53 protein-coding genes and 1 pseudogene (1 of these 54 running past the window's edge) are annotated in these 56343 nt (G+C 74.4%); 24 read left to right on the top strand and 30 right to left on the bottom strand.

Annotated elements, in window-relative coordinates; genetic code table 11:
- Positions 1-91 precede the first annotated feature (91 nt).
- Entirely contained in the window at positions 92-562 is a 471-nt protein-coding gene (locus tag ACI79C_RS09050; RefSeq protein WP_456945304.1) for a pyridoxamine 5'-phosphate oxidase family protein, read from the bottom strand.
- A 163-nt stretch (positions 563-725) separates the two neighbouring features.
- Positions 726-1619, bottom strand: coding sequence for a universal stress protein (locus ACI79C_RS09045; RefSeq protein ID WP_456945303.1), 894 nt, complete (start codon positions 1617-1619; stop codon positions 726-728).
- A gap of 581 nt (positions 1620-2200) precedes the next feature.
- Between ACI79C_RS09045 and ACI79C_RS09040 the strand changes: the two genes are divergently transcribed.
- Positions 2201-3781, top strand: a complete 1581-nt coding sequence (locus ACI79C_RS09040; RefSeq protein ID WP_456945302.1) for a DUF4389 domain-containing protein — start codon at positions 2201-2203, stop codon at positions 3779-3781.
- Positions 3782-3843: 62 nt separating this feature from the next.
- Here ACI79C_RS09040 and ACI79C_RS09035 read toward each other — a convergent pair whose 3' ends face one another.
- Positions 3844-4230, bottom strand: coding sequence for a DUF5655 domain-containing protein (locus tag ACI79C_RS09035; RefSeq protein WP_456945301.1), 387 nt, complete (start codon positions 4228-4230; stop codon positions 3844-3846).
- Complete coding sequence (locus ACI79C_RS09030) at positions 4227-4496, bottom strand: DUF1876 domain-containing protein (RefSeq protein WP_456945300.1); 270 nt, start codon at positions 4494-4496, stop codon at positions 4227-4229. The genes ACI79C_RS09035 and ACI79C_RS09030 overlap by 4 nt, the downstream gene beginning before the upstream one ends.
- A gap of 327 nt (positions 4497-4823) precedes the next feature.
- Here ACI79C_RS09030 and ACI79C_RS09025 point away from each other — a divergent pair, with 327 nt between their 5' ends.
- From ACI79C_RS09025 to ACI79C_RS09015, 3 genes and pseudogenes are all read left to right on the top strand, one after another.
- Positions 4824-6275 (top strand): FAD-binding oxidoreductase, encoded by a 1452-nt coding sequence (locus ACI79C_RS09025; RefSeq protein ID WP_456945299.1) that lies wholly within the window; start codon positions 4824-4826, stop codon positions 6273-6275.
- A 77-nt stretch (positions 6276-6352) separates the two neighbouring features.
- Positions 6353-8011 carry a glucose-6-phosphate isomerase gene (gene pgi / locus ACI79C_RS09020; RefSeq protein WP_456945298.1) on the top strand — a complete coding sequence of 553 codons (1659 nt, stop codon included), beginning with the start codon at positions 6353-6355 and terminating at the stop codon, positions 8009-8011.
- Positions 8012-8150: 139 nt separating this feature from the next.
- A pseudogene (locus tag ACI79C_RS09015) lies at positions 8151-8939 on the top strand (methyltransferase domain-containing protein).
- Between the two features lie 48 nt (positions 8940-8987).
- Here the strand turns inward: ACI79C_RS09015 and ACI79C_RS09010 are convergent.
- The 8 genes from ACI79C_RS09010 to ACI79C_RS08975 all read right to left on the bottom strand — a co-directional run bounded on the left by ACI79C_RS09010 (position 8988) and on the right by ACI79C_RS08975 (position 17396).
- Positions 8988-10610 (bottom strand): peptide chain release factor 3, encoded by a 1623-nt coding sequence (locus tag ACI79C_RS09010; RefSeq protein WP_456945297.1) that lies wholly within the window; start codon positions 10608-10610, stop codon positions 8988-8990.
- Positions 10611-10746: 136 nt separating this feature from the next.
- Positions 10747-11184 (bottom strand): VOC family protein, encoded by a 438-nt coding sequence (locus ACI79C_RS09005; RefSeq protein ID WP_456945296.1) that lies wholly within the window; start codon positions 11182-11184, stop codon positions 10747-10749.
- A gap of 93 nt (positions 11185-11277) precedes the next feature.
- Complete coding sequence (locus ACI79C_RS09000) at positions 11278-12456, bottom strand: alpha/beta hydrolase family protein (protein WP_456945295.1); 1179 nt, start codon at positions 12454-12456, stop codon at positions 11278-11280.
- A gap of 22 nt (positions 12457-12478) precedes the next feature.
- Positions 12479-13231 (bottom strand): SDR family NAD(P)-dependent oxidoreductase, encoded by a 753-nt coding sequence (locus ACI79C_RS08995; RefSeq protein WP_456945294.1) that lies wholly within the window; start codon positions 13229-13231, stop codon positions 12479-12481.
- Positions 13228-14142: a fumarylacetoacetate hydrolase family protein gene (locus ACI79C_RS08990; RefSeq protein ID WP_456945293.1), complete on the bottom strand. Its 915-nt coding sequence runs from the start codon at positions 14140-14142 to the stop codon at positions 13228-13230. Before ACI79C_RS08990 ends, ACI79C_RS08995 begins: the two co-directional genes overlap by 4 nt.
- Before the next feature lie 47 nt (positions 14143-14189).
- Positions 14190-15128, bottom strand: coding sequence for a VOC family protein (locus ACI79C_RS08985; RefSeq protein WP_456945292.1), 939 nt, complete (start codon positions 15126-15128; stop codon positions 14190-14192).
- Between the two features lie 94 nt (positions 15129-15222).
- Positions 15223-16377, bottom strand: coding sequence for an FAD-dependent monooxygenase (locus tag ACI79C_RS08980; RefSeq protein WP_456945291.1), 1155 nt, complete (start codon positions 16375-16377; stop codon positions 15223-15225).
- Between the two features lie 11 nt (positions 16378-16388).
- Positions 16389-17396, bottom strand: coding sequence for a cyclase family protein (locus ACI79C_RS08975; RefSeq protein WP_456945290.1), 1008 nt, complete (start codon positions 17394-17396; stop codon positions 16389-16391).
- An 87-nt stretch (positions 17397-17483) separates the two neighbouring features.
- On the opposite strand from ACI79C_RS08975, the gene ACI79C_RS08970 reads away from it, so the two are divergent.
- From ACI79C_RS08970 to ACI79C_RS08960, 3 genes are all read left to right on the top strand, one after another.
- Positions 17484-18404 (top strand): LysR family transcriptional regulator, encoded by a 921-nt coding sequence (locus ACI79C_RS08970; RefSeq protein WP_456945289.1) that lies wholly within the window; start codon positions 17484-17486, stop codon positions 18402-18404.
- Between the two features lie 121 nt (positions 18405-18525).
- Complete coding sequence (locus ACI79C_RS08965) at positions 18526-19770, top strand: MFS transporter (protein WP_456945288.1); 1245 nt, start codon at positions 18526-18528, stop codon at positions 19768-19770.
- Between the two features lie 201 nt (positions 19771-19971).
- The gene (locus tag ACI79C_RS08960; RefSeq protein WP_456945287.1) at positions 19972-20859 is read left to right on the top strand and encodes an alpha/beta fold hydrolase; all 888 of its coding nucleotides are present in this window, start codon (positions 19972-19974) and stop codon (positions 20857-20859) included.
- A 479-nt stretch (positions 20860-21338) separates the two neighbouring features.
- Here ACI79C_RS08960 and ACI79C_RS08955 read toward each other — a convergent pair whose 3' ends face one another.
- Positions 21339-21845 carry a TVP38/TMEM64 family protein gene (locus ACI79C_RS08955; RefSeq protein WP_456945286.1) on the bottom strand — a complete coding sequence of 169 codons (507 nt, stop codon included), beginning with the start codon at positions 21843-21845 and terminating at the stop codon, positions 21339-21341.
- Between the two features lie 48 nt (positions 21846-21893).
- Between ACI79C_RS08955 and ACI79C_RS08950 the strand changes: the two genes are divergently transcribed.
- Entirely contained in the window at positions 21894-22352 is a 459-nt protein-coding gene (locus tag ACI79C_RS08950; RefSeq protein ID WP_456945285.1) for a GNAT family N-acetyltransferase, read from the top strand.
- Positions 22353-22435: 83 nt separating this feature from the next.
- Here ACI79C_RS08950 and ACI79C_RS08945 read toward each other — a convergent pair whose 3' ends face one another.
- A complete protein-coding gene (locus ACI79C_RS08945; protein WP_456945284.1) occupies positions 22436-24121 on the bottom strand; it encodes a ribonuclease J in 1686 nt (561 codons plus the stop codon).
- A gap of 51 nt (positions 24122-24172) precedes the next feature.
- Here ACI79C_RS08945 and ACI79C_RS08940 point away from each other — a divergent pair, with 51 nt between their 5' ends.
- The gene (locus ACI79C_RS08940; RefSeq protein WP_456945283.1) at positions 24173-24724 is read left to right on the top strand and encodes an N-acetyltransferase family protein; all 552 of its coding nucleotides are present in this window, start codon (positions 24173-24175) and stop codon (positions 24722-24724) included.
- 21 nt (positions 24725-24745) lie between these two features.
- Here the strand turns inward: ACI79C_RS08940 and ACI79C_RS08935 are convergent, their stop codons facing one another.
- Positions 24746-25735, bottom strand: a complete 990-nt coding sequence (locus tag ACI79C_RS08935) for an NAD(P)H-dependent flavin oxidoreductase (protein ID WP_456945282.1) — start codon at positions 25733-25735, stop codon at positions 24746-24748.
- A gap of 163 nt (positions 25736-25898) precedes the next feature.
- On the opposite strand from ACI79C_RS08935, the gene icmF reads away from it, so the two are divergent.
- On the top strand, positions 25899-29144 hold the full coding sequence (icmF, locus tag ACI79C_RS08930) for a fused isobutyryl-CoA mutase/GTPase IcmF (protein ID WP_456945281.1): 3246 nt from the start codon (positions 25899-25901) through the stop codon (positions 29142-29144).
- Positions 29145-29212: 68 nt separating this feature from the next.
- On the top strand, positions 29213-29968 hold the full coding sequence (locus ACI79C_RS08925) for a helical backbone metal receptor (RefSeq protein WP_456945280.1): 756 nt from the start codon (positions 29213-29215) through the stop codon (positions 29966-29968).
- Between the two features lie 254 nt (positions 29969-30222).
- On the opposite strand, the gene ACI79C_RS08920 is transcribed toward ACI79C_RS08925, so the two are convergent.
- From ACI79C_RS08920 to ACI79C_RS08905, 4 genes are all read right to left on the bottom strand, one after another.
- The gene (locus ACI79C_RS08920) at positions 30223-30897 is read right to left on the bottom strand and encodes an OsmC family peroxiredoxin (protein WP_456945279.1); all 675 of its coding nucleotides are present in this window, start codon (positions 30895-30897) and stop codon (positions 30223-30225) included.
- A 286-nt stretch (positions 30898-31183) separates the two neighbouring features.
- A complete protein-coding gene (locus ACI79C_RS08915) occupies positions 31184-31597 on the bottom strand; it encodes a VOC family protein (RefSeq protein ID WP_456945278.1) in 414 nt (137 codons plus the stop codon).
- Between the two features lie 405 nt (positions 31598-32002).
- Positions 32003-32620 (bottom strand): DUF6508 domain-containing protein, encoded by a 618-nt coding sequence (locus ACI79C_RS08910; protein ID WP_456945310.1) that lies wholly within the window; start codon positions 32618-32620, stop codon positions 32003-32005.
- A gap of 234 nt (positions 32621-32854) precedes the next feature.
- Complete coding sequence (locus ACI79C_RS08905; protein WP_456945277.1) at positions 32855-33460, bottom strand: dihydrofolate reductase family protein; 606 nt, start codon at positions 33458-33460, stop codon at positions 32855-32857.
- A gap of 88 nt (positions 33461-33548) precedes the next feature.
- On the opposite strand from ACI79C_RS08905, the gene ACI79C_RS08900 reads away from it, so the two are divergent.
- Positions 33549-33797, top strand: a complete 249-nt coding sequence (locus tag ACI79C_RS08900; protein ID WP_456945276.1) for a hypothetical protein — start codon at positions 33549-33551, stop codon at positions 33795-33797.
- Between the two features lie 322 nt (positions 33798-34119).
- Here ACI79C_RS08900 and ACI79C_RS08895 read toward each other — a convergent pair whose 3' ends face one another.
- Positions 34120-34326 (bottom strand): hypothetical protein, encoded by a 207-nt coding sequence (locus ACI79C_RS08895; protein ID WP_456945275.1) that lies wholly within the window; start codon positions 34324-34326, stop codon positions 34120-34122.
- 142 nt (positions 34327-34468) lie between these two features.
- Between ACI79C_RS08895 and ACI79C_RS08890 the strand changes: the two genes are divergently transcribed.
- On the top strand, positions 34469-35593 hold the full coding sequence (locus ACI79C_RS08890) for a serine hydrolase domain-containing protein (RefSeq protein ID WP_456945274.1): 1125 nt from the start codon (positions 34469-34471) through the stop codon (positions 35591-35593).
- A 1-nt stretch (position 35594) separates the two neighbouring features.
- Here the strand turns inward: ACI79C_RS08890 and ACI79C_RS08885 are convergent, their stop codons facing one another.
- Positions 35595-36065, bottom strand: coding sequence for a MaoC family dehydratase (locus ACI79C_RS08885; RefSeq protein WP_456945273.1), 471 nt, complete (start codon positions 36063-36065; stop codon positions 35595-35597).
- Between the two features lie 54 nt (positions 36066-36119).
- Here ACI79C_RS08885 and ACI79C_RS08880 point away from each other — a divergent pair, with 54 nt between their 5' ends.
- The 3 genes from ACI79C_RS08880 to ACI79C_RS08870 all read left to right on the top strand — a co-directional run bounded on the left by ACI79C_RS08880 (position 36120) and on the right by ACI79C_RS08870 (position 39473).
- On the top strand, positions 36120-37274 hold the full coding sequence (locus tag ACI79C_RS08880; protein ID WP_456945272.1) for a CaiB/BaiF CoA transferase family protein: 1155 nt from the start codon (positions 36120-36122) through the stop codon (positions 37272-37274).
- A 28-nt stretch (positions 37275-37302) separates the two neighbouring features.
- Positions 37303-38067, top strand: coding sequence for a crotonase/enoyl-CoA hydratase family protein (locus tag ACI79C_RS08875; RefSeq protein WP_456945271.1), 765 nt, complete (start codon positions 37303-37305; stop codon positions 38065-38067).
- A 113-nt stretch (positions 38068-38180) separates the two neighbouring features.
- Positions 38181-39473 (top strand): MFS transporter, encoded by a 1293-nt coding sequence (locus ACI79C_RS08870; RefSeq protein ID WP_456945270.1) that lies wholly within the window; start codon positions 38181-38183, stop codon positions 39471-39473.
- A gap of 7 nt (positions 39474-39480) precedes the next feature.
- On the opposite strand, the gene ACI79C_RS08865 is transcribed toward ACI79C_RS08870, so the two are convergent.
- From ACI79C_RS08865 to ACI79C_RS08845, 5 genes are all read right to left on the bottom strand, one after another.
- Positions 39481-39858 (bottom strand): ester cyclase, encoded by a 378-nt coding sequence (locus ACI79C_RS08865; RefSeq protein ID WP_456945269.1) that lies wholly within the window; start codon positions 39856-39858, stop codon positions 39481-39483.
- Positions 39859-39867: 9 nt separating this feature from the next.
- Positions 39868-41109 carry an acyl-CoA dehydrogenase family protein gene (locus ACI79C_RS08860; protein ID WP_456945268.1) on the bottom strand — a complete coding sequence of 414 codons (1242 nt, stop codon included), beginning with the start codon at positions 41107-41109 and terminating at the stop codon, positions 39868-39870.
- Between the two features lie 81 nt (positions 41110-41190).
- The gene (locus tag ACI79C_RS08855; RefSeq protein WP_456945267.1) at positions 41191-41907 is read right to left on the bottom strand and encodes a Clp protease N-terminal domain-containing protein; all 717 of its coding nucleotides are present in this window, start codon (positions 41905-41907) and stop codon (positions 41191-41193) included.
- 50 nt (positions 41908-41957) lie between these two features.
- Positions 41958-42779 (bottom strand): IclR family transcriptional regulator domain-containing protein, encoded by an 822-nt coding sequence (locus ACI79C_RS08850; RefSeq protein WP_456945266.1) that lies wholly within the window; start codon positions 42777-42779, stop codon positions 41958-41960.
- A gap of 134 nt (positions 42780-42913) precedes the next feature.
- Entirely contained in the window at positions 42914-44404 is a 1491-nt protein-coding gene (locus ACI79C_RS08845; protein WP_456945265.1) for an amidohydrolase family protein, read from the bottom strand.
- A 243-nt stretch (positions 44405-44647) separates the two neighbouring features.
- On the opposite strand from ACI79C_RS08845, the gene ACI79C_RS08840 reads away from it, so the two are divergent.
- From ACI79C_RS08840 to ACI79C_RS08815, 6 genes are all read left to right on the top strand, one after another.
- The gene (locus tag ACI79C_RS08840) at positions 44648-45862 is read left to right on the top strand and encodes a CaiB/BaiF CoA transferase family protein (protein ID WP_456945264.1); all 1215 of its coding nucleotides are present in this window, start codon (positions 44648-44650) and stop codon (positions 45860-45862) included.
- A complete protein-coding gene (locus tag ACI79C_RS08835; RefSeq protein WP_456945263.1) occupies positions 45859-46722 on the top strand; it encodes a citryl-CoA lyase in 864 nt (287 codons plus the stop codon). The genes ACI79C_RS08840 and ACI79C_RS08835 overlap by 4 nt, the downstream gene beginning before the upstream one ends.
- Entirely contained in the window at positions 46715-47578 is an 864-nt protein-coding gene (locus ACI79C_RS08830; protein ID WP_456945262.1) for a DODA-type extradiol aromatic ring-opening family dioxygenase, read from the top strand. The genes ACI79C_RS08835 and ACI79C_RS08830 overlap by 8 nt, the downstream gene beginning before the upstream one ends.
- A 31-nt stretch (positions 47579-47609) precedes the next feature.
- Positions 47610-47969: a hypothetical protein gene (locus ACI79C_RS08825; RefSeq protein WP_456945261.1), complete on the top strand. Its 360-nt coding sequence runs from the start codon at positions 47610-47612 to the stop codon at positions 47967-47969.
- Between the two features lie 75 nt (positions 47970-48044).
- Positions 48045-49028, top strand: a complete 984-nt coding sequence (locus ACI79C_RS08820) for a quinone oxidoreductase family protein (protein WP_456945260.1) — start codon at positions 48045-48047, stop codon at positions 49026-49028.
- A gap of 164 nt (positions 49029-49192) precedes the next feature.
- Positions 49193-50386 (top strand): cytochrome P450, encoded by a 1194-nt coding sequence (locus tag ACI79C_RS08815; protein ID WP_456945259.1) that lies wholly within the window; start codon positions 49193-49195, stop codon positions 50384-50386.
- Between the two features lie 42 nt (positions 50387-50428).
- On the opposite strand, the gene ACI79C_RS08810 is transcribed toward ACI79C_RS08815, so the two are convergent.
- Positions 50429-51574, bottom strand: coding sequence for a glycerate kinase (locus tag ACI79C_RS08810; RefSeq protein ID WP_456945258.1), 1146 nt, complete (start codon positions 51572-51574; stop codon positions 50429-50431).
- Positions 51571-52860 carry a nickel-dependent lactate racemase gene (gene larA / locus ACI79C_RS08805; RefSeq protein ID WP_456945257.1) on the bottom strand — a complete coding sequence of 430 codons (1290 nt, stop codon included), beginning with the start codon at positions 52858-52860 and terminating at the stop codon, positions 51571-51573. The genes ACI79C_RS08810 and larA overlap by 4 nt, the downstream gene beginning before the upstream one ends.
- A 269-nt stretch (positions 52861-53129) precedes the next feature.
- Between larA and ACI79C_RS08800 the strand changes: the two genes are divergently transcribed.
- Positions 53130-54323 carry an acyl-CoA dehydrogenase family protein gene (locus ACI79C_RS08800; protein ID WP_456945256.1) on the top strand — a complete coding sequence of 398 codons (1194 nt, stop codon included), beginning with the start codon at positions 53130-53132 and terminating at the stop codon, positions 54321-54323.
- Between the two features lie 143 nt (positions 54324-54466).
- On the opposite strand, the gene ACI79C_RS08795 is transcribed toward ACI79C_RS08800, so the two are convergent.
- Entirely contained in the window at positions 54467-55273 is an 807-nt protein-coding gene (locus ACI79C_RS08795) for an alpha/beta fold hydrolase (RefSeq protein WP_456945255.1), read from the bottom strand.
- Between the two features lie 414 nt (positions 55274-55687).
- Here ACI79C_RS08795 and ACI79C_RS08790 point away from each other — a divergent pair, with 414 nt between their 5' ends.
- Positions 55688-56242, top strand: a complete 555-nt coding sequence (locus ACI79C_RS08790; RefSeq protein WP_456945254.1) for a flavin reductase family protein — start codon at positions 55688-55690, stop codon at positions 56240-56242.
- A 26-nt stretch (positions 56243-56268) separates the two neighbouring features.
- On the opposite strand, the gene ACI79C_RS08785 is transcribed toward ACI79C_RS08790, so the two are convergent.
- Positions 56269-56343, bottom strand: the final stretch of a protein-coding gene (locus ACI79C_RS08785; protein WP_456945309.1) for an IclR family transcriptional regulator domain-containing protein. The gene runs 753 nt beyond the window's last position; the window shows 75 of its 828 coding nt (coding positions 754-828); its start codon lies off the right edge, out of view — the gene reads right to left on this strand; it ends in the stop codon at positions 56269-56271.

The raw sequence follows: 56343 nt of genomic DNA, 5'->3' as shown, positions 1-56343 counted from the left end.
TCGGACGGCTCAGGCGACATGGCGCGGACCCCCTTCCCGCCGATCCGAGACTGCCACGTCCGGATCGGGAAGGGAAGGCGCTCCGAGCCGGTCAGGCGGGGTCGGCGACCGCGGGGAGCACGGCCGTGGGGGAGGCGGCCGCGTCCCTCGCCGGTACCGCCCGCCAGCCCTGCACCAGGGCCATGCCGACGGTGACGTAGCGGCGGTCGGGCCGGCGCCCCGGGGTCGTCCACGGCAGCCGGTCGAGGACGGCGACCTCGTCGCGGTCGGTGACCGACCGGGAGGGACCGACGACGGTGACCGTCCAGCCGGTGCCCGCGTGCTCGTCGAAGCGGTCCACCTCGAACGCGACCACCGTGCCGCGCGTCCCCGGCAGCAGGGAGCTGCCCGTCCGCACCGGGATCACCACCCGGCCGTCGTGTACGTGGAACGCCACCGGCTGGATGGCCGGGAGCGCGTCGCGGGTGAACGCGAGCCGGCCGATCCGGACGGTGCCGATGAGCGCACGGCACTCCGGCTCGGCGAGCAGCTCGACGACGCGGTCAGTGTCCGTGGTGTGCACGGTGTCCTCTCGGGGCCGTGGTGGGGGCTGCGCCCTCGGGGGACGGCGGCCGCAGCAGGTGGTCGGCGCCTCCCACTCTCGGCGCGCGGCGGACGCGGGGCTCAGGGACCGAGGTCCCGAGCGGAACGGCCGACCGTCCTCGGGATGCCCGCCGCCGGACCGCTCAGGTCAGCGCGACCGCGCTGCGGACAGCGCCCCGCGGCGGGGGGACCAGCGGCCGACGCACCGGGACCACCAGGACCGGGCAGGCGGCCGCGCCGGCCAGCGCGGTGGTGAGGACGGCCGGTGAGGCCGGCGGGCGTCCGACCACCAGCAGGTCCGCGGTGGAGGACGCGGCCAGCAGGGCCTCGGCGGGATCGCCGTGCCGCACGTCCACCGTGATCGGGACGCCGGGATGGCCCTCCCGGCGCGGGCCGAGGTACTGCTCGACGAGGTGTCGCTCGGCCGCGTCGACCGCGGCGCGGTGGCGGTCCTCCCCGGCTCCGGGCACCTCCCGCCGGCGGGTCCAGGTGTGCACCACCCGCAGCGAGGTGCTGCGCAGGCACGCGGCCAGCACGGCGGCGTCGAGCAGGTCGGCGGTGCCCGCCCCGCCGTCCACCCCGACCACGACCCCGGACCCGGGGGCCGGCAGCGGCCGGTCGATGAGCACCGGGCAGGCCGCGCGCCGCAGCAGCGCCGCCGTCGCGTCGTCGAGCCGTCCGGTCGTACCGCCCCCGACGACGAGCAGCTCGGCCCGCCGGGACTCGTCGGCCAGCACCAGGTCGGCCGGTCCGTCGCGGACGACGACGGTCACCGAGCCGGCCGGCAGCGCCGCGGCCGCCGCGGCGCGGGCCTGCTCCAGCCCGGGCCCGGCCGGGACCTCCGCCCGCGACGGGACGGCCTGCACGATGCGCACCGGCAGCAACCGCCGGGCGGCCTCCTCCGCCGCCGTGCGGGCGGCCGTGGTCGCCGCGGTGGAGCCGTCGACGCCGACGACGACGGGTCGGAACCGGCTGGTGCCGGCCCGCTCGTCCGCCGGCGGCGCGGAAGGGGAGGGGGGACGGGGGGACGGGGACATGGGGAGCTCCCTCGGTCGACGGTGCTCCGCCAGCTTCGGCCCGACCGGGGTCCGAGGTCCTCGGTCGGGGGTCCCGGAGAGCACGGACCAACGTCCCGCTCCCGCGCACACCCTGGGCTGCAGGCCGCGCCGGCACCCCGGTCGGCAGGTCCCAGCGCGGCGTCGGGTGCGCCGGTGTCCCAGCGCGGCTCCGGGTGCGCCGGCGGCCGGCAGCAGCGACCACAGCAGGTGCAGGCCGGCGTACACGGTGGCGGTGGCCAGCAGCGGCAGCGAGCCCACCCGCGCCAGGTCGACCGGGTGACGCTGCACCGCCCGGCAACAGTGGCCCGGGCCGGGGACGCGCAGCCCCGGCGCCGCGGGCTCGGCGACGCACGAGGTCGTGGGGGGAGTCCACACCGTCCGGTCCCGGAGCGCTCAGGGTCCCCCGGCCCCCGCCGAGGGGCGAACCGGGACCTCGGTCCCCGGCCGGGCACCGACGGAGGTCGGTGTCCGGACGCCGCGCGTCCCCCGAGGCTGGGGAGGCCCCGTCGGCGGCCGGCGCGACCGCGTGGCCCGAGCGGGCGACAGCGAGGACCGGTGCCGTGACCCAGCAGCACACGCCCTACCCGGTGCGGGTCGACGCGGCCGTGGACGCGCCGCTCTCCCGCTGGCTGTGGCTGGTCAAGTGGATCCTGCTGATCCCGCACGCGATCGTGCTCGCGCTGCTCTGGATCGCCTTCGTCGTGCTCACCGTGGTCGCCTGGTTCGCGATCCTGGTCACCGGCCGGTACCCGCGGGCCCTGTTCGACTTCGACGTGGGGGTGCTGCGGTGGAGCTGGCGGGTGCACTACTACGGCTACGCCGCCCTCGGCACCGACCGGTACCCGCCCTTCACGCTCGCCGACGTCCCGGACTACCCGGCGCGCCTCGACATCCCGTACCCGGAGCGGCTGTCCCGGGGCCTGGTGCTGGTCAAGTCCTGGTTGCTGGCGATCCCGCACCTGCTGGTGGTCGGCCTCTTCGCCGGCGGCGGCATCTGGCTGGCCGGCGGGGACGGGCCGGAGGACTCCGGCTGGGCCGCCGGCGGGCTCGTCGGCCTGCTGGTGCTCATCGCCGGGATCGTGCTGCTGTTCACCGGCCGCTATCCGCAGCCGCTCTTCGACTTCGTGCTCGGCATGGACCGCTGGGTGCTCCGGGTCGCGGCCTACGTGGCGCTGATGACCGACCGCTATCCGCCGTTCCGCCTCGACATGGGCGGCCCCGACCCGGCGTCGCTCCCCGCCGGTCCCGGCGGACCGCCGCCGCAGCCGTCAGCTCGGGCGTCCACCCCCACCGCGGGCTGGGGCGCGGGCCGGGTGGCCGCGGTCGTCGTCGGCGCGGTGCTGCTGCTCGCCTCGACCGGCCTGCTCGCCGGCGGTGCGGGGCTGGCCTGGGCGGACACGACCCAGCGCGAGGACGGCTACGTCTGGACGCCGACCGAGGACCTCAGCACCGAGCGGTACGCGCTGGTCACCGACGCGATCACGCTGGACACCGCGGGCGACGAGTGGCTGGTCGACGACGTCCTCGGCGACGCCCGGCTCCAGGTCACCGCGGAGGACCCGTCGACGGAGCTGTTCCTCGGCGTGGCGCCCAGCACCGACGTGGACCGGTACCTGGGCGGCGTCGGCCGGCGCGTGGTCGACGAGGTCGGTCCCCAGCTCGGCACGGGCGGCGAGGAGCGGCGCGGCGGCCCGCCGGCGCAGCCCCCGGGCGAGCTGGACATCTGGACCGCGCAGGCGCAGGGCTCGGGCACCCAGACGCTCACCTGGACGCCGGCCGACGGCGACTGGACCGTCGTGGTCCTGCGCGCCGACGGCTCGGCGGGCCTGGACGTCGAGGCGCGCGCCGGCATGACCGCACCGGGACTGCCGTGGCTGTGGGGCGGCCTGCTCGTCCTCGGCGGGCTGTTCCTCATGGTCGGCGTCCTGCTCGTGGCGCTCGCCGTGCAGCGCGCGCAGGCCGGTCCGGCCGGGGGCGTGCCCGCCGCACCGGAGCCGCCGCCCGTGCCGGCCGCCGGCCCGCCGGCACCTCCGCCGGCCCCGCCCGCGCCGGGCGCCGGCCCTCCGCCGGCCCCGCCGGCGCCGCGCACCGAGCCGGCGTCCGACCGCCCGATCGGCCCCGTCCCCGGGACCGAGCGGTGACCCGCCGCGGCCCCCGGGACTGACCGCCCGCCGAGGCTGACCGCCCGCCGGGCCGGCCCCGCTCAGCCGGCCCGGTCGGCGGCCTCCCGCAGCCAGCCGGCGACCTCGTCGTCCACCTCCGCCGGGTCGTGCACCTCCAGGTGGTGCACCCACTGCTCGCCGGTGGGGTGGACGACCTCCTTCCACCGCGGGGAGCCGTCCTGCCGGCCGAGCGCCACGGTGAGCACCACCTCGGCGGTGGGCGAGCGCAGGTAGCGGCCCGGACGCCACAGCCAGGCGAACCCGCGCCGACGGCGGAAGCCGACCTGGCTGGCGGTCACCCGGACCTCGGCCGCCCCGGCCTCGTCCACCGCCGCGGCCACCCGCTCGTACACCGCCAGGCCCAGCGGTGAGCCGGCGAAGAACTCCTCGGGTGTCGCGGTCCCCAGGGCCCGCTGCTTCGGTGTCACATCACGAGGTGCGCGTGCTCGCCCGTGGCCTGCTCGACGTCCTCGGTGGCGGTGCGCAGCAGCCGGCGGCCGAGGTCGGTCAGGGCCCGGGCGACGGCGATCTCGTCGCCGATCTCGGGGACGTCGGTGTCGCTGGGGCTCAGCCGGGCGAAGCCGACGCCGACCATCCGGTCGCCGTCCCCCCTGTCCAGCCGGGCGACGGCCCGGGTGTGCCCGTCGTGCTCCCCGATCTCGACGCCCACGGTCCAGGTCTTGGTCGTGTCCACTGCGGGGCCTCCGTTCCGGTCGGTCGTCGTCCAGGGGCCGACTCTGACGCCCGGGAGCCGGGGGTGGGGCAGGTCCGAAGGCGCGACAGGGAGGGACTTCGGGCCCGCGCGGGTCCTGCCGGGGAGGAGCACACACGGCCGCCCCGGTCCGGCAGACCGCGCACCCCGTGAGTCACCACGCGCCGGGGCACGGACGGCGACGGGACCGGCCGCGTCCGGGACCGCTGTCCGGCGCCCGACCACGCTGGGAGCATCTCCTCGCTCCCAACCGGGTCCCCCCCCCCCCCCCCCCCCCGGGGGAGCGCATCCCGGCCCGAGGAGGCCGACGTGCCCATCGACGCGACCACCGCCCGCTTCCTGGAGGACTTCGGCGGCGAGGTGGTGCACCCCGACGACCAGGGCTTCGCCGCGGCCCGTGCGGCGGCCGTCTGGAACGGCGACATCACCCGGCAGCCGGCGCTGATCGCCCGGCCGCGGACGGCGGCGGAGGTCGCCGCCGCCGTCACCGCCGCCCGGCGCAGTGGGCTGGACCTCACCGTGCGCGGGGGAGGGCACAGCGCTCCTGGCAACTGCGTGGCCGACCGTGCACTCATGATCGACCTGTCCTCGCTGGACGGGGTCTCGGTCGACCCGGCCGCCCGGCGGGCCACCGTCGGCGGCGGCGCCTCGTGGGCCCCGGTCGACGCTGCCACCACCGCACACGGGCTGGCCGTGGTCGGCGGGACCGTCAGCCACACCGGTGTCGCCGGGCTGACGCTGGGCGGGGGGATGGGCTGGTTGACCCGGCGGCAGGGGCTGAGCTGCGACAACCTGCTGCAGGCCACCGTGGTGACCGCCGACGGCCGCATCGTGACCGCGTCGGAGCGGGAGCACCCCGACCTGTTCTGGGGGCTGCGTGGCGCCGGCGCCAACTTCGGTGTCGTCACGGAGTTCGTCTTCGCGCTGTCCGAGACCGACCCGATGGCAGACCTCGGCCTGTTCTTCTGGGCCGTCGAGGACGCCCGCGAGCCGCTGCGCGCCGTTCGCGAGTACCTCACCGACCTGCCCGCGAGCCTCGGCGCGCTCATGGCGGGGCTGGCCGTCCCCGCCGCGCCGTTCATCCCCGCCGAGCACCACGGGCGCACGGCCCTCGGCGTGATGGTCGCCGGCTGGGGGAACCCCGAGGCCCACGCGGCCGCCGTCGCGCCGCTGCGAGATCTGCACCCGCTGGTCGAGTTCACGACCCCGATCCCGTACACCGCACTGCAGCAGATGCTGGACGACACCTCCCACTGGGGGGTGCACGCCTACGAGAAGGGACTCGACCTCGACGACCTCCCGGACGGCGCCGTCGACGCGCTCCTCGAGTGGCTGCCCCGCAAGACCGCCGTCGACTCCTTCGTGCCGGTCGTCCCGCTGGGCGGCCGGTACGCCGAGATCCCCGACGACGCGACCGCCTACACCGGCCGGCGGTCGGCCCGCTGGGCGCTGTCGGCCGTGGCGCAGACCGAGGACACCGCGACCATGGCGGCCGACCGGGAGTGGGCACGCGCCACGTGGCAGGCGCTGCGCCCGTTCGCGGGCAGCGACCGGGCCTACGTCAACTTCCTCGGGGAGGCCGACGAGGCCCGTGTGCGGGCCGCCTACGGCGAGGAGAAGTACCGGCGCCTGGCCGCGCTCAAGGCCGAGTGGGACCCGGACAACGTCTTCCGGCACAACGCCAACATCCCGCCGGCCCCGGTGTCCCTGCCCTCGCCACGGGGAGCGACCTCGCCGGGGGTGACCGCCCCGACGCCGTGACCCCGGCGTCCCGCGCGTTTGTGCTGCTGGTGCGCGGCCTACCAGGCTGAGGGGAACCCCGACCGCCCGGAGGCACCATGAGCAGCACAGGCACGGACACCACGGTGGACATCACCGCGACGCCGGAGTGGGCGGCGCTGGCCGAGCACCACCGCGCCATCGCCGGCCGGCACCTGCGCGACCTGTTCGCCGAGGACCCCGATCGGGGACGGCGCATGGCCGCGCGCGCGGGTGACCTGTACCTGGACTGGTCGAAGCACCGGGTCACCGACGAGACGCTCCGGCTGCTGGTCGCCCTGGCCGAGCGGGCCGGGCTGCGCGAGCGGATCGACGAGATGTTCCGCGGCGGGCACGTCAACCCGACCGAGGACCGCGCCGTGCTGCACGTGGCGCTGCGCGCCCCGGCCGACCGGGACCTGGTCGTCGACGGGCAGGACGTGACCCGCGACGTGCACGCGGTGCTGGCGAGGATGCGGTCGTTCGCCGAGCGGGTGCGGTCGGGGGAGTGGGTCGGGCACACCGGCCGGCGCATCCGGAACGTCGTGAACATCGGCATCGGGGGCTCCGACCTCGGCCCGGCGATGGCCTACACGGCGCTGCGGGCCTACAGCGACCGCGACCTCACCGCGCGGTTCGTCTCCAACGTCGACCCCACCGACTTCGCCGAGGCCAGCCGTGACCTCGACCCGGCCGAGACGCTGTTCGTCGTCTGCTCGAAGACGTTCACCACGCTGGAGACGCTGACCAACGCCAAGGTCGCCCGGCAGTGGCTGCTCGACGGGCTGGGCGGGGACGAGTCGGCGGTGGCCAAGCACTTCGTCGCGGTGTCGACCAACACCGAGGCGGTGCGGGAGTTCGGCATCGATCCCGAGAACATGTTCGAGTTCTGGGACTGGGTGGGCGGCCGGTACTCCTTCACCTCGGCGATCGGGCTCTCGCTCATGGTCGCGATCGGCCCGGAGGCCTACGACGAGCTGCTCGCCGGCTTCGCCACCGTCGACGAGCACTTCCGGACGGCGCCGTTCGAGTCGAACCTGCCGGTGCTGCAGGGGCTGATCAACGTCTGGTACACGGACTTCTTCGGCGCCCAGACCCACGCCGTGCTGCCCTACAGCCAGTACCTCTCCCGGCTGCCGGCCTACCTGCAGCAGCTGACGATGGAGAGCAACGGCAAGTCGGTCCGGTGGGACGGGCAGCCGGTGACGAAGTCGACCGGCGAGGTCTACTGGGGCGAGCCGGGCACCAACGGCCAGCACGCCTTCCACCAGCTGCTGCACCAGGGGACGACGCTGGTGCCCGCGGACTTCATCGGCTTCGGCGAGCCCAACCACGACATCGGCGACATGCACGACCTGCTCATGGCCAACCTGTTCGCCCAGTCGGCGGTGCTGGCGTTCGGGAAGACCGCCGAGGAGGTGGCCGCCGACGGGACGCCGGCCGAGCTGGTGCCGCACAAGGTGATGCCCGGCAACCGGCCGTCGACGACGATCCTCGCGCGGAAGCTGACGCCTTCCACGCTGGGCCAGCTGGTGGCCCTCTACGAGCACACGGTCATGACCGAGGGCGTCATCTGGCAGATCGACTCGTTCGACCAGTGGGGGGTGGAGCTGGGCAAGGTCATGGCCCGCCAACTCGAGCCGGCGCTCACCTCCACCGAGGCGCCCGAGGTCGACCAGGACCCCTCGACGACGGCCCTGGTCGAGCACTACCGCCGGCTGCGCGGCCGGCCGGTCTGAGGGAGGACCCAGTCCCGCGGAACCGTCACCGGATCGACACGGGGCCGTCCCTTGCGGGCGGTCGGCGGCGGCGCGACCGTGGGAGGCGAGCCGGGCACCGCCCGGGTGCCGCGGCCGGCGGACACCCCGGAGGACCGCCATGTCCCGTGCACCGACGCTCCCGGTCGACCCCGTCGTCCTGCGGGAGCAGGTCAAGGAGAAGTACCGGGCGGTCGCCGCCGACCCGGCCGGCCCGTTCCACTTCCACACCGGCCGGGTGCTCGCCCGGCAGCTCCGCTACGACCAGGACGCCGTGGCCGCGCTCCCGGACCGCGCCGTCGAGTCCTTCGCGGGAGTGGCCGACCCGTTCGCGCTGCGCCGGCTCGAGCCCGGGGAGCGCGTCGTCGACGTGGGCTGCGGCGGCGGGCTCGACACGTTCCTCGCCGCCGGTCAGGTCGGCCCCGGTGGGCACGTCATCGGTGTGGACATGACCGTCGAGATGCTGGACAGGGCCACGGCCGTCGCGGCGGACATGGGCCTGACCCACGTGGAGTTCCGGTACGGGCTGGCCGAGGAGCTGCCGGTCGACGACGGGGCGGCCGACGTCGTCCTGTCCAACGGCGTGATCAACCTGTGCGCCGACAAGCGCGCCGCGCTCGGTGAGATCCGGCGCGTCCTCCGTCCTGGGGGCTGGTTCCAGTTCGCCGACATCGCCAACGGCCGGCCGGTGCCGGAGGAGGCGCTGCGCGACATCGACCTGTGGACCGGTTAGATCGCCGGCGGGCTGCCCCGTGCGGGCTGGCGTCAGGTGCTCGAGCATTCCGGCTTCACCGACATCGTGATCGGCGAGCCCGCCGACACGTTCGCCGGCGCGGGCGGGGAACCGAACGCGCGCGCCTACGAGGTGTTCGGCTTCCCGTTCCTGTGCCGCAGGCCCGCGCACGGCTGAGCGGGAACGCCGTGCCGGGGCGCGGGTGCCGCGGGACGGTCGCCGCGGTCAGCCGAGGTCGGCGGCCACCATCGGGACCAGGGTGAGGTGCGGGTTGTTCTGCTCGAGCACCCGCAGCGACCACTTGTCGGTGAACAGCGCCAGCAGCTGCCCGTCGGGGCGCTGCAGCACCTCGGCGCTGCGGACGGAGGCGAGCTCGGCGGCCGACGCCGCGTCGGTGACCCGGGCGAGGGTGTAGGGCAGCGGCTCCAGGGAGATCCGGGCGCCGAACTCGTGCTCCATCCGGTGGGCGGCCACCTCGAACTGCATCGGCCCGACCACGGCGAACACCGGGGCGCCGTCCCCGCGCCGCTCGGAGACCAGCACCTGGACGACGCCCTCGCCGGCCAGCGTCTCGACGCCCTTGCGGAACTGCTTGTAGCGGCTGGTGTCGGCGACCCGGGCGACCGCGAAGTGCTCGGGCGCGAAGGTCGTCACCGGGGGGTAGGTGACCGCCTGCCCGGCGTGGAGGGTGTCGCCGACCCCGAGCGCCGCGGCGTTCACCAGGCCGACGACGTCCCCGGGGTAGGCGGTCTCGATGGTCTCCCGGTCGCGGCCGAAGACCTGCTGGGCGTACTTGGTGGCGAACGGCCGGCCGGTGCGCGCGTTGGTGACGACCATGCCGCGCTCGAAGACGCCCGAGCAGACCCGGATGTAGGCCAGCCGGTCCCGGTGGCCGGTGTCCATCCCGGCCTGCACCTTGAAGACGAAGGCGCTGAACGGGGCGTCCAGCGGGTGCGGCCGGCCGGCGGCATCGGGTCGCGCGGTCGGCGCCGGAGCCAGGTCGACGAGGACGTCCAGCAACTGGCCGACGCCGAAGTTGGAGACGGCGGAGGCGAAGAGCACCGGCGTGGTGGCCCCGGCCAGGAACAGTTCCTGGTCGTGCTCGGCGCCGGTCTCGGCGAGCAGGTCGGACTCCTCGACCGCCTGCGCCCAGGCGTCGCCCTCGCGCCCGGCCGCCGCCTCGGCGGGGAGGACCTCCTCGGGCGCGACGGTGGCCCCGCCCGCGGTGCGGGTGAAGTGCCGGTAGGTGCCGTCGCGCCGGTCGAGGACGCCGCGGAAGTCGCCGGCGATGCCCACCGGCCAGGTCAGGGGCGTGGGGGTGAGGCCGGTGCGCTCGGTGATCTCGTCCATCAGCGCGAGCGGGTCCATGCCCGGCCGGTCCCACTTGTTCACGACGGTGACCACCGGGATGCCGCGGTGCTTGCAGACGGCGAACAGCTTCATCGTCTGCGCCTCGAGGCCCTTGGCGGCGTCGACGAGCATGACCGCGGCGTCGACCGCGGTCAGCACCCGGTAGGTGTCCTCGGAGAAGTCCGCGTGCCCGGGGGTGTCCAGCAGGTTCACCACGCAGCCGCGGTAGGCGAACTGGAGGGCCGCCGACGTGATCGAGATGCCGCGGTCGCGCTCCATGTCCATCCAGTCCGACACGGTGCCGCGCCGGCCGGCCTTGCCGTGCACCGCGCCGGCCGAGCCGATCACGCGCGCGTGCAGGGCCAGGGCCTCGGTGAGCGTCGACTTCCCGGCGTCCGGGTGGCTGATCACCGCGAACGTCCGCCGCCGGGCGGCCTCCCCGACGATCGGGTCGCCGGCCGGGCGTGCGGCAACGGGGGCCATGGGGGACGTGCTCACGGGAACTCCTGGGGACGCGCGCGGGACGGGGCGGCCGTTCCCGGACCGCTGACCTGCGGCAGACCGCGCGCAGTTCCGGGGTGCCCCTCCCCCCGACGTTACGGCACGCAGGAGTGCCGGGGGTGGGCCGTGCCGATCAGCGGAGTTCCTCGACCAGCCCGATGATGACGCCCTCGGGGCCGCGGACGTAGCAGTACCGGTAGACGTCCTCGTACTGCGCCACCTCGCCCACGAGCTCGGCGCCGTGGGCGCGCAGGCGGTCGAGGACGTCCTCGACGGCATCGACGGCGAACGTGAGGCGAGGGATGCCCGGGGTGTTCACCGGCGCCCTCGGGGCAGCGCTCGTGGCCGCCGGCGTGTGGAACGTCGACAGCTCGACCCGGCCGTGGCCGTCCGGGGTCCGCAGGAAGGCGAGGTCGGCTCGGACGCCGTCCAGCCCGACGAGCTGGTCCACCCACTCACCCTCGACCGCGGTCTCGCCCTCCAGTTCCAGGCCCAGTGCGACGAAGAACTCGATGGCAGCCGGGAGGTCGTCGACCACGACGCCGGCGTGGTCCATCCGGTAGACCGTCATGCCTCCGCAACGTAGGGGACCGAGGACCCGACCGGCGGCGTCCGGCCGACCGACGCACTCCGCTGCGGGCGCCGCGGAGTGCGTCGGTCGGACTCAGTCCCGCGCGAGCTCGGCGAAGGTGTCGGCCACCCAGTCGGCGATGAACGTGCTCACGTGCGGCAGGTGGTCCAGGCCGATGTGCTCGGTCGCGCCCTCCTCGGCGGTGAAGACGCGGAGCTCGCGCTTGGGCGAGTTGACCGCCTGCTCGTAGGAGCGGTGCGCCATCTCCAGCGGGATCTGCCGGTCGCCCGCGCCGTGGGCGATGAGGAACGGCACGGTGATGTGCTCGACGACGCCGTCGAGGTGGACGGCGTCGGCGAAGTCGAGGAAGGCGTCGAGGGAGTGCTCGTCGCCGTCCTTGCCCCACACCCAGAGCACGTGCTCCCAGTAGTGGGGGACCGGCCGCTCGCCCTCACGCTCCTTGCGGCGGCGCTGGACCGCGCCCCAGTCGTGGTTGGCGCCCCAGGCGACGCAGAGGGCGAAGCGCTTCTCGAACGCGGCGGCGCGGGGGGCGTAGTAGCCGCCGAGCGACCAGCCGACGATGCCGATCCGGGCGGGGTCGACGTCGGCGCGGGTCTCCAGCCAGTCGACGGCCGCGCCGGCCCAGACCTCGGTGTCGATGCACGCGGTCAGGCCCTGCAGCCGCAGCGCCTCACCGGTCCCGGGCTGGTCGAGCATCAGGCAGGAGATGCCGCGGGCGGCCAGCTCCTCCCAGTGGTTCGAGGAGTACATGTGCTCCTTGGTGGAGTCCAGGCCGTTGACCAGCACCATCACCGGCGCCGGTCCGTCCTCGGTGGCCGGGGCGGCGCTGAAGTAGGCCGGCAGCGTGGTGCCCTCGTACGGGATCTCGACGCGGGAGACGCGCGGGCTGTGCAGCTCGAACGCCTTCTGTGCCAGCTCCAGCAGCCGCGTGTAGGTGGGCACCCGGTTCGGGTCGGAGTGCGCCAGCATCCGCTCGGCCTGGGCCAGGTAGTTCGTGGCGCGGGAGTACAGCTGCCCGGCGGTGCGGGTGTGCCCGGCCTTCTCGGCCTCCTCGGCCTGGGCGACGAGCTGGTCGGTCAGCGCCGTCCACGCGCGCAGGAAGTCCGGCGTCCCGGCGTCCTCGCCGGCGTTGGCGGCGTCCTTGATCGGCCGGCACGCGCGGTCGACCTCGTCGATCAGGCCGCCGGAGTTCAGCGTCGCGACGACGCTGAGGTTCCAGGTGTAGGGGCCGGTGGGGAAGTACTCGAACACGGTGCGGTTCCTCTCGGGTGGTTCAGGAGGCGGCGCGGACGGCGTCGCTGATGCTCTTCACGCCGCCGTGGGCGGTCATCCCGCCGTCGACGGGGATCTCGGCACCGGTGATGAAGGAGGCCTCGTCGCTGAGGAGGAAGGCGACCAGCGGGGCGACCTCGTCGACGGTGCCGGTGCGGCCGAGCGGTGTCTCGGCGACGTTGGCGGCGCGGAACGCCGGGGCCGCCGAGGCGGTCATCGGCGTCTCGATGTAGCCGGGGTGCACGGTGTTGACCCGGATGCCGTGGGGGCCGAGCTCCAGGCACGCGGCCTTGGCCAGGCCGCGCAGCGCCCACTTCGACGCGGTGTAGGCGACCGGGAAGTGGCCGGTCAGCGCGGCGACCGAGCCGACGACGACCACCGACCCGCCGGCGGTCATCAGCGGGGTGAGCGCCTGGATTCCCAGCAGGGTGCCGGTGACGTTGACGTCGGCGACGCGGGTGAGGTCGGCCGGGTCGAGGTCGGCCAGCCGGGCCCGCCAGGTGACCCCGGCGTTGGCGACCAGCCCGTGGACGACGCCGTACCGGGCCCGCAGGTCGTCGGCGAGCGCGGCCCAGCCGTCGGCGTCCGTGACGTCGAGCTGCCGGTACTCCACGCCCGGCAGCTCCTCGGCCGGCTCGGGCTCCACGTCGCAGCCGATGACCGTCGCGCCCTCGGCCGCGAGCAGCCGGGCCTCCGCGGCGCCCTGTCCCTGGCCGGCGCCCGTGACGACGACGACCTCACCCCGCAGCCTCATGCCGGTCGCCTGCGCAGCCGCGGCCGCGGCCGGGCGGGGCGCACCGGGGGCAGTTCGAGGCCCTCGACGACGCGGTTGCGGATGGTGCCGATGCCCTCGACGCTCATCTCCACGACGTCGCCCGGCCGCAGCGGGGGAGGGGCGGCCTCGCCGCGGCGGCCCCACAGCTCGGCCAGGCAGCCGCCGTTGCCGCAGGTGCCCGAGCCCAGCACATCGCCGGCGCGGACCTCGGTGCCGCGGGAGGCGTAGCTGATCAGCTCCTCGAACGGCCAGCCCATGTTGCTCAGCAGGTCCTGGCCGACCTCCTCGTCGTTCACCGAGACCCGCAGGTCGAGGGCGAGGAAGCCGTCGTCGTCCCGGTAGGGCTCGAGCTCGTCGGCGGTGACCAGCCACGGGCCGAGGGTGGTGGCGGAGTCCTTGCCCTTGGCCGGGCCGAGCTTGACCGCCATCTCCCGGAACTGCAGGTCGCGGGCCGACCAGTCGTTGAGCACCGTGTAGCCGAAGACGTGGTCGCGGGCCTGCTCCGGCGTCAGCGACGCGCCGTCCCGGCCGACGACGACGGCCACCTCGAGCTCGAAGTCGAAGCGCTGCGAGCCGGGCGGGACGGCGACGTCGTCGAACGCGCCGACGAGCGCGTACGGGTTGGTGAAGTAGAAGGTCGGCGCCTGGTACCACTCCGGCGCGACCGCCTCGCCGCTGGGCGCGACCATCCCCTCGACGTGCTCCTCGAACGCGACGAAGTCGCGCACCGTCGGCGCCGCCAGCGGCGGCAGCAGCCGGACGTCGTCGATCGGCACGGCCGGCCGGTCCAGGGCGATCGTGCCGAGGTCGAGCGCGGCGGGGAGCCCCGCGCGGACGAGGTCGAGCACCGTCGTCCGCGCGGGGAGCTCGTGCAGTCCGGCGTCACTCACGACGCCGGCGCGGACCTGGCCGTCCGCCTCCCAGGTGGCGAACCGCATCACACCGGCGGGGCCACGAACAGGCCCTTGTCCGGGTCGTTGAACGACTTGGCGGCGACGAACTCGTTCATCGCGTTGGCCGTGCCCCACTGGTCGGAGACCTCGGGCCGGGTGAAGTCGTAGACGTGCGGGTGCCAGGTGTCCTCGTCGAGGACCTCGAGCTCGGTCGTGTACTCGACGGTGTTGCCGTGCGGGTCGAGGAAGTAGCTGAAGGTGTTGTTGCCGGCCATGTGCCGACCGGGGCCCCAGATCTTCTCCACGCCCGCGCGCAGCAGGCGGCCGGTGCCGCGCATGTACTCGTCGATGCCGCGCAGCTCGAAGCTCGCGTGGTGCAGCGACGGGTGCGGACCGCGGGCGATCGCCATCGAGTGGTGCCAGGCGTTGGTGCGCAGGAACCACATCATCGAGCCCATGCGTGGGTGCATCAGCGTGTCCGACAGCGAGAAGCCCAGGTGCCGGTCGTAGAAGGCGACGGTGGCCTCGGGGTCGGCGGAGTTGACCACCACGTGCGACAGGCGCACCGGGACCGACTCGCCCTCCTCGATCGGCCGGTGCTGCCGCACGGCGACGTCGGAGCTGATCTCGATCGTGCGGCCCTCGTTGTCGAAGAACCGGAAGCCGTAGCCGCCGCCGGGGGTCTGCAGCGTCCCCGGCTCGGTGACCAGCTGCACGCCGTCGGCCGCCAGCCGGCCGGCGAGGGCGTCGACGTCGGCGGCGTCCTCCGCCCCGAAGGAGATCAGGTCGATCCGCTTGTCGGCGGACTCCCGCAGCCGGACGACGTACTGCTCGGGGCTGCCCTCGGCGGCGAGGAAGGTGATGCCGGAGTCGGTGTGCTCCTCCTTCAGGCCCCAGGTGTTGGTGAAGAACTCGCGCTGGACGGCGAGGTCGGGCACGGCCAGGTCGACGTGCCGCAGGTGGGTGATCAGGCGCTGGGTCATGTCTGGTCCTCGGTTCGGCGCGAGATCTGCACAGTGGTCACCGTCACCCCTCTGATGGCGACCACCGTGCAGATCTGGCGGGCGGGGTGGGGGTTCACGCGGGCCGGCTGGTGAGCTGGGCGATGCGCCGCATCACCGCGGGGATGTCGCCCTGCACGTGGTCGAGCTGCCACTGGGCGACCTGGTTGGAGGCCTCGACGACGGTCGTGGCGCGCTCGAACCGGCGGGCGGTGAAGGCGTTCCACAGGTCGTCGTCGACCGCGTCGCGGGTGAGCAGCAGGTCGGTGAGGGCGTAGGCGTCCTCGAGCGCCTGCGCGCCGCCCTGGGCGATGGTGGGCGGGCAGGTGTGCGCGGCGTCGCCGATGAGCACGACCCGGCCGCGGTTCCAGGGCGCGGGGAGCACGTGGGTCTCGAACCAGGTGTAGTTGACCCGGGTCGGGTCGGTGAGCGTCTCCCGGATCTCGTCCCAGGGGCCGTGGTAGGCCTCCGAGAGCTCCCTCATCGTGGCCAGCTGCTGCTCGGGCGTCAGCGTCGAGCGGTCCTGGGCGGGTTCGACGATGTAGGCGTAGAGGCTGTCCTCGCCGGTGGGGCAGTAGCCGGCGATGAAGGAGGGCCCGCCGTAGAAGAGGTCGGTGCGGCTGACGCTCGCCGGCCGAGGGCCGAACACCCGCCAGATGCCCATGCCGACCGACCGGGTCTCCAGGTCGATGCCCAGCGCTCGCCGGGTCCAGGAGCGGACGCCGTCGGCACCGACGACCAGCTCGTAGCGGGCCCGCCGATCTCCGATCGCCCCGGTCTCCGAGCCGTCGGCGAAGGAGACGTCGACGCCCTCCGCGTCCTGGCGCAGCTCGGTGTGGGTCGTCCCGAAGCGGACCTTGACCCCGACCTCGGCGGCGCGGTCGACGAGGATCCGGGCCAGCTCGGGGCGGGACATGCCCATGGCGGCCGGGAGGTCGGGGCCGCCGGTCTTGGCGTCGGGGATCTCGGCGACCACCGTGCCGGCCGGGTCGGGGGCGCGGATGCCGGTGACGTCGAAGGCGTAGCCGCTGGCACGCACCCGGTCCCAGACGCCGAGTGTGCGCAGCTCGCGCAGCGCGTTGCCCTGCAGCGTGATGCCGGAGCCCAGCGCGGTGGTCTCGGGCTTGATCTCGACCAGGTCGACGGCGACGCCGGCCTCGGCGAGGCGGATGGCGGTGGCGGTGCCGGCCAGGCCGGCACCGACCACGAGGACCGAGTTCACGGCGGGCACGGTCGGCTCCCTCACTTGACGGCGATCGGGTTGACCGGGGCCCCGACGGCGCCGGTCACGGGCAGGGGGGCGGCGGTGAGGAAGAAGTCCCACCGGCCGTCGGCGGCGCAGTCGGCCGCGAGCGCGTCGAGGTCCCACATCTCGCCGATGAACAGGCCCATGTTCGGGATGGCGACCTGGTGCAGCGGCTGGAAGGCGACGTCGAACTCGTTGGGCCGCACCTCGAAGCCCCAGGTGTCGGTGGCGACGCCGGCGATCTCGGAGGCGTGCAGCCAGTCGGCGGTGGTGAACGACAGGCCGGGGGAGGCACCGCCGGCGTAGTCACCCCAGCCGCGTCCCTCGGCGATGTCGCGGCGGGCTCGCGCGAGCCGGCCGGTGCGCACGAGCAGGAGGTCGCCGCGGCCGACCCGGGCGCTCTCGCCCTGGGCGGCGATCGTCGCCTCCAGGTGCGCCGGTGTGATGGCGAACCCGTCGGGCAGTTCGCCGTCGGTGCCGATGGCGCGCCCGACGTCGAGCAGGACCCCGCGGCCGGCGATGAGCGAGGCGACGGTCTCGATACCGGTGACCGCGTCGCCCTCGCTGGTGACGACGTCGCCCGCGCGGCGGCCGTTCCAGGCCATCCCGTGGTCGAAGATGTGGCCGAGGCCGTCCCACTGGGTCGAGCACTGCAGTGGCATGAAGATGACGTCGTCGGCGCCGCCGATGCCGTGCGGGAAGCCCTGGGTGCCGCGCTCGGCGTCCACGCCGGTGTCGGTCATGGTGTGCACCGGGTTGGTGCGGCGCCGCCAGCCCTTCTGCGGGCCGTCCGTGTCGAAGGACTGGGCCAGCGAGAAGCTCGTCCCGCGGCGGACGAGGCGGGCGCCCTCGACGCGCTTGGCCTCGTCGAGGAAGTTCAGCGTGCCGAGGACGTCGTCGGCACCCCAGCGGCCCCAGTTCAAGCAGCGCTTCGCGGCGGCGGCGATGGCGCCCTCGGGGTCGGTGCGGTCCGGCGGCGGGACGTCGGCGGTGGTGCGGGTCACGCCGTCCACGGTCCGGGCTCATCGGGGTATCAGGGAAGACCGAAAGGGTGATGCCGGTCATCAACGACGTCTATAGGCTGCGCGACCGTGAACCTGGCCAACCTCGACCTCAACCTGCTGGTCTCGCTGGACGCGCTGCTCGACCAGCGCAGCGTCACGCGGGCGGCCCAGCAGCTGGGGCTCAGCCAGCCGGCGCTGTCGGCGTCCCTGGCGCGACTGCGCCGGCACTTCGGCGACGAGCTGCTCTCGAGGGTCGGCAACTCCTACCTGCTGACGCCGCTGGCTGCGCAGCTCAAGCCGCGGGTGCGACTGGCCCTCGACGGGGTGGAGCGGGTGTTCACCGCCCAGCCGGACTTCGACCCCGCCGAGTCGACCCGTGAGTTCTCCGTGCTGATCAGCGACTACGGCTGCGCCGTCCTCGGGGACACGCTGGCCCAGTTGCTGGAGGAGGAGGCGCCGGGGGCGCGGCTGCGGCTGGCGCACAACACCCCGGACGCGGTCGACCAGGCCCAGCAGACGCTGCTCAACACCGACCTGATGGTGCTGCCGCGCGGCTTCCTCTCGGACCTTCCCTACGCCGACCTCCACCGCGACCGGTGGGTGCTCGTCGTCTCCTCCGACAATGCCGAGGTGGGGGAGTCGCTCACCGTCGAGCACCTGCAGACGATGCCGTGGGTGGTCACCTACCACGGGCCGACAGCGTCCACCCCGGCCGCGCGGCAGATGCGGATGCTCGGCATCGAGCCCCGCGTCCAGGTGGTGACCGAGAGCTTCCTGACCGTGCCCGGGCTGGTGGCCGGCAGCGGCCGGATCGCGCTGCTGCAGGAGCGGCTGGTCCAGCTGCTGCCGCTGGACGCCGGCGTCCGGGCGCTGCCGCCGCCGTTCGACGTCGGGCCGCTGCTGGAGGCGATGTGGTGGCACCCGGTGTACGACCGGGACCCGGAGCACCAGTTCTTCCGGGGCCTGGTGTCGCGCGCCGCCCGGCAGGCGACCGACCCGGTCGAGTGAGGCATCAGCCGCGCCGATAGTGCGCATCAGGACTTCGTCGTTCCCTGATGCCCGTCACGGTGCGCACACTCCTCGCCCAGTGACGCCGGTCACGGGACCGGCGCCCGATCGAGGAGTGCCCGTGTCGGAACAGGTCACGACCCCTGCCCAGGTCGTCGCGGAGCCGCTGGCCGGCGAGGTCGCCGTCGACCCCGCCACCGGGCGCCCGGCCGGCCTCCCGCAGGCCCTGGTCCTGCTGCTGTCCAGCTGCCTCGGCGTGCTGGGGTCGGTGCTGCTGGCCCCTGTGCTGCCGCGCATCCAGGACGCCTTCGCCGGCACGCCGGGCGTCGAGGCCCTGACCCCGATCGTGCTCACCGCGCCGGCGCTGGTCATCGGCCTGACCGCGATGGTCGCCGGGCGGATCGTGGACCGGGTCGGCCGCAAGCGGCTGCTCGTCGGCGCCCTGGTCGCCTACGCCGTGGCCGGCACCGCGCCCCTGTGGCTCGACTCCCTCCAGCTCATCGTGGCCAGCCGCGTGCTGGTGGGGCTCACCGAAGCCGCGATCATGACCTGCTGCACCACGCTGCTCGGGGACTACTTCCACGGGTCGCAGCGGGAGCGCTACTTCGGCCTGCAGGTCGTGTTCACCACGGTCGCGGCGACCGTCTTCTTCGGCCTCGGCGGCGCCCTCGGCGCCCAGGACTGGCGCACGCCGTTCTGGCTGTACGCGGTCAGCCTGCCCCTGGCGGTGCTCGCCGCCAGGTACGTGTGGCAGCCGACGCCCGTCGCCCGGACCGAGCAGCTGCCGCCCATGCCGTGGCGCCGGCTCGCGGCGCCGGTCGGCGTCACCCTCTTCGGCGGCCTGGTCTTCTACGTGCTCATCGTCGAGCTGTCGTTCGTCCTGGACGGCATCGGGGTCGAGTCCACCGGGACCATCGGCGCGGTGAGCGCCATCGCCTCGCTGGGCACGGCGGTCGGCGGGTTCCTGTTCGCTCGGTTCGCCCCCCTGGGCCCCGCGGTCACCGTGCCGGCGGCCTTCGCCCTCTCCGGGGTCGGGCTCGTCGGGCTGGGCCTCGCCGGCTCGGTGCCGATGGTGGTCGCGTTCGCCGTGGTCACCGGGTTCGGCAACGGGCTGCTGCTGCCCTCGATGCTCAGCTGGGCGCTCGGGTCTCTGGGCTTCGAGCAGCGCGGCCGCGGCACTGGCGTCTGGACGTCGGCGATGTTCATCGGCCAGTTCGTCTGCCCGCTCGTCGTGCTGGGGCTCAGCGGGGCGATCAGCGGGCTGGGCTCGGCGTTGATGGTGATCGGCGCCCTCTCCGTCGTCGCGGCGGTCGGTGTGCGCGTGGCCCGGCCGACCGCGGCCGCGGACCCGGCGCTCGCCCACTGACGGCTCCGGTCTCCGGTCCCCGGCCGGCCACGCTCCCCCGGGGGCGTGGCCGGCCGGTCCGCGTCCCGGGTTCGTGGCGGGGAGCGGGGCGGAGCCGTCGCACCGGGCGGTTGACCGGTCGCGGGGACGCGATCACGATGGCCGGGCCCACCACGGCTCGGGCCGATCCGCAGCGCGCCGGTCCCTGAGGACGGGGAGACCATGAGCGACACGGGAACGATCACGGTGCCCCACCTCGGCACCTCGACCATCGGCTACCGGTTCGGCAAGGACTACGACCCGTCGCTCCCGACGCTGGTCCTGGTCAACTCGTTCAGCACGTCCGTCGAGCTGTACCGCCCCCAGTTCGCGGACGAGAGGCTCGCCGCGACGGCCAACCTGCTGGCCCTGGAGCCGTACGGGCACGGCCGCACCCGCGCCTCGTACGAGCAGTTCACCTACTGGGACTCGGCCATCGCCGACCTGCAGGTGCTCGACGCACTCGGCATCCCCGAGGCGTTCGTCCTGGGCACGTCGCAGGGCGGATGGGTGGCGGCCCGCATGGCGGTGCTCGCCCCCGGCGCGGTGAGGGGCATCATCCCGCTCGGCACCTCGATGGACGCGGAGAGCCAGCGCAGCCGGGACCTGGGGTGCTGGGACGGGATCGGCTTCTGCACCCCGGCGATCGACGCACTGGCCGAGAGCGTCGGCGAGGACTGGGTGATCCCCGTCGAGCTCGTGGACGCGGTCCTCGCGGAGGGGCTCGGCGAGGACGTCCCGCCGGAGGAGCGCGCGTTCTGGCACGCGCAGCACCAGCAGAACTACACCGGCGACGCGGGGCGTGCGCGTCTGCGGATCAGCAGCATCAACCTGCGGGACCGTGACGGCCTCCACGGCCGGCTGGACGGTGTGCGGTGTCCGGTCCTCTGGATGCACGGCACCGCGGACCCGGTCTACTCCGTCGCCAACGCCGAGGACGAGATCAGGCTCTTCGTCAACAGCCCCGCGGCCGAGCTCCGGGTCGTCGAGGGCGGCCGGCACTTCCTGAGCGCCTCGGACCCCGACGCCGTGAACGCGGCGACGGCCGAGTTCATCGACCGCTGGAAGTAGCAGGTCCCCGATCGGCCTGGGAACAGGGAACAGCCCGTCCGGACGTCGTCCGGACGGGCTGTTCGCTGTTCTGCGCGGGTTCAGGCGGCGCGCTGCACCGGCTGGCTCGTCGGTGCCGGCGAGATCCACCGCATCTCCATGTGTCGACGACCGGAGCCGTCCACCACGGACACCCAACGGCACTGCGGACAGTCAGTACGCATCTCAGCCACCTCTCGTTCACCTGTTGTTCACCTTCTGTCCCGCAGCGGTACACGTCATCCCCGACAGGGGAAACGTGACCTTTTCGTTATCGGAACCGCTCGGACGGGGTGTGCCCGGGGCGGCGTGTTCCGGCCGGCGCCCACGGGAGGGACCGGCGCACCTGGTCGGCCTGTCGCTGCCGTCGTCGGTGCACCCGCCCGGGTCCGACCGCGCCCCACCACCCGCGGCTGCTCGCCGACGTGCGCGCGTTCCTCGCCCGGCGCCTGCGCTGAGCGCTACAGCCAGCCCAGCACCGAGGCGCCGATGCCGACGTGCAGCACCGCGCCGGGCACCACCCCGACGGCCGTGCCGAGCGCGTGCGGCCACCGGCGCACGCTGGACAGCCCGGCCGCGTAGCTGACGATCCAGAACGGCACCGGGCTGACCCGCGCGGCGAGCACGGCGAGGAAGCCGCGGTCGCGGAACAGCCGGTCGGCGCGCGCCAGCCGCCGGCCGGTGAACCGGGCGACGGCGTCCCGGCCCAGGTGGCGGGCCACCGTGAACCCGCCCAGGCCGCCGAGCCAGCCGGCGGCGACCGCCACCGCCAGCCCCGCCGGGAAGCCGGCCGCGGCGCCGAGCAGCACCGACAGCGCCGTCCGCGGCACCGGCGTCATCAGCGCCCCGGCGCAGCCCAGGACGACGGCGGCCCACCCGAGCGGCCCCGCGTCGTGCAGCCAGCCGCGCAGCGCCGGGACGCCGGGCCGGTCGACGGTCAGCGCGAGGACGACGGCGCCGGCCAGCACCAGCCCCAGGACGACGAGCCGCCGCCGGCCGCTGGCAGGCTGCCCGCCGTGCGCATCGAGCGGATCGACCCCGTCACCGACGAGGCCCGTGCCCGGGAGCTGCTCGCCGTCCAGGTCGCCGCCTACGCCGTCGAGGCCGCGCTGATCGGCGACGACCGGATCCCGCCGCTGCGCGAGGACCTCGTCGGCCTCCGCAGCGCGGGCCTGTCCTGGCTCGGCGCGCTCGACGGCGACGGCCGGCTCGCCGGGGCCGTCGCCTGGACCGAGGACGGTGCCCTCCTCGACGTCGAGCGGCTGGTCGTCGCCCCCGCCGCCGCCCGGCGCGGGATCGGGACGGCGCTGGTGCGGGCCCTGCTCGCCCGGGCAGACGGGCGTCCCGCCGTCGTCGCCACCGGCCGGGCCAACGCCCCCGCCCGGGCGCTCTACGAGCGGCTCGGGTTCGTCCCGACCGGGGAGCGGGAGGTGCTGCCGGGGCTCTGGGTCACGGCCTACCGCCATGCCGGCTGACAGCCCCGGGAGCATCGCAGCGAGGTACGAGCGAGGAGCGGACGGGGGCGCGGAAGCCGGCTGACGTGCATGCGGGGTGAGCGTCAGGCGTCCACGACGATCGGGATGACCATCGGGCGGCGCCGGTAGGTCTTGTCCGCCCAGCCCGAGACGGCGCGGCCGATCAGCTGCTCGAGCTGGACCCCGCCGCCGACCCCCTCCTCGGCCGCCCTCGCCAGCGCCTTCTCGATGACCGGGATCGCCGTCTCGAACGTCGCCTCGTCGTGCACGAACCCGCGGGCGAGGAAGTCCGGCTCCTCGGCCAGCTGCCCGGTGTCGGCGTCCACGATCGCCACCACGGTGATGACACCCTCCTGGGCCAGCGTGCGCCGGTCGCGCAGGTGCGCCTCGGTGGCGCCGCCGACGGTGGTGCCGTCGACGTAGACGTTGCCGGCCGGGACCTTGCCGGTGATCCGCACCTTGCCGTCGACCAGGTCGACCACGACACCGTCCTCGGCGATGACCACCCCGCGCGGGTGCACGCCGGTCTTGACCGCGATGTCGCCGTTGGCCCGCAGGTGCCGCCACTCGCCGTGCACCGGCATGACGTTGCGCGGCCGGACGACGTTGTAGCAGTAGGCCAGCTCGCCGGCGCTGGCGTGGCCGGAGACGTGCACCTTGGCGTTGCCCTTGTGGACGACGTTCGCGCCCCACCGGGTGAGCTCGTTGATCACCCGGTAGACGGCGTTCTCGTTGCCGGGGATGAGCGAGCTGGCCAGCAGGACGGTGTCGCCCTCGGTGATGCGGATGACGTGGTCGCGGTTGGCCATCCGCGACAGCGCCGCCATCGGCTCGCCCTGCGACCCGGTGCAGATCAGGCACACCTGGTCGGCGGGCAGCTTCTCCAGCTCTCGCATGTCAACGAGCAGCCCGGGCGGCACCGACAGGTAGCCCAGGTCCCGCGCGATGCCCATGTTGCGCACCATGGAGCGTCCCACGAACGCCACCTTGCGGCCGTGCGCGTGCGCGACGTCGAGGATCTGCTGGATGCGGTGCACGTGGCTGGCGAAGCTGGACACGATGACCCGCTTGGGCGCGGTCCGGAACACCGTCTCGATCGCCGGCACCAGCTCACCCTCGGACGTGGTGAACCCGGGGACCTCGGCGTTGGTCGAGTCGGTCAGGAACAGCGAGACCCCCTCCTCGCCGAGCCGGGCGAAGGCGCGCAGGTCGGTGATCCGCCGGTCGAGGGGGAACTGGTCCATCTTGAAGTCGCCGGTGTGCAGCACCATCCCGGCGGGCGTGCGGATCGCCACGGCGAGCGCGTCGGGGATCGAGTGGTTCACCGCGACGAACTCGCAGTCGAACGGACCGAACGACAGCCGGTCGCCCTCGCTCACCTGGCGGGTCGTCGGCCGGATGCGGTGCTCCTTGAGCTTGGCGTCGACGAAGGCCAGCGTGAGCCGGGAGCCGATCAGCGGGATGTCACGCCGCTCGCGCAGCAGGTAGGGCACCCCGCCGATGTGGTCCTCGTGCCCGTGGGTGAGGACGATCGCCTCGACGTCGTCCATCCGGTCCCGGATCGAGGTGAAGTCCGGGAGGATCACGTCGACCCCCGGCTGGTGCTCCTCGGGGAACAGCACGCCGCAGTCGACGATCAGCAGCCGGCCCCCGTGCTCGAAGACGGTCATGTTGCGGCCGATCTCGCCCAGGCCGCCGAGGGCCACCACCCGCAGGCCGCCGTCGGGCAGCGGCGGGGGCGTGCGTAGGTCCGGGTGCGCGTGGCTCATGCCATAACGCTACGGCGACGCCCTCCGTGCGGCCGCGCACCCTCGGGCCGGTTGGATGGGTCCGTGGCGGAGGGCTGGCTGGTCAGGGAGGCCACGCAGGCGGACGCGGGCGGGTGCGCCGAGGTCTACGCGCCCTACGTGCGGGACACCGCCATCTCCTTCGAGACCGAGCCGCCCGACGCCGCGGAGATGGGCTCGCGCATCGCGGCCGCCCTGCGCACGCACGCCTGGGTGGTGCTCGAGGACGCCGGCCGGGTCACCGGTTACGCCTACGGCGGCCCGTTCATGACCCGACCGGCCTACCGCTGGTCGACGTCGGTGAGCGTCTACACCGAGCGAGGGCGCCGCCGACCGGGCGCCGGGCGGGCGCTCTACACCGCCCTGTTCGACCGGCTCGCCGCCCGCGGCCTCCGGATGGCCCTCGCCGGCATCGTGCTGCCCAACGACGCCAGCGCCGGCCTGCACGCCGCGCTGGGGTTCACGCCGTGCGGCACCTACCGCCGGGTCGGCTGGAAACTCGGCCGCTGGCACGACGTCGCCTGGAGCCAACGGCCCCTCCGCGACGGGGCGGACGACGACGGCGAGCCCGAGCCGCCGCGCTGACGGCGGTCGGGGTCGCCGCGCTCAGCGTGCGGCGGAGCGCCCGGCGCCGGGTCCGAGCGCGCGGTCGGCGGCGGCCGCCAGCTCGGCGACCACCTCCCCGGCCGGCCGGACGGCGGTCACCTCGCCCACGCCCTCGCCGGCGTACAGCGCCATCGCCTCGACCGTCCCGGAGACCGCGGTGACGGGTGGCAGGCCCGCGCCGCGGGGGAGCGGCACCTCCTCACCGCGGACCCGGACGGTGCCGACGACGTCACCGGGGAACCGGCCGACCCGCTCCACGGCGGTGCGCAGCACCCGGGCGCGGGGACTGGTCGCGCACAGCGGGCACTGCGTGGCGAAGGCGCCGGTCACCACGGTCGAGCCCGGGCCGGCGCCGAGCACCGCCCGCTTGTAGTCGCGGTGGGCGGCCGACTCCTCGGTGGCGAGGAAGAGCGTGCCGATCCGGGCGCCGTCCGCCCCCGCGGCCAGCACCGCCGCCAGCGCACGCCCGGTCGCGATGCCGCCGGCGGCCAGGACCGGGACCGCGACGGCCTCGAGGACGTCCTCGAGGAGGGGCCGCAGCGGCCGGTCGCCGCGGATGTGCCCGCCCGCCTCGACGCCCTGGACGGTGACCACGTCGCACCCCGCGTCCTCGGCGGCCCGCGCCTCGTCCAGCGAGCCGACCTGCCAGCCGACGAGCGCTCCGGCGGCGTGCACCTGCTCCACCAGCCGCGGGCGCGGCGCCAGCCAGAAGAAGTCGACCAACCGGACGCGTTCGGCGGCGGCCGCGACGACGTCCTCGTCGACGTCCTCGGTCGGGAGGTTGACCGAGAGGACGCCGGAGGTGCGGGCGCGCACCTCCTCGATCGCGCGGAGGACCTGGTCGGCGGTCATGCCGAGCGCGCCGAGCGTGCCGACGGCGCCGGCCTCGGCCACCGCCGCGACCAGGGCGGGCCCGGCCACCGCACCCATCGGCGCCTGCTGCACCGGGACGGAGCAGCCGGTCAGCTCGGTGAACCGGGTGGACACCATGGCGCCTCCTCGCGCTGCGCCGCGGGACCGACCGTCGCGCTCCCCGCGCAGGGCGTCAAGGGCCCTTCGTCGCCGGTGGACACCGGCCGGTGCGGGCGCGGATACTAGGACGTCCAACTAATTCGGCGGGGCGACGTCGCCCCGCCGGAGACCAGGGAGTGGCATGCCCGCCCAGCCGTCCGACCTGCACGTCCCCGTCCACCCGGTCCGGTTCGTGACCGCGGCCAGCCTCTTCGACGGGCACGACGCGGCGATCAACGTGATGCGGCGGCTGCTGCAGAGCCAGGGGGCGGAGGTGGTCCACCTCGGCCACGACCGCAGCGTCGACAGCGCCGTCCGGGCGGCGCTGGAGGAGGACGTGCAGGGGGTGGCGATCTCCTCCTACCAGGGCGGCCACGTCGAGTACTTCACCTACCTGGTCGAGCGGCTGGCCGAGGCCGGTGCGGGGCACGTCCAGGTGTTCGGCGGCGGCGGGGGCGTGATCGTGCCCGAGGAGATCGCGCTGCTCCGCGAGCGCGGGGTGCGCATCTTCTCCCCGGAGGACGGCGCCCGGCTGGGCCTGCCCGGGATGGTCAACGAGCTGGTCCGCGCGTGCGACGTCGACCTCACGGCGCACCGCCCCGACGTCGACGCGCTGCTCACCGGCGAGCCGGCGGCGCTGGCCCGGGCGATCACCGTGCTCGAGGCCGGGCGCGACCCGGAGCTGGCCGGGCGGGTGCGGGAGGCCGCCGCGGCGCGGACCGTGCCGGTGCTGGGCATCACCGGCACCGGTGGGTCGGGCAAGTCCTCGCTCACCGACGAGCTGCTGCGCCGGCTGCGGCTGGACCAGGAGGACAAGCTGCGGGTCGCCGTCCTCGCCATCGACCCGACGCGGCGCCGCGGCGGCGGTGCGCTGCTCGGGGACCGGATCCGGATGAACGCCCTGGAGACCGGCGAGGGGGCGCACACCTTCTTCCGCTCGCTGGCCACCCGGTCGGCCGGGGCGGAGACGCCCGAGCACCTCGACGACGTGCTGTGCGCCGTCAAGGCGGCCGGGTTCGACCTGGTCGTCGTCGAGACGCCGGGCATCGGTCAGGGCGACGCCGGGATCGTCCCGTTCTCCGACGTGGCGCTGTACGTGATGACGCCGGAGTTCGGCGCCGCCTCGCAGCTGGAGAAGATCGACATGCTCGACTTCGCCGACGCCGTGGCCATCAACAAGTTCGAGCGGCGGGGAGCCGAGGACGCCCGCCGCGACGTGGCCCGGCAGATGCTGCGCAACCGGGAGGCCTTCGGCCAGCCGTGGGAGCAGATGCCGGTCTTCGGCACCAGTGCCGCCCGGTTCAACGACGACGGGGTGACGGCGCTCTACCAGCACCTGCTCGGCCTGCTCGCGGAGAAGGGCCTGCCGGTCGGGTCCGGCGTGCTGCCGCGGGTCGACGTCATGGCGTCGAGCGGCCTGTCCAGCGTGGTGCCGGCCCAGCGGTCGCGGTACCTGGCCGAGGTGGCCGAGGCCGTGCGCGCCCACCACGGGCGCACCGAGGAGCAGGCCGACGTCGTCCGGCGGCGGCAGTCGCTGCGGACCACCGCGGACCTGCTGGGGGAGGACCCGGCCGCGCAGCGGGTGCGGGAGCTGCTGGAGGCCGCCGACGCCGAGCTGCTCCCCGAGGTCCGGTCGCTGCTGGAGGAGTGGCCATCCCGCGTCGAGGACTACTCCGGCGACGAGTACGTCTACACCGTGCGCGGCCGGGAGATCCGCACACCGCTGACCCGCGAGACGCTGTCGGGCAACCCGGTGCGCCGGGTGGCGCTGCCCCGCACCACCGACGAGGCCGACCTGCTGCGCTTCCTGCGGCGGGAGAACCTGCCCGGGTTCTACCCGTTCACCGCCGGCGTCTTCCCGTTCAAGCGGGCCGGCGAGGCGCCGGCGCGGATGTTCGCCGGCGAGGGCGACGCGTTCCGCACCAACCGCCGGTTCCAGCTCCTGTCGGCGGGCAACCAGGCCACCCGGCTGTCGACGGCGTTCGACTCGGTCACCCTCTACGGGCGTGACCCGGACCCGCGGCCGGACGTCTACGGCAAGGTCGGCACCTCCGGGGTCTCCATCGCCACGCTGGACGACATGGAGGTCCTCTACTCCGGCTTCGACCTCTGCGCGCCGACGACGTCGGTGTCGATGACGATCAACGGCCCGGCGCCGACCATCCTCGCGATGTTCCTCAACACCGCGATCGACCAGCGGCTGGACGCCTTCCGCGCCGAGGAGGGCCGCGAGCCGGACGCGGCCGAGGCCGAGGAGATCCGGGCCTGGGTGCTGGCCACCGTCCGTGGCACGGTGCAGGCCGACATCCTCAAGGAGGACCAGGGCCAGAACACCTGCATCTTCTCCACCGAGTTCTCGCTGCGGTGCATGGCCGACATCCAGGAGTGGTTCATCGAGCACGGGGTGCGCAACTTCTACTCGGTGTCGATCTCCGGATACCACATCGCCGAGGCCGGGGCGAACCCCATCAGCCAGCTGGCCTTCACCCTCGCCAACGGGTTCACCTACGTGGAGTCCTACCTGGCCCGCGGGATGGCCATCGACGACTTCGCACCGAACCTGTCGTTCTTCTTCTCCAACGGCATGGACGCCGAGTACTCGGTCATCGGCAGGGTCGCCCGCCGCATCTGGGCGGTCGCCATGAAGGAGCGCTACGGGGCGAACAGCCGGTCGCAGCAGCTGAAGTACCACGTGCAGACCTCGGGCCGGTCGCTGCACGCCCAGGAGATGGACTTCAACGACATCCGGACGACGTTGCAGGCCCTCTGCGCGATCTACGACAACGCCAACAGCCTGCACACCAACGCCTACGACGAGGCGGTGACCACACCGTCGGAGCACTCGGTGCGCCGCGCCCTGGCCATCCAGATGATCATCGACAAGGAGTGGGGGCTGGCCGGCAACGAGAACCCGCTGCAGGGCTCGTTCGTCATCGACGAGCTCACCGACCTGGTCGAGGAGGCGGTGCTGGCCGAGTTCGACCGGATCGCCGAGCGCGGGGGAGTGCTCGGCGCCATGGAGACCGGCTACCAGCGCGGCAAGATCCAGGACGAGTCGATGCTCTACGAGCACCGCAAGCACGACGGCAGCCTGCCGATCGTCGGGGTCAACACCTTCCTCGACCCGCACCGCGACGAGACCCCGCCCAAGCCGCTGGAGCTGGCGCGGGCGACCGAGGCGGAGAAGCAGTCGCAGCTCGCCCGGCTCGCCGACTTCCACGCCCGGCACGCCGACGAGGCGCCCGCCGCGCTGGCCCGCCTGCAGCAGGTGGCGATGGAGGGCGGCAACGTCTTCGCCGCGCTGATGGACGCCGTCCGGGTGTGCTCGCTGGGTCAGATCTCCGACGCCTTCTTCGAGGTGGGCGGGCAGTACCGCCGCAACGTGTAGAAGGACCCCGTCCTCCTCACCCCTCGCACGCTCGGGGTGAGCCTCGGGACGGGGCCGGAGGAGCGGATGTGCTGACAGATGACCTCGGGACGCCGGTCGACCTGCCGCGGCCGCCGCGGCGGGTGGTCTCGCTGGTGCCCTCGCTCACCGAGGCGCTGGCGGCGACCGTGCCCGAGCGGCTGGTGGGCGCCACCGACTGGTGCACCCACCCCGCCGGCCTCGACGTGACCCGGGTGCGGGGCACCAAGAACCCCGAGCGGGCCGCGATCGTGGCGCTGGGCCCCGACCTGGTGGTGGCCAATCGCGAGGAGAACCGCCGGCTCGACGTGGACCGGCTGCGCGCGGCCGGCGTCCCGGTGTGGGTCACCGTCATCGAGTCGGTCGACCAGGCGCTGGCCTCGATGCGCCGGCTGTTCGCCGAGGTCCTCGACGCCGGTGAGCCGGGCTGGCTGGCCGAGGCCGCCGCGGTCTGGGCCGAGCCGGCGCCGGGGAGCCGGCTGCGGGTCGCCGTCCCGGTCTGGCGGGACCCGTGGATGGTCGTCGGCCCGCGCACCTTCACCGGCGACGTCCTCGCCCGGCTCGGCCTGGTCAACGTCTTCGCCGACGCGGCCGACCGCTACCCGAAGGTGACGGTCGACGAGATCGCCGGCGCGGCGCCCCGCGTCGTCGTCCTCCCCGACGAGCCCTACCTCTTCACCGCGGACGACGGCCCGGAGGCGTTCCCCGGCACGCGGTGCGCGCTGGTCTCCGGCCGCGACCTCACCTGGTACGGCCCGTCCCTCGGCCCCGCCCGCGCGCGGCTGTCGGCGGCGATCCGCGGCTGACGGTCGCGCCGTGTCCGCATCGGAGGCGGCGCCGCTCGCACGACGTCCCCGTGGGGACGTCCACGCGGTGCGCGGTCCCGTCCGGGCAGATGTCGATGCCACGGACTCGGCCACGCCGCGGGCGTGCTGCTCGACCTGCGCCGGGTCGAGCACGTCGAGTTGCGCGACGGTCGCCCGGTCGCCGGTGCTTGTGATGCGGTCGGCGACCGGCTGCAGGCGGGTGGCGGTGCGGCCGGCGAGGTGGCCGCGGGCGCCTACGGCGGCGAAGGCTGGGCCACGGCCGAGCCGGTCGGTCGGCCCCCGCCGTGGACGATCGCTGTCTCCCGTTCGAGCCGCACGGAGGTGCCCTCTCGGGACGCGGAGGGACGTGGCGGTGGACTCAGTCGCGGGCCCGGGAGCCGAGTGTCACGGGCCGGCGCTCCCTGTCTGCGGCTGTGCTGTGGGGGCGATCGCGGGACCGCCGCGAGCGCGCGGGCGGTGGCGACTCGGCAGCTCTCCAGGGCCGCGTCGAGGGTGATGTCGTCCACCCCGGCGAGCGCCCGGCTGACCGCACACCCGGCCTTGGCGGCCCGAGCGGCCTGCTCGAACCCCGTGGCGTCGAGGCCCTCGACCTCGCCGCGGACGGTCAGGGCGATTCTCGTGATGGTCGGCGCGCCGTCCCTCTGACCGAGGGTCACGTCGGCGGAGACCTCCAGCGACTGAGGCGTGCCACCGGCTCTGGCGATCTCGTGGGCCAGCGCCATCGACAAGCACGACGAGTGAGCTGCCGCGACCAGCTCCTCGGGACTCGTGGTGCCGTCGGCGTCGTCGGCCGTGCGCCTGGGCAAGGAGACGTCGAAGGTGCCCACCTCGGAGCTGCTGAGCTCGACCTGGCCGGACCCCTCCTGCAGGGTGCCGTTCCAGGCGGTACGGGCGGTGCGGACGACCATGGGGCTCCTCCTCGGCTCGGGACGGCCGCGCCGAACGGGCGGCCGCGTAGTCGTCCAGTCGTTCGGGGGGCCATCCGCCGCGCTCGGATCCGCCGCTGCGGTCCTCGCCCGGCGCACCGACCCCCTTGCACCACTCCGTCGACGGGGACGGACGTGGGGTGATGAATTGCGAGGTCGCGGCTGCTCCCTCGATGGCTCCGTCGTCCCGACGGACCGGACCGCGCCGATGTCGGCGCCCGCGCTGCGCTCGACCCGCATCGCGGCGGAGGCTGGGTGGGCGACCGGCTCATCGGATGAGGACGCCGTCCGCGCGGCTGACCTGCCACATGTGGCCGTCGGGATCGGTGAACGCGCCGGCGTAGGCGTCCGGACTCCGAACAGCCGCGGAGTCGTCATCCGCAGGGGCGGGGCCCCACGTCTGGCTCTCGGCGGCGTAGACGATGTCGCCGCCGGCGTCCTGCGCGCGGCGCATCAGCTCGTCGACCTGGGCATCGGTGGCCAGCCCGATCACGACCAGGCACTCGTGCGCACTCCGGGGTGATCGGCGCCGACGACCGATCACCCAGCCGAAGCCGACCGCCGGGATCAGCATCACGCGCAGGCCGACGCTGATCTCGAACTGCAGGGGCTCGGGGAGGCCGTCGTCCCCCGGCTCACCGACTGCCACGAACCCGAGGGCGCTGTAGAAGGCGTGTGACACCGATCGATCGCGAATGGGCAGGCACACGGTTGCGCGGTCGAGTTCCACCATGCCCCCTCGGGACGGATCGGGCTGCCTCAGTACCGACCCGACAGGCTCCCGAGAGTCATCGCTCGAGGGCACAGCCGGCGCCGGCGGTCGCTCTCGCTGCACGCCGACGGAGGGCTGCGACGTCCCACGGACCGCCGCCACGTGCGCCGCCGCGACACCACCGCTCGATCGCCCGCAACGGCCGCGATGCCGTCCTCCTCCGGGCACCTGCTCAGGGCCGCGTTCCCGTGGAGCGTGCAAGGGGCGGCTTGACGACGTTCCCGCGGGAACGTCAGCACGCAGGTGGCGCAGGAGCCCGACAGTTGCACGTCCGCGAGGGGCCCGTCCACGGACGTGCACGAGGAACTCGGGAGGTCACCATTCGTCGAGGATGCGCTGTGCCGCGGCCAGTAGCCGGCCGTCCTCGACGGCCGCTGCGATGGTCCCATCGGCGAACCGCTCGCCACGGACGAACATGGTGACCAGACGGACGGCATCCGCTACCGGCGCGCGTCGCACCGCCGCGGCGTCCGGGTACCGGCGACCGCCCTGCCAGTGCATCCGGTCGAACCTGGTGACGGCGTGTGCTCGACCGAGCGCCGTGACGAGCTCGTCCACCGCGGGGTGGTGGACGGGGAACGGCAGCTGGATGACACCGTCGGCGTTCGGCGCTCCGCCGTGCCACTCGGCCAAGGGTGGAGGCGCATGCCGGACGGCCTCCACGGCCGCTCGCAGTCGAGCCCGATCCCGAGCCCCGGCGGTTCGGAGCCCACCGATCACGTGCGCGTCATCGGCGTCCCCGCTGCCCGGCGACCCCTCGGCCTGGAAGGCGACCACGGCGCCAGTGTCTCCGAAGCCGCCCTCAGGGCGAGTTGACGACGCTGTCCTTGAGCGGCTCACCGGGGGACACGCTTCGAGGCTGAGGGAGTTGCGGGGCGCAAGCGGCTGGGCGACAGGTGGTGGCGAGGCCCAGGTGCCGTGGAGCGGCTGCATCTGCCGGCTCACGATCAGGACCGATGCGGGAGTGCACGGGGTGCTGACAGCGCCTTTCGCTCTGAGTCGGGCGCCTTCCGAGAGACAGCCGCCTCGACCTCCCGCGAGCTCGCGGACGAGACAGTCGCCATCACCGCCGAGCAAGATGGTCAGACGCTGGGCTGTCTCGTGACCAGCCGGTCGACCGCGGTCTGCACTCTCGGGCGGCCGTCCAGACCGGCGGACGAGGCGACGTCACGCAGGGGCGCCGAGCGGCGGGTGCTCGAGCACGCGGGGCTTGTACTCGACCAGCTGGATGCGGCCGTCGAAGGTGCGGTGCTCGATCATCTCGAGGGCGACGTCCGGATAGCCGTCGTAGATGCGTTCTGCGCCCGTGGCCCCGGTGATCACCGGGAACATCCCGACCCGGAAGCGGTCGACGAGTCCGGCTCGTAGCAGGGACCGGCACAGGCTGAGGCTGCCGATCGTGCTGAGGAGCCCCGAGCCACTCGACTTCATGGCGCGGACCACCTCGACGGCGTCGTCGCGGACGAGCGTGGAGTTGGCCCACGTCAGTGGCTCCTCGAGTGAGGAGGAGAACACCACCTTGGACGCTCGCGTGAGCTCGTCGACGGACGCCTCTTCTTCGGGCCTGAACTCGTCTTGGCCATCCGGGAGCTCGCCGGCGGCGAAGCCCGACATCAGGCGGTAGGTGTTCGCTCCCATCAGGTAGGTGGCCTCGGGCTGCTCGCCGAGCCATGCGAGGTACTCCGGGCCCTCGAGGCCCCAGAACCCGGGCCATCCCTCTCCCGATGCGTAGCCGTCGAGGGAGGTGATGAAGTCGACGAGAAGCTCCGACATGGCGGTCTCCTTTCCTCGGGTGTCACGAGCTTGGACCGGCCGGCAGCCACGAACTCATTGGCCGCGCTGTGGGGTGACGAGGAGACCCATGACGCTGCAACGTCCCACGTTCCAGCAGCTGGGTCTGGACATGGAGCAGGTGAGGGTCCGCATCGGCGACGACGAGATCCTGGTGTCGTGGCAGCCTCCTGATCGGCCGCCGGATGGCCAGCGTCAGGGCGCCGAAGGCATGTGCGGCACCGACAGTGGCGAGGTCAGCGTCGTCAGTCGCGACGGGCGGTGCTGGAAGTGCCCCGCCGGTCGACCTGAGACTGGGCCGGAGCTCCCGTCGCCCTGAGCCGCCCGCTGTGGGACGCCGCTGCTACAAGACTCCATCCGTCCCGTTGGTGTCACCCTCAGGGCGAGGTCGCCCCGTCCCGCGCCGCAGCCGCAAGGTGGCAGTCCACCACTCCCTGAGCGACCCCATGTGGAGGTCGTACCAGGGATGCCAGTCGGGGTTCGCCGGTCGTGGCAATCCCCGCCCGAAGGGATGAGCGACTTCGACGACGCTCTGTGCCTGGAGCCGCCTTCTGGGACACCTCCTCAACTGGTGCCGGAATCGACCTCGGTCGTTCCTCACCACGTTCCCGGCGGTCGGTCGAACGCCCCTGGGCGGTCTGCTACCGGAGGGAGTGTCCCCGTCGCAGCCTCACCCAGCTGACGAGGGCGAGGGCCGCGCTCACGGCTGCCAGGGCGACCCACACCCAACCCAGGACCGTGTCGCCGCGGCGGAGGTGGGTCATCGCCACGCCTGCGCTGAGCAGCACGAAGAGCAGGGAGAAGACGAGTCGGGTGCGCCACCGCCGAGACGCCTCCGCCCTCTCCATCCCCCTGACGGTATCGGCGACCACCGGTCACGGCCTGGACGGCGTCCGGCGCCGGCGTAGCCATCCGCAACGGCGCGCCCGACCCCGAGCAGACGGCATCCGGGTGCCGATGAGTCCCGCGGCCGGTGAGGGTCTCCCTGACATGGATCTCGAGCCCGTCCGCGCCGTGCTGCAGCGGCAGGTCGGCAGCGGCCGGCTGCCCGGCTTCGTCGCCGCGGTGCGCCACCGCGGCGAGACCGAGGTGCTCACCGGCGGGACGACCGCGGTCGGCGGGGCGGCGCCGATGCGGGAGGACACCCTGTTCCGGCTGGCCTCGGTGACCAAGCCCTTCGCCGGGGCCCTGACCCTCGCCCTGGTCGAGGACGGCGTCCTCGGCCTCGACGACCCGGTGGAGCGCTGGCTGCCCGAGCTCGCGTCGCCGCGGGTGCTGCGCGACCGCTCCGGCCCCCTGTCGGACACCGTGCCCGCCGAGCGGCCGATCACCGTGCGGCACCTGCTCACCAACACCCCCGGGTTCGGCGGCCTCTGGGACGGCAGCCCGCTGGACCGCGCCATCGAGGAGCGCGAGATCGGCCCGGGGCCCTGGTCGCCGCCCGTGGCGCCGGACGAGTACCTGCGCCGGCTCGCCGAGCTGCCCCTGGCCGCCCACCCCGGCGAGGTCTGGCTCTACCACCTGGCCAGCGACGTGCTCGGCGTCCTGCTGTCCCGTGCGACCGGGCGTCCGGTGACCGACCTGCTGGCCGAGCGGGTCACCGGGCCCCTCGGCCTGGCCGACACCGCCTTCTGGACGCCGGACCCCGACCGGCTGGCCACCTGCTACCTGCCCACCGAGGACGGCCTCGAGGTGCTCGACGCGCCCGGCGGGTTCGGCCGGCCGCCGGCGTTCGAGGGTCTGGCCGCCGGCCTGGTGTCGACGGCGCCGGAGGTCGTGGCCTTCTACGCCGCGCTGGCCGACGGCGGCGCCCCGGTGCTGCCCGCCGCTGCGGTCGCCGCGATGACCGCCGACGCGCTGAGCGGCCCGCAGCGGGCGGCGGCTGCGGACTTCCTCGGCCCCGGCATCTCCTGGGGGTTGCAGGTCGGGGTCTGCGTCGAGGCCGCCCGCCCCTGGCAGACGCCCGGGCGGTGGGGCTGGGACGGCGGCACGGGCACCAGCGCCTGGGCCGACCCGGCGCGGGACCTGGTCGGGGTCCTGCTCACCCAGCGCCTCTACGGCGGCCCCGACGACGAGCCGGTCGAGTTCTGGCAGACCCTCTCCGCCTGCGTCTGACTCAGCTCGGCGGCCGGGTCCGGATCAGGTTCATCGCCACCATGCTCAGCGCGACCACGCCGTCCTGGTTGGCCAGCTCGATCCGCGTGCGCACCAGGCCCCGGTCGGGCTTGGACCGCGACAGCCGGGCCTCCTCGACGGTGACCCGCAGGGTCAGCTCGTCGCCGGGGCGCACCGGCGCGATCCAGCGCAGCTCGTCGACGCCGGGGGAGCCCAGGCTGGAGACGGGGGAGAGGTACTCGTCGGCGAACAGCCGCATCATCAGCGCGCAGGTGTGCCAGCCGCTGGCGATCAGCCCGCCGAACGGGCCGGCCGCGGCGGCAGTCGCGTCGACGTGGAAGGGCTGCGGGTCGAAGCGCCGGCCGAAGTCGACGACGTCGGCCTCCTCCACCCGCAGCGGGCCGAACTCCGCCGTCGTCCCGGGCACGTAGTCCTCGAACCAGTGCTCGCCGGTCCGGTGTGGGCTGCTCACCGGCCCGAACGTAGTGCCCGGTGGTCGTCGTCACAGGTTGCTAGCGTGACCGGCGTGCAGCCCCCTCCCGGCCCCCTCGCCGGCATCCGCGTCGTCGAGCTGGCCGGGCTGGGGCCGGCGCCCTTCGCCTGCATGCTGCTGGCCGAGCTCGGTGCCGACGTCGTGCGGGTGGACCGGCCCGGTGGCGGCACGCAGCTGGTCTCCCCGGCCAAGGAGGCGCTGCACCGCAGCCGGCCGTCGATCGCCGTCGACCTGAAGAGCCCGGCCGGCCGCGACGTCGTCCTCCGGCTCGTCGAGTCCGCCGACGTGCTGGTCGAGGGGCTGCGGCCCGGCGTCACCGAGCGGCTCGGCGTCGGCCCCGACGACTGCGCCGCGCGCAACCCGCGGCTGGTCTACGCGCGCATGACCGGCTGGGGCCAGGACGGGCCGCTCGCCGCCCGCGCCGGCCACGACATCAACTACCTCGGCCTCACCGGCGCCCTGCACGCCATCGGGCCGGCGGACAAGCCGGTCCCGCCGCTCAACATCGGCGCGGACTTCGGCGGCGGCGCCATGTTCCTGGTCGTCGGTGTCCTCGCCGCGCTGCTGGAGCGCGGGACGAGCGGGCGGGGGCAGGTCGTCGACGCCGCGATGGTGGACGGCGCCAGCGCGCTGGTCACGATGGTCTACGGGATGCTCGGCGCCGGCCTGTGGCAGGACCGGCGCGCGGTCAACCTGCTCGACGGCGGGGCGCCGTTCTACGACACCTACGCCTGCGCCGACGGCCGGCACGTGGCGGTCGGCGCCATCGAGCCGCAGTTCTACGCCCAGTTCCTGCACGGCCTCGGCTTCGACGGCGACCTGCCCGGCGGCCAGTACGACGTCGACCGGTGGCCCGAGCAGCGGCAGCGGATCGCCGAGGTCTTCGCCACCCGGACCCGCGACGAGTGGACGGCGGTCTTCGAGGGCACCGACGCCTGCGTCACCCCGGTCCTCGGGCTCACCGAGGCCCCGGCGCACCCGCACCTGGCCGCCCGCGGCACCTTCACCGACCGCGACGGCTCCCCGCAGCCGGCCCCCGCCCCGCGCTTCTCCCGGACGCCGGGCGCGGTCCGCGGCGCCCCTCGGGCACCGGGGCAGGACACCCGGACGGCGCTGGCGGCGTGGGGCTTCTCGGCGGACGAGGTCGACCGGCTGCTGGAGGCCGGCGCGGTGGTCCAGGCCGACTGACCGAGAACCCCGAGCACGAGGAGCCCCGGTGACGGACGAGGTACTGGTCGAGCGGCGCGAGGCCGTGCAGGTGATCACTCTCAACCGGCCGGAGGCGCGCAACGCGCTGACCCGGGCCGTCGCGGAGGCGGTGGCCGCGGCCGTCGACGAGCTCGACGCGTCCGACGAGCTGCGGGTCGGCGTGCTGACCGGCGCCGGGGGCACCTTCTCGGCCGGTATGGACCTCAAGGCGTTCCTGCGCGGGGAGACCCCGGCGATCGAGGGCCGCGGGTTGTGCGGCATCACCCGGACCCCGCCGCGCAAGCCGCTGATCGGTGCGGTCGAGGGCTGGGCGCTGGCCGGGGGCTTCGAGCTGCTGCTCGCCTGCGACCTCGTGGTCGCCGCCGAGACCGCGCGCTTCGGCGTCCCGGAGGTGAAGCGCTCGCTGGTGGCCGCCGGGGGCGCCGCGCTGCAGCTGCCAAAGCGGCTGCCGCTGCCCCTGGCGCTGGAGATGCTCCTGACCGGCGACCCGATCGACGCGGCCCGCGCCGCCGCCGTCGGCCTGGTCAACCGGCTGACCCAGGAGGGCGGCGCGCTCGACGGGGCGCTCGCGCTGGCCGCGACCATCGCGGCGAACGGGCCCCTCGCCGTGGCCGCGACCAAGCAGATCGCCCGGGGCAGCGCCGACTGGACCTCCGAGGAGGGCTGGGCGCGGCAGGACGAGCTGGTCGCCCCGGTGTTCACCAGCGAGGACGCCCGGGAGGGCTCGGCCGCCTTCGCGGAGAAGCGCCCGCCGGTCTGGCGGGGGCGCTGAGCGGGTGGTCCTCCGCCTGCCGGGAGCCCGCTCGGAGGACCCGGGCGCGCGGTGGTAGACCGGTCCGGAGCAGTTCCGCGTCCGGAGGTCCGGCGCGCCGGACGAGGGGGACCATGAGCGCGGAGACCACGCCGGACGCCGGGGCCGTCCCCGGGCCGGCGGCGGCCCCGGCACCGCTCGGCGCGCTGGGCATCCTGCGCATCGGCGGCTTCCTGGTGCTCTACCTCAACGCCGCGGCGGTGTTCATCGGCGTCATGGCCCAGGCCATCGCCCGCAGCTGGCTGGCCTTCCAGCTCACCGGCTCCAACGCCGCACTCGGCGGGGTGCTGCTCTCCTTCGGCGTCGCGCTGCTCGTCGCCACGCCGTGGGGCGGGGTGGCCGCCGACCGGCTGCCCAAACGCCTCGTGCTGCAGGCCTCGGTCCTGCTCCTGGCCACCTCCAGCGCCTGGATCGGCCTGGCCATCGTCTTCGACGTCATCGCCTACTGGATGCTGCTCGGCGCCGGCGTGCTCCAGGCCGTCGGGTTCGCGCTGTTCAACCCCGCCCGGATGGCGTTCCTCGCCGAGCTGGTGCCGCGCGGCTCGCTGCCGCAGGCGGTCTCGCTGCTGCTGGTCAACACCGAGGTCAGCCGGGTGGTCGGCCCGGCGCTGGCCGGGGTGGTGATCGGCGCGGTGACGTGGGGGACCGCGGCGATCTTCCTGGCCAGCGCGGTCCTCGCCACGATCGGCGTCCTGCTCACGGCGGCGCTGCCGCCGGGCCGCCGTCGCGGGGAGGCGCCGGACCGCTCACCGCTCGGGGAGCTGGCCGACGGGGTGCGCTACGTCCGCCGGCACCCGGAGCTGTCCGCGCTGACCTGGTGCGGCATCGGCGTGACGATGTGCGGGATGCCCTACCTGGCCTTCATGCCGACCATCGCCAGCGACCTGTTCGGGCTGGGCTCGGTCGGCTACGGCGTCCTGTCCGCCACGTCGGCCGTCGGCGGGGTCAGCGCCGGGCTGCTGCTGGGCCGCCGCTCCTCGCGGACGGGGGAGACGCGGGTGTTCGCGCTGTCGGGTGCCCTGTTCGGCCTGGCGATCTGCGGGCTGGCCGTGGCGCCCAGCGCCTGGGTCGCCGTCGTCGTCCTGCTCCTGCTGGGCGGGGCGATGCTGGCCTTCCAGACGACCAACCAGTCCCAGCTGCTGAGCCTCTCGGACATGGAGTACCACGGGCGCGTGCAGGGGCTGATCATGTTGAGCTTCGGCGCCTTCGGCATCGCCGCCCTGCCCCTCGGGCTGCTCGCCGACCTCGTCGGCCTGCGCGTCACGCTGGCCGCGATGGGCGGTGGCGTGCTGCTGTTCGTGCTGCTGTTCGCACTGGTCAGCCGCAGGCGGGTGGCCGCGGCCACCCGCCTGCGCGACCTGGGCTGAGGCCGGCTCAGCCGCGCCAGTCGACCCCGGGGATCGTCGCGCTCCAGGACTCCGCGATCCGGCCGCCCTCCACCCGGTGCACCACCAGCCAGGTGACCACCGACGTCTCCCCGGTGTCGAGGTTGACCCCCGTCGTCGTGGCGCGGGTCCACACCCGGTCGTCAGCGGCCACCTGGTCGTCGATCGTGGTCGCCGCGTCGTGCAGCAGCTGCCAGGAGGCGCTGACCTCGCGCGAGAAGTCGGCGCGGCTCAGCGAGCGCGTGCCGGCGGACGAGTGCCGGACGTAGGGCTCGGCGATCAGCTCCTCGATCACGCCGAGGTCCCGCCGGTTCCACAGCCCGTCCCAGTACCGCCGCACGATCGCCGTCGCCGCCTGCGCGTCCACGAGGGTCCCTCAGTCCACGACCACCCGGCCGGGCGGGAGCAGGGGCTCACGCCGGAGCTCGGTGCGGGCCACCGAGCGCAGGTGCACCTCGTCGGGACCGTCGAACAGCCGCATCGCGCGGTGCCAGGCGTACATGGCCGCCAGCGGCGTCACGTCGGTCATCCCCGCGCCGCCGTGCACCTGGATCGCCCGGTCGATGACCCGGGTGGCCGCCCGGGGGACGGCGACCTTGGCCATGGCCACGAGGTCCTTGGCGGCCTTGTTGCCCTCGGTGTCGATCACCTGGCACGCGCGGTGGCACAGCAGCCGGGCCTGCTCGATCTCCAGCCGCGACTCGGCGACCTGCTGCTGGACGACGCCCTGGTCGGCCAGCGGCCCCCCGAAGGCCACCCGCTGCTGGGCCCGCTGCACCAGCAGCGCCAGGGCGCGCTCGGCCGCGCCGAGGGCCCGCATGCAGTGGTGGATCCGGCCCGGCCCCAGGCGCGCCTGGGCCGCGGCGAACCCGCCGCCCTCCTCGCCGACGACGTTGGACACCGGCACCCGCACGTCCTCGAAGCGGACCTGGGCGTGCCCGTGCTGGTCGTGGTGCCCCAACACCGGGTAGTCGCGGACGACGGTGAGGCCGGGGGTGTCCCGCGGCACGATCACCATCGTCTGCTGCCGGTGCGTCGGCGCCGACGGGTCGGTCTTGCCCATGAGGATGAACAGCGCGCAGCGCGGGTCCATCGCGCCGCTGGTCCACCACTTGCGGCCGTTGATGACGTACTCGTCACCGTCGCGCTCGACGCGGGTGCCGATGTTGGTCGCGTCGCTGCTGGCGACGTCGGGCTCGGTCATGGCGAACGCCGAGCGGATCTCCCCGTTCAGCAGCGGCTCGAGCCACTCCTTCTTCTGCTGCTCGGTGCCCAGCAGGTGCAGCAGCTCCATGTTGCCGGTGTCGGGGGCGGCCGAGTTGATCGCCTCGGGCGCGAGGTCCAGGCTCCAGCCCGACAGCTCGGCGATCGGCGCGTACTCGAGCTGGGTGAGGCCGGACTCCGCGGGCAGGAACAGGTTCCACAGGCCGCGCTCGCGGGCCTTGCGCTTGAGCTCCTCGACCACCGGCGGCACCTCGTGGCCGTCGGGCCCGGCCGCGCGGCGGTGCGCCTGGTACTCGGCCTCGGCGGGCAGCACCTCCTCCCGCATGAAGGCGAGCATGAGGTCGTACAGCTCCCGGGCGCGGGCCGAGGGGGCGGCCAGTTCGTTCGCGGTCATCAGGACCTCCAGTCGGGCCGTGCGGACGCTCCGCTAGCGACCGTAGGGACTCCCCGGCCCGCCCGCGCGGGGGCCCCCGCGTCAGCCCTGCGGATCCGCCGCTGCGGCGGCCTCGACGGCCCGCTCGGTGACGCCCAGGCCGGCGAGCAGCCCGGCGCCGCCCTCCGCCTCGAGCAGCGCCAGCAGCAGGTGCTCGGTGTCGACCGCGTCGTCGTCGCGGCGCGAGGCGATCGCGAAGGTGAGCTCCAGGGCCGAGCGGGCCGCGGCGTCGAAGGGCACGAAGTCGGGCACGTCGGCGGCCGGCGGGGAGAACGAGCCCGCCGCGGCGGCCCGCACGGCCTCGGCCGTGCGGCCGTCGGCGAGCAGCGCCCGAGCCGCGACGCCGTCGGGGTCGGCGAGCAGCCCCAGGACCAGGTGGGCGGTGCCGATCTCCGGGCTGCCGGCCGCCCGGGCCTCGTTCTGGGCCGCCACCACCGCGCCGCGGGCCCGGTCGGTGAACCGGCCGAAGCCCTCCTCGGGGTCCAGCGCCGACGAGCGGCCGGGGTCCCGGCCGACGAACCGCTTCTGCGCCGCCTGCCGGGTCACGCCCATGCTCCGCCCGATGTCGGACCACGAGGCACCCGACCGGCGGGCCTGGTCCACGAAGTGGCCGATGAGGGAGTCGGCGACCTCGCCGATGTGGTCGGCCAGGACCACCGCGCTGGTGAGCTGCCGGAGGACGTCGTCGTCGGCCCGCTGGATGGCCGCGATGAGGTCGTCGAGACGGACGGTGGACCGCAGTTGCACAGGAGGCGTCATGCGTCAACCGTAGGTTGACGCCGTCCGGGGTGTCAACACCAGGTTGACGCTCAGCCGGTCGCCTCCGCGGCCCGGGCCACGTCGAGGTGCGGCCGGGACTGCCACAGCGCCCACTCGGCGCTGATCTCGCCGGCCGTGCGGAGCAGCCGGGGCAGGTGCGCGGAGAGGAGGTGCTCGGTGGGGGTCTCCGCAGCGTGCACGGTGACGTTCATGGCCGCCCGGACCGCGCCGGACCCGTCGCGCACCGGGACGGCGACCGACCGGATGCCGGGGGCGAGCTCCTCGTCGGCCAGCGCCCAGCCGCGTGCCCGCACCTCGGTGAGCTCCGCGCGCAGCCGGTCGTCGTCCCGGCCGGGGGAGGACGGCAGGCCCGAGCGGCTCGGCCGGGCCAGCGCCGCGTCGAGCTCGGCGGGGGAGAGGGCCGCGAGGAGCACCTTGCCCTGGGAGGTCTGCCGGGCCGGGAAGCGGGTGCCGATCTCCACCCGGAGGGTGATCAGCTTGGGCACCGACACCCGGGCGACGTAGACGACGTCGGACCCGTCGAGCTGGGTCATCGACGAGGACTCCCCGGTGCTGGCGACCAGGCGGGCCAGGTGTGGGCGGGCGATGTCCCACAGCCCGAGCGCACCGACGTAGGCCATGCCCAGGGTGAGCACGCGCGGCGTCAGCGAGAACGCGTTGCCGGTCGAGCGGACGAAGCCCAGCTCCTCCAGGGTGAGCAGCAGCCGCCGGGCGGTGGGCCGGGCCAGGCCCGCCGCCGTCGCCACCTCGGAGAGGGTCATGCTGGGGTGGTCCGCGTCGAAGCAGGCCAGCACGTCGAGCCCCCGGGCCAGGGCCTCGACGAAGTCCGGCCCGGTACCTCGCCCCGCCATGCGGCGTCCTCCTGTCGTCCTGGCGCCGGCGCGTCGTCCGGCCGGTGTGCGGCGGGGGAGGCCCGGGTGACCGGACCTCCCCCGTGGACCCCTGTAGGGCCCCCGCCGTGCGTGGCGGGGCAGGGGGTCTTCGGTCAGCGGCCGAGCACCCGGTCCTCGGACCCCGACCGCTTCGACTCGTCCTTGAAGTCGGTGTACCGGTACGGGTTCTCGAGGATCTCCTGCTCTGCGGCGGGCTTGTCCGGGAACATGCCCGCGTTCCACGCCTCCTCGCCGAGCTCGGCGCGCAGGTGGTCGACGGTGGCCTCGACCTCGCGCCGGACCGCCGCCAGGTCGACGCCGACCAGCTCGTGGGCGTGCTTCACGACCCGGCCGTCGACGACGACCGTGTGCACGTCCGCGCGCTGGGCCTGGAAGGCGACGTGGCCGAGCGGGTTGAGCAGCGGGAAGGACACCGGCGACCGGTCGTTCTTGATCAGGACGACGTCGGCCTTCTTGCCCACCTCGAGGCTGCCGAGGTCGGCGTCCCGGCCGATGGTGTGCGCGCCGCCGCGGGTGGTCCACTCGACCACCTGCTGGGCCCGCAGCCGCAGGTGGGTGATGGTCTCGCCCTTGAGGTGGGCGTCCATGTGCTCGGCCATGCGGTCGGCGTTGAGCGTGGCCCGCATGGCGGAGAACATGTCGCCGCTCCACCAGACGCTGGTGTCCATCGAGAGCGACACCGGGATGCCGTACTGCATCACCTGGGCCGTGGGGGCGTGGCCCTGCCCGGCACTGCACTCGGACTCGGTGGCGACCGAGATCGAGCCCCCGGTCGCGGCGATCCGCTGGTAGCTGTCGGCGGTGAGGGTGGCGGCGTGCACGTAGGTCGTCTCGGGCGTCATGAACCCGTGCTCGTGCATCTGCTGGATGCCGGTGTCGTTGGTGGCGGCCCAGACGCCGGCGTGCGTGGTGACCGGGATGCCCATGTCGCGGGCGGCCTCGAAGGCGGCCTTCTCGGGGAAGGCCGGGTCGCCGGTGACGTCGAAGGCGATCTGCACGCCCATCATGTCGTCGCCCGCGTCGCGCAGCCGCTCCAGGAACGACCGGACGGCGGGGTCGGTGGTCCACTCCCACGGGCCCTGCTGGATGTTGCCGTAGGCCAGCACGAACCGGCCGGGGACCGAGCGCAGCGCCTCCAGCGCGGCCTCGCCGTGCTCCACCGACTGCAGGCCGTGGGACCAGTCGACGGTCGTGGTGACGCCGGCGTCGAGGGACTCGATGGCGGCCAGCCGGTTGCCGGCGGCGATGTCCTCGGGCCGGAACTTCTTGCCGTGCTCGAGGTAGTACCAGACGAAGTACTGGGTGAGTGTCCAGTCCGCGCCGTACCCCCGCATGGCGGTCTGCCACATGTGCCGGTGGGTGTCGATCATGCCGGGCATGACGATGCCGTCGCTGGCGTCGATCACCTGGGCGCCCTCGGGGGCCTCCAGGCCCGGGCCCACCGCGGCGATCCGGTCGTCGACGACGAGGACGTCGGCGTCGGGGAGCACCGTGCAGGCGTCGTCCATCGTGAGCACCGTGCCGCCGCGCAGGAGCAGGGGCCGGCCGGGCTGGGGGACGGCCCCGTCGTCGGAACTGGTCATGCGTCTCCTCCTCGAGACAGGCGACCGTCAGCGGACCTGCGTCCGTATACCGGTCAGTACATCGGACCTGGCCACCTTGGTCGGGGTGTGACGAGACTGTCAAGACGCGCTCGCGCGTGGCGCCGGGTCCGCGCGGCGGGAGTGCGTCTTGACACCCGTGGGTAACGCCTCAAGACTTCCCGGCACGGACAGCGGACCATCGTCCGTATGCCGGTCGACCAGTGATGAGAGGTGCACTGACGAATGACCGCACAGCGACCCGTCCCGGGCGCGACACCGGGGCGGGGACCCCTCGCGGGTCTGCTGGTCGCCGACTTCTCCCGCGTCCTCGCCGGGCCGTACGCGACCATGCTGCTCGCCGACCTGGGCGCCGAGGTCGTCAAGGTCGAGAGCCCTGCCGGTGACGACACCCGCAGCTGGGCCCCGCCGGTCCGCGACGGCGTCTCCACCTACTACCTCGGCGTCAACCGCAACAAGCGGTCCATCGCACTGGACCTCAAGGACCCCGACGACGCGGCCGCGGCCCGGGAGCTGGCCCGCCGCGCGGACGTGCTGGTCGAGAACTTCAAGCCCGGCGGCCTGGCCCGCTTCGGCCTGGACTACGAGACCGTCGCCGAGGACAACCCCGGGGTCGTCTACGCCTCGATCAGCGGCTTCGGCAGCGGCCCGGAGGGCCGGAAGCTGCCCGGCTACGACCTCATCGTGCAGGCCATCTCCGGCCTGATGAGCCTCACCGGCGACCCGGACGGCGAGCCCTACCGCGCCGGGATCTCTGTCTTCGACGTGATGGCCGGGCTGCACGCGACGATCGGCGTGCTGAGTGCGCTCAACGCCCGGCACGAGAGCGGCCGGGGGCAGCACGTCGAGGTCAACCTGATGTCCTCGGCGCTGTCCGGGCTGGTCAACCACTCCAGCGCCTACGTCGCCGGCGGCGTCGTCCCGTTCCGGATGGGCAACAGCCACCCCAGCCTGTTCCCGTACGAGCCGCTGCCCTGCGCCGACGGCGACCTGATCATCACCGCCGGCAACAGCGGGCAGTTCCGCAAGCTGGTCGAGGTCCTGGGCGTGCCCGAGCTCGCCGACGACCCCCGGTTCCTGCGCAACGAGGACCGCACTGCCAACCGCGACCAGCTGCGGCCGCTGCTCGTCGAGCGGCTGCGCAGCCGCAGCAAGCACGAGTGGTTCCGCGACATCATCGCCGCCGGCGTGCCGTGCGGGCCGATCAACACCGTCGACCAGGGCGTCGCCTTCGCCGAGGAGGTGGGCCTGGACCCCGTGGTCACCGTGGGGGAGGGGGACGCCGCGGTGCCGTCGGTGCGCAACCCGATCAGGTTCTCTTCCACCCCGGCCGACTACCGCTTGCCCCCACCCCGGCTCGACGAGCACGGTGCGGAGATCCGCGAGTGGCTGGCCGCGCCGGCCGCCCGCACCGCCGACGGGGAGGAGGTCCAGGCGTGAGCGACGACGGCCGTCCCGTCTACCCGACGGCGCTGGGTGCCTCCAGCCTGGAGAGCATCACCCTGCTGGGGTCGGACCTGGCCCGCGACGTCATGGGCGAGGTCGGCTTCGGTGAGCTGGCCTTCTGGCTGGCCACGCAGCGGCGCCCGTCGAAGGGCGAGACCCGCGTCTTCGAGGCGGTCCTGGCGGCGCTGGCCGACCACGGCTTCACCCCGACTGCGATCGTCACCCGGCTGACCTACCTGTCCGCGCCGGACTCGGTGCAGGGCGCGCTGGCCGCGGGCCTGCTCGGCGGGGGCTCCCGGTTCCTCGGCGTGACGGAGGACTGCGGCCGCTTCCTGCACGACGTCCTCACCTCGGTGGAGGGCGAGCTGCCCACCGACGACGCCGGCTGGGACGCCCTGGCGCTGGAGACGGTCACCGCCCAGCGCGCGGCCCGGCGCTTCGTCCCGGGTCTGGGCCACCACGTGCACAAGAACGGCGACCCGCGGACCCCACGGCTGTTCGCGATCGCCGAGGAAGAGGGCCTCTACGGTCCGCACCTGTCGCTGTTCGCCGCGATCGGGCGCGTGCACTCCCAGGTGCTCGGCAAGACCCTGCCGCTCAACGGCGCCGGCGTGTGCGGAGCCGCGCTGGCCGACCTGGGGCTGCCCCTGGAGCTGCTGCGCGGGTTCGCGCTGCTGGCCCGCACCGCCGGGCTGATCGGCCAGCTGGCCGAGGAGCTGCGGCACCCGGTCGGCAACGAGGTCTTCCTGTCGGTGGACCTCAACAACCGGTCCGTCGCCCCCGACCCCTACGTCCCGGACCCGCTGCCGGGCACCCACTCGGACACCGACACCAACGGAGGTCGTCGTGGCTGAAGTAGCCGCGGTCATCGCATCCACGCACCACCCGTTCTTCTACCGCGCCAAGACCTCGACCGGCGCCGACCGGCCGCCGTTCGCGGACGAGTGGGTCGCCAAGCAGGCGGCCTTCGCCGAGACGCTCAACCGGGCCGAGCCCGACGTCCTGGTGATGGTGGGCAGCGACCACTTCCACCAGCTGTGGCTGGACAACATGCCCCAGTTCCTCGTCGGCAAGGCGCCCTGGTTCGACGCCAACTGGTACAACGAGGAGCGCGAGTTCGGCCTGCCCCGGTTGAAGCTGCGCGGCGAGGAGGACCTCGCGGCGCACATCCTGCGCGACGGGCTCGACCGCGACTTCGACCTGGCGTTCAGCAACGAGCTGCGGATCGACCACAGCATCACGTGCCCGATCATCGCGCTGCGCCCGGAGGCCGATCTGCCGATCGTGCCGATCTACACCAACATCTTCGCGCCGCCGCTGCCGCAGCCGCGGCGGTTCGTGCAGCTGGGCCGGGCGATCCGGGAGATGGTGGAGTCCTGGGAGAGCGACAAGCGGGTCGCGATCATCGGCACCGGCCACCTGTCGCTGGAGCTCGGCGGTCCGCGCCAGTTCGGTGAGCACGGGCCCGACCCCGAGTTCGACCGCAAGGCCATCGAGTGGATCGCCAGCGGCGACATCGAGGGCTGCCTGGCCGAGGTGACCCTGGAGAGCCTGCACCACCCGGGCAACGCCACCCACGGGTTCATGGACTTCATGCTGATGATGGGCGTCGCCGGCGAGGGGCAGAAGGCCGCGCACGTGGACAGCCTCGACCTGTTCCACACGATGGAGGCCTACTTCACCTGGTACCCCAACGGCGCGCCGGCCTGAGCCCGCGGACGACCGGAACGGAGATCCCCGCATGAGCAAGTACCTGCTCGACAAGTTCCTCTACACCGTCGACCGCGACCCCGAGCTGGTCGAGCGCTACCGGGAGGACCCGGCCGGCACGGTCGAGTGGTGGGAGGCCGAGATGGCCAACAAGCTGCTCAACTGCATCGACGCCGAGAAGTCGACCTGGCTGGCGTTCACCGAGGAGGAGCGGACGGCGCTGCGCGAGCACGACCACGTCACGCTGTTCCAGATGGGCGCCCACCCGTTCCTCACCCTCACGCTCTTCATCGCGATGTTCGAGCGTGACCACGGCCCGCTGGAGTACCAGAAGGCCTACGGCAAGGCGATGGAGCACGTCTCGATGCCCTACCCGGACATCGCCACCTGAGGAGGACCCCGAGCCCGCCGCCCCCGTCCCGGTCCCCCGGGGCGGGGGCGGTCCCGCATCCCGAGGAGGAGCCCGATGCGCGCCGCCGTCCTGCACACCCCCGGTGCGCCGCCGACGTTCGGTGCCCACCCCGACCCGCGGGCGGGGGAGGGGCGCACGCTGGTCCGGGTGACCGCGGCGCCGGTGGTCCCGCTCGACCAGCTGTGCGCCTCGGGCACCTCCTACTTCGGCACGCCGGCGACGCCCTACGTCCCCGGCGTGCAGGGCGTCGGCGAGGTGGTCGAGTCCGGGACGCACGCGCCCGGGACGCGGGTGTGGTTCGCGACGTCGGCCGGCATGGCCCCCGGCGACGGGAGCCTGGCCGAGCGGTGCTCGGTGCCCGACGCCGACGTCGTCCCGGTGACCGCGGCGGTGCCCGACGCCCTCGTGGCCGCCCTCGGGCTGTCCGCGGTCGCCGCGTGGATGGCGCTGACCTGGCGAGGGCGCATGCAGCCGGGGGAGCGGGTCCTGGTCCTGGGCGCCGGCGGCGCGGTCGGCCAGGTCGCCGTCGGTGCGGCGCGGTTGCTCGGCGCGGGCCGGGTGGTCGGCGTCTGCCGGTCGGCCGAGGCCGAGCAGCGCGCGCAGCGGGCCGGTGCCGACGCGGTGGTCCGGCTGTCGGGCGACGTGGACGCGCTGACCGCGCGGCTGGCCGAGGCCTGCGGCGGGGACGTCGACGTCGTCGTCGACCCGGTCTTCGGCGCCGCGGCGACGGCGGCCTCGCGGGTGCTCGCGCCGTTCGGGCGGCTGGTCAACCTCGGCGGCGCCTCCGGTGACAGCGCCGCCTTCTCCTCCTCGGTGCTGCGCAGCCGCAGCGCCGAGGTGCTGGGTTACACCAACAACGCGCTCACGGGGCAGCAGCGGGCCCAGGCGCTGACCGCCGTCCTCGGTCATGCCGAGCGCGGCGCCCTGGGCCTCGACCACGTCGTCCTCCCGCTCGAGGAGGTCGAACGCGGCTGGGCGCTCACGGCCCAGGGGGCCGGGCGCCGGGTCGTCCTCGTGCCCGAGGCCCCGGTCGGCTGAGGCCGCGCGGCCGCCGCGGGACGACGGCACCGCGCCGTCCGCCCGGCGGATGTGTCCCTTGACACAGGCCTGCGGCGCCGGGCAAGGTCGGGCTGTCCGCGACGCGGACAGTTGTCCACTCCCGCTCACTCGGGATTCCGCGCCTTGGAAGGACCTCTCGCCCCATGACCACGACCGCGCCGACCGCCGCCCCCGCGTACGACGGGGACATCTACACCGACGAGGCGCTGCTCGAGCCGTACGAGGACTACCGCGCCCTGCGCGAACTGGGCCCGGCGGTCTGGCTGTCGCAGCACGGCGCCTACGCCGTCGCGCGGTACGACGAGGCCCGCGCGGTCCTGATGGACTCCGACACCTTCCGCTCGGCCAACGGCATCGCGCTCAACGAGCCGGCCAACCAGGCGATCCTCGGGTGCACGCTGGCCAGTGACGGCGACCTGCACGCCCACCTGCGCCAGGTGGTGGCCAACCGGCTCACCCCGCGCGCGCTGCGGCCGATGAAGGACGTCGTCTCGGACAAGGCCGAGGAGCTCGTCGCCGGCCTGGTCGAGAAGGGCTCCTTCGACGCGGTCGCCGACCTGGCGCGGGCGCTGCCGCTGTCGATCGTCCCGGACTTCATCGGCTGGCCCCAGGAGGGCCGCGAGCACCTGCTGCGCTGGGCCGGCGCCAACTTCGACTCGTTCGGCCCGCTCAACGACCGGGCCCAGCGCGCGCTGCCCCAGTGCGGCGAGATGGCCGCGTTCGGCGCCGAGATCGTCCGCACCCGCAACGTCTCGCCGGGCAGCCTCGGGGCCGGCGTCCTGGAGTCGGTCGACAAGGGGGAGATCTCCACCGAGCAGGCGATGATGCTGATGCTCGACTACCTCGCCCCGTCGCTGGACACGACGATCAGCGCCGTCGGCAGCGCCATCTGGCTGTTCGCGCAGCACCCCGGCCAGTGGGACCTCGTGCGCGAGGACCCGAAGCTCATCCCGAACGCGGTCAACGAGGTGGTCCGCATCGAGTCCCCGATCCGCGCCTTCGGCCGGATCACCAGCCGGGACACCCGCATCGGCGACGTCGAGGTCCCCGAGGGCTCCCGCGTCCTGGTCATCTACGCCTCGGCCAACCGCGACGAGCGCAAGTTCGAGCGGCCCGACGAGTTCGACGTCACCCGCGCCAACGCCGTCCACCAGCTCGGGTTCGGCATGGGCGAGCACGGCTGCGCCGGTGCGGGCCTGGCCCGGATGGAGACCGAGTCGCTGCTGCGAGCACTGGCCCCGCGCGTCGCCCGCTTCCACCTGCAGGGCACCGAGCGCGCGCTGAACAACCTCATCCGCGCCTTCGGGCGGGTCGACGTCACCGTCGACCGCGCCTGAGCCCCTCCCGGTGCCCCGGGACCCGGATGCGGGGCACCGGGGTCAGCGGGCTGCCCGCAGCTCCTCGCCGATCCGCCGGCCCACGGTCTCCAGCAGGGCGGCGGCGTCGGTCATGCAGCGCGCCGGGTCGGGCTCGAGGTCGGTGAGCGCGTGGACGGCGGCCAGGCCGGCCGCCCGCGCCTCCTCGGGGCTGATGAGACTGCGCCCGGCCACCGCCACCACCGGCGTCCCGGCCGCGCGGGCGAGCGCGGCCAGCCCGATCGGGCCCTTGCCGCGCAGGCTCTGCGCGTCCAGCGACCCCTCACCGACGACCACCAGCGCGGCGCCGTGGACGACGTCGGCGAACCCGGTCAGCTGCAGCAGCAGCCCGACGCCGGGGGTCAGCCGCGCCCCGAGCACGCTCGACAGCCCGAACGCGATCCCGCCGGCAGCACCCGCGCCGGGGTCGTCCCGCCGGTCGGCACCGGTGGCCGCGGCGACGACGTCGGCCCAGCGGCCCAGGGCGGCGTCCAGCCGCGCCACCGCCGCGGGTGTCGCGCCCTTCTGCGGGCCGTAGACCGCGGCCGCGCCCGAGGGGCCGGTGAGCGGGTTGTCCACGTCGCAGGCGACGACGACCTCCGCGTCGGCCAGCCGCGGGTCCAGGCCGGCGAGGTCCAGCCGCGCCGCCTGCGCCAGGCCGGCGGCCCCGGGCGGGACGTCGTCCCCCTCGGCGGTGAGCACCCGCGCCCCGAGACCGACCAGGGCGCCCGCGCCGCCGTCGGTGGTGGCGCTGCCCCCGACGCCGAGGACCACCCGCCGGGCGCCGGCGTCGAGCGCGTCGGCGACCAGCCGGCCGACGCCGAGCGTCGAGGCGGACACCGCCGTCTCCTCGGTCGGGCCGCCCGGCGGGAGCAGCGCCAGGCCGGCAGCGGCGGACATCTCCAGCACCGCGGTGTCCCCGCGCACCGCGTACCGGGCGGTCACCGGGTCCCCGAGCGGCCCGGGGACGACGCAGCTGCGCGCCGTGAACCCGGCGGAGAGCACCATGTCCACGGTGCCCTCGCCACCGTCGGCGATCGGCTGCTCGACGATCTCGGCGTCCGGCAGGGTCGCACGCAGCCCCCGGGTCAGTGCCGCGGCGACCTGGGGAGCGCTCAGCGAGCCCTTGAACTTGTCGGGCGCCAGCACGATCCGGGCCACGGGGGTCACCCGACGAGGTAGGGGATCGTCTGCGGCCCCTCGGGGAGGTAGCAGACCCGGGCGCGGGGGCCGTGCCGCTCCACGGCCTCGGTGACCGCCCCGGACAGGTCGCTCACCGGGACCAGGTGGGCGGCCCGGACCTCCTCCGGCGGCAGCCCCGAGCAGAACAGCTGCACCTGCGCCTTGGCGAGGATCCGGGCCAGCACCTGCACCTGCCACTGGTCGGGCACGCTGAACCCGGGGGAGCCGATCAGCTCCAGCAGCCCGGCCGGGTCGGGGGCCGAGCCCAGGACCTCGGCGAAGGAGCCGTGGGCGGGCAGCCCGTCGGCGCACTCGGCCGCGACCACGACCGTCCCGCCGGGGCGGACCACCCGCTCGGCGGCGGCCATGCCCTTCACCGCCTGGTAGAGGTTCTGGTCGAGGGGGAAGCCGGAGTTGGTCGTCACGACGACGTCCATCGGTTCGGGGACCGCGCGCATGGCGGCGGCGCGGGCCAGCTCGCAGGCCTGCGCGTGCATCGCGGTCAGCTCGCCGCAGACCACGTGGGTGATCCGCTTGGCGCGGTCCAGCAGCACGTCGAGGGCCAGGTCCGGCGGTGCGACGGCCGCGCACGCCCGGATGTCGCGGTGCACCGGGTTGTCCTCGACCACGCCCCAGGTCGCCAGCGGGCTGCCGATGCGCGCGGCGTCGTGCAGCACCATCACCGTGTCCAGGCCGGCCAGCCCCGGGGCGACCATCTTCGGGCCACCGCTGAAGCCCGCGAAGAAGTGCGGTTCGACGAAGCCGGTGGTGATCCGCAGGTCGGCCTCGAGCCACCGGGAGTTCAGCCAGAGCGGCACGCCGTCCCCCACCGTGCCGACGAAGGTCAGGGAGTCCCGGTCCCGCGCGTCGTGGTTGACGACCTCGCAGCGGGCGACGACCTCGTCGCCCAGCATCTCCCGGAGCTCCTCGGGGGTGTTGCCCCGGTGGGTCCCCGTGGCGACGAGGACGGTGATCTCGCAGCCGCGGGCCGCCCCGTCGATCTCCTCCAGCAGGGCGCGCAGCACCGGCTCCCGCGGCTGGGCGCGGGTGCCGTCGCAGACCGACACCGCGATGGACATGCCGTCGCGGACCAGCGCGGCCAGCGGAGGAGCGCCGAGGGGCGCGCGCAGCGCGGCCCGCAGCGCCCCGGGGGCGTCGGCCAGGGCGGGGTCGTCGTGCGGCGTGACGACCAGGGCGCCGGGCGCGAGGGGCACCTCGACGGTGCCGCGGCCGTAGGCCAGGGACACCGTGTCGGCCGGGGAGGTCAGGGTCATCGCGAGGCCGTCCGTCCAGGAGTCCGTATGCCGACGGCGGGGCGAGCCGCAGCCGCCGGGAGGAGTGTCACGGCTCCAGTCTGCCCGCTCGGTCCCGCCTTCCACCCCGAGGATGTGTCCCTTGACACAGGCGGAGGTTCCAGCAAAGACTTGTCCACGGATGGTTGTCCGGTAGACGGACAGATGTACGTCGCGCCGAGCGGGGCGCCACCTGACGCGCCGCTCCCCCTCGACCCGCCCGAGCCCGACTCGGCAGAACAGGAGCCACCATGACGACGACCGCATCCGACACGGCGACCGGCCGCTCCGCCGGCCGGGAGCCCGCCGACCTCGTGGCGGCGGCGCGCGCGATGCAGTCGCTGATCCGGGAGAACGCCCCCGCCAACGAGGCCGCGGGCAAGCTCGTCGACGCCGTCGACGACGCGCTGCACGAGGCGGGCCTCTACGGGATGTGGACCCCGCGCGAGCTGGGGGGCGCCGAGTGCGACCCGATCTCCTCCCTCGAGATCGTCCAGGCGCTCGCCTCGGCCGACCCCTCCACCGCGTGGGTGCAGATGGCCGCCTCCCTGGCCATCGGCACGGGTGGCGCCTACCTCTCCGACGAGGCGGTCAAGGAGATGTTCTCCGGCGAGCGCCTCCCCGTCGTGGCCGGTCAGGGCACCCGTCCCGGGAAGGCCGTCACCGACGGCGACGGCTTCCGGCTCTCCGGTGACTGGAGCTTCGCCTCCGGCATCAAGCACTCCCAGTGGATCCACACGCTGGGCATCATCGAGGAGACCGGCCAGCCGCGGATCTTCGTCCTGCCCGTCGAGAAGGCCGAGCTGATCGAGACCTGGGACGTCATGGGTCTCAAGGCGACCGGCAGCATCGACTACAAGATCCGCGACGTGTTCGTGCCGGAGACCTTCACCCACCTGGGCCCGGTCGAGACGCCGGAGCGCGGTGGCTGGATCTTCAAGCTCGGCATCATGCACTTCGCGCTCATCGGGCACTCCGGCTGGGCGCTGGGCCTGGCGCGGCGCATGCTCGACGACCTCGCCGACTCGGTGCGCGCCAAGGCCGGCCGTGCCGGGTCGATGGCCGAGAACCCCCGCTTCCACGCGATCTACGGCGAGCTCGAGGCCAAGTACCACGCCGCCCGGGCCTTCGTGTACGAGGTGTGGCGGGACGCCACCGAGACCCTGGAGAACGGCGGCGAGCTCGACGTCGACCAGCGCACCAGGCTGCGGCTGGCGCTGTACAACGCCACCTGGACGGCCGAGGCCATCAGCGTCGAGGTCTACAAGGCCGCCGGCACCGCTGCGCTGCGCACCGGGCCGATGCAGCAGTTCTTCCGCGACATGCACGCCGGCACCCAGCACGTCACGTCGGCGCCGCACGTCCTCGAGGGGTGCGGGAAGTACCTGGCCGGCCTGGCGCCGGACCACACCTGGCTGTACATGAACCTCGTGCCGCAGGGCTGAGCCGCACCGACGACGGCCGGACCGGGAGGCTCCCTCCCGGTCCGGCCGTCGTCGTCCGGGGCGGCGACGCGACGAGGGCGGGGTGGGATCGGATCCCGCCCCGCCCTCGTGTGCGAGAGGTCAGCCGACGCCGGCCGCGGACCTCACCGGCCGGCGGCGTCCGAGCCCAGGAGGAAGCCCAGGACCTCCTCGGCGACCTCGTCCGGCCGCTCGTGGTGCAGGCCGTGCCGGGTGCGCGGCAGGTCGCGGAGCACCGCGCCGGGGATCGCCTTCGCGTAGGCCTCGCTGTGCTCCCGCGGGATGATCACGTCGATCTCCGCGGCGATGACCAGCGTGGGGCAGGTGATGCGCGGCAGTCGGGCGGGCAGCTCCGGGTCGTGCAGGTACGGGTCGCGGGCGAACCGGGCGAAGGCCGCCATGTCCTTCTCCGTCTGCGCGATCTGCTCCGGGGTGGGCGGGGCGGAGAGTGCCGCCTCGACCATCGCGTCGTCGTAGAACAGCGCGCGGACCAGGTCCGGCGGGGCCATGGAGAACAGGTCGGCCGGAGGCGCCTCCGGGACCTCGAGGCCGGCCGGTGCCATCAGCACCAGGTGCTCGACCCGGTCGGGGATGGTGCTCACCAGCTCGGCGGCCGTCCAGCCACCGAACGATGCCCCGACGACGTCGAGCCGGTCGATGCCGAGCTCGTCCAGCAGGCGGATGTAGTGCTGCACCAGGTCGGCCATGGTGGCGACCTCGGGGAGCTCGTCGCTGCGGCCGAAGCCGGGGTGGTCGGGGGCGATCAGGTCGACCGCCTGCGCCATCCGCTCGTGGAACGGCTCCCAGTTGCCTGCGCCGCCGGCGGCGTGCAGGAACAGGACCGGGCGGCCCGACCCCTGGCGGAAGAGGCTGATCTCCCCCGAGCCCATCGGCAGCCTGGTCGGGGTCGGTCCAGCACCCGGAACGCTCACGCTCAACTCCTCCTCGAGAACCGCAACGGACAGTCGTCCGCCTCGCCCGCGACCGTGACGCAAGACAAGTCCGGCTGTCAACGGGCTGTCCACGCAGCGGAGGGTCGATCGTCCATCCCACCGGCCACAGGAGGCCCGGCCGGCCGTTCGCCGGCATCCACGGACAGGTGTACGGCCTGCGGTTGACACGGCGTGTGGCCGCTGTCACCCTTCCGGGGACCACGACGCCCGGCCCGGCCGCGGCCGCTCGGTGCCCCGTGGACCGCGGACCGGCCCGGCCGGGGATCACCGAGCACGGAGCCGGCGTGGACGTCGCCCGCACCGCCTTCCGGTGGGCGTCGCTGGACGGGGACGGCTGTGAGCCGGCCGGTCCCTCCGCGGCCCCGCCGTCGACGACACCCGGAGGTCCTCTTGATGACCCAGTCCACCGAGTCCGCCGCCGCGCACGTGGAGACGGTCACCCCGCCGGCCGAGCCGCCGGTCGACCCGGAGCTGCAGGCGCGTTTCCGCGAGGTGATGGCCGGGGTCCCCACCCCGGTCTCGGTGATCACCAGCACGACCGGCGGGCTGCCGCACGGCACGACCGTGAGCGCGTTCGCCTCCCTGTCGATGGACCCGCCGATGGTCCTGGTCTCCCTCGACCGCGGGTCGGACCTGCTGGCCGTCGTCCGGGAGTCCGGGCGCTTCGGGGTGAACGTGCTCGGCGCGCACCAGTCGCACCTCGCGCTGGCGTTCGCCAAGAAGGGCGGCACCGGCAAGTTCTCCGGCGTCCGGTGGGAGATCGACTCCGACCTGCCCCGGCTGCCCGGCGCGCCCGGGTGGCTGGCCTGCGAGGTGGCCGCCCTGGTGGACGGCGGCGACCACGTCGTCGCCCTGGGCGCCGTGGTGGCGGCCGAGACGACCGAGGGCCGGCCGCTGACCTACCACGGCCGGGTCTTCGGGACCCACGCCGCGCTCGAGACCGACTGAGCGACGCACGCCTGCCGCGCCCCCGCTCAGGCGGTCGCCGGACCCTCCTGTGGCCGGGCGATCTCGACGTGCGGCCGGGACTGCCACAGCGCCCACTCGGC

The sequence above is a fragment of the Geodermatophilus sp. SYSU D00697 genome, from assembly GCF_054050175.1.
This window is presented reverse-complemented; position numbering and strand designations above follow the sequence as displayed.

Bases quoted from the DNA above. Each gene is read 5' to 3' on its own strand.
- ACI79C_RS09045 (WP_456945303.1), bottom strand. From the start codon at position 1,619: ATGTCCCCGTCCCCCCGTCCCCCCTCCCCTTCCGCGCCGCCGGCGGAC.
- pgi (WP_456945298.1), top strand. From the start codon at position 6,353: ATGAGCAGCACAGGCACGGACACCACGGTGGACATCACCGCGACGCCG.
- ACI79C_RS09005 (WP_456945296.1), bottom strand. From the start codon at position 11,184: ATGACGGTCTACCGGATGGACCACGCCGGCGTCGTGGTCGACGACCTC.
- ACI79C_RS08995 (WP_456945294.1), bottom strand. From the start codon at position 13,231: ATGAGGCTGCGGGGTGAGGTCGTCGTCGTCACGGGCGCCGGCCAGGGA.
- ACI79C_RS08985 (WP_456945292.1), bottom strand. From the start codon at position 15,128: ATGACCCAGCGCCTGATCACCCACCTGCGGCACGTCGACCTGGCCGTG.
- ACI79C_RS08960 (WP_456945287.1), top strand. From the start codon at position 19,972: ATGAGCGACACGGGAACGATCACGGTGCCCCACCTCGGCACCTCGACC.
- ACI79C_RS08945 (WP_456945284.1), bottom strand. From the start codon at position 24,121: ATGAGCCACGCGCACCCGGACCTACGCACGCCCCCGCCGCTGCCCGAC.
- ACI79C_RS08935 (WP_456945282.1), bottom strand. From the start codon at position 25,735: ATGGTGTCCACCCGGTTCACCGAGCTGACCGGCTGCTCCGTCCCGGTG.
- icmF (WP_456945281.1), top strand. From the start codon at position 25,899: ATGCCCGCCCAGCCGTCCGACCTGCACGTCCCCGTCCACCCGGTCCGG.
- ACI79C_RS08920 (WP_456945279.1), bottom strand. From the start codon at position 30,897: ATGGTCGTCCGCACCGCCCGTACCGCCTGGAACGGCACCCTGCAGGAG.
- ACI79C_RS08910 (WP_456945310.1), bottom strand. From the start codon at position 32,620: ATGCAGCCGCTCCACGGCACCTGGGCCTCGCCACCACCTGTCGCCCAG.
- ACI79C_RS08905 (WP_456945277.1), bottom strand. From the start codon at position 33,460: ATGTCGGAGCTTCTCGTCGACTTCATCACCTCCCTCGACGGCTACGCA.
- ACI79C_RS08900 (WP_456945276.1), top strand. From the start codon at position 33,549: ATGACGCTGCAACGTCCCACGTTCCAGCAGCTGGGTCTGGACATGGAG.
- ACI79C_RS08895 (WP_456945275.1), bottom strand. From the start codon at position 34,326: ATGGAGAGGGCGGAGGCGTCTCGGCGGTGGCGCACCCGACTCGTCTTC.
- ACI79C_RS08890 (WP_456945274.1), top strand. From the start codon at position 34,469: ATGGATCTCGAGCCCGTCCGCGCCGTGCTGCAGCGGCAGGTCGGCAGC.
- ACI79C_RS08870 (WP_456945270.1), top strand. From the start codon at position 38,181: ATGAGCGCGGAGACCACGCCGGACGCCGGGGCCGTCCCCGGGCCGGCG.
- ACI79C_RS08860 (WP_456945268.1), bottom strand. From the start codon at position 41,109: ATGACCGCGAACGAACTGGCCGCCCCCTCGGCCCGCGCCCGGGAGCTG.
- ACI79C_RS08855 (WP_456945267.1), bottom strand. From the start codon at position 41,907: ATGACGCCTCCTGTGCAACTGCGGTCCACCGTCCGTCTCGACGACCTC.
- ACI79C_RS08850 (WP_456945266.1), bottom strand. From the start codon at position 42,779: ATGGCGGGGCGAGGTACCGGGCCGGACTTCGTCGAGGCCCTGGCCCGG.
- ACI79C_RS08845 (WP_456945265.1), bottom strand. From the start codon at position 44,404: ATGACCAGTTCCGACGACGGGGCCGTCCCCCAGCCCGGCCGGCCCCTG.
- ACI79C_RS08840 (WP_456945264.1), top strand. From the start codon at position 44,648: ATGACCGCACAGCGACCCGTCCCGGGCGCGACACCGGGGCGGGGACCC.
- ACI79C_RS08825 (WP_456945261.1), top strand. From the start codon at position 47,610: ATGAGCAAGTACCTGCTCGACAAGTTCCTCTACACCGTCGACCGCGAC.
- ACI79C_RS08820 (WP_456945260.1), top strand. From the start codon at position 48,045: ATGCGCGCCGCCGTCCTGCACACCCCCGGTGCGCCGCCGACGTTCGGT.
- ACI79C_RS08815 (WP_456945259.1), top strand. From the start codon at position 49,193: ATGACCACGACCGCGCCGACCGCCGCCCCCGCGTACGACGGGGACATC.
- larA (WP_456945257.1), bottom strand. From the start codon at position 52,860: ATGACCCTGACCTCCCCGGCCGACACGGTGTCCCTGGCCTACGGCCGC.
- ACI79C_RS08800 (WP_456945256.1), top strand. From the start codon at position 53,130: ATGACGACGACCGCATCCGACACGGCGACCGGCCGCTCCGCCGGCCGG.
- ACI79C_RS08790 (WP_456945254.1), top strand. From the start codon at position 55,688: ATGACCCAGTCCACCGAGTCCGCCGCCGCGCACGTGGAGACGGTCACC.